The sequence below is a fragment of the Campylobacter estrildidarum genome (genome assembly GCF_005406205.1).
GTDB lineage: Bacteria > Campylobacterota > Campylobacteria > Campylobacterales > Campylobacteraceae > Campylobacter_D > Campylobacter_D estrildidarum.
In genome coordinates, this window is sequence record NZ_NXLZ01000004.1 from 56767 (window position 1) to 114437 (window position 57671).

Annotated in this window: 57 protein-coding genes and 4 pseudogenes (1 of these 61 running past the window's edge); 28 read left to right on the forward strand and 33 right to left on the reverse strand. The window is 28.3% G+C overall.

Annotated features, from left to right (window positions below):
* The first annotated feature begins 99 nt into the window (after positions 1-99).
* Positions 100-1188 (forward strand): flagellar biosynthesis protein FlhB, encoded by a 1089-nt coding sequence (gene flhB, locus CQA69_RS03270; protein WP_137620401.1) that lies wholly within the window; start codon positions 100-102, stop codon positions 1186-1188.
* Between the two features lie 17 nt (positions 1189-1205).
* Here flhB and motB read toward each other — a convergent pair whose 3' ends face one another.
* The 4 genes from motB to CQA69_RS03290 all read right to left on the reverse strand — a co-directional run bounded on the left by motB (position 1206) and on the right by CQA69_RS03290 (position 5881).
* Entirely contained in the window at positions 1206-1937 is a 732-nt protein-coding gene (gene motB, locus CQA69_RS03275; RefSeq protein WP_137620402.1) for a flagellar motor protein MotB, read from the reverse strand.
* Positions 1938-1939: 2 nt separating this feature from the next.
* The gene (gene motA, locus CQA69_RS03280; protein ID WP_137620403.1) at positions 1940-2716 is read right to left on the reverse strand and encodes a flagellar motor stator protein MotA; all 777 of its coding nucleotides are present in this window, start codon (positions 2714-2716) and stop codon (positions 1940-1942) included.
* A 13-nt stretch (positions 2717-2729) separates the two neighbouring features.
* The gene (gene polA / locus CQA69_RS03285; protein ID WP_137620404.1) at positions 2730-5369 is read right to left on the reverse strand and encodes a DNA polymerase I; all 2640 of its coding nucleotides are present in this window, start codon (positions 5367-5369) and stop codon (positions 2730-2732) included.
* A gap of 68 nt (positions 5370-5437) precedes the next feature.
* Complete coding sequence (locus CQA69_RS03290; RefSeq protein WP_137620405.1) at positions 5438-5881, reverse strand: YqaA family protein; 444 nt, start codon at positions 5879-5881, stop codon at positions 5438-5440.
* Positions 5882-6039: 158 nt separating this feature from the next.
* On the opposite strand from CQA69_RS03290, the gene CQA69_RS08920 reads away from it, so the two are divergent.
* Together CQA69_RS08920 and CQA69_RS03295 are read left to right on the forward strand one after the other, a co-directional pair.
* A complete protein-coding gene (locus CQA69_RS08920; protein ID WP_171000304.1) occupies positions 6040-6207 on the forward strand; it encodes a hypothetical protein in 168 nt (55 codons plus the stop codon).
* A gap of 12 nt (positions 6208-6219) precedes the next feature.
* Positions 6220-7815 carry a disulfide bond formation protein B gene (locus CQA69_RS03295; protein ID WP_137620406.1) on the forward strand — a complete coding sequence of 532 codons (1596 nt, stop codon included), beginning with the start codon at positions 6220-6222 and terminating at the stop codon, positions 7813-7815.
* 148 nt (positions 7816-7963) lie between these two features.
* Here CQA69_RS03295 and CQA69_RS09300 read toward each other — a convergent pair.
* From CQA69_RS09300 to CQA69_RS03310, 3 genes and pseudogenes are all read right to left on the reverse strand, one after another.
* Positions 7964-8506, reverse strand: a pseudogene (locus tag CQA69_RS09300) (hypothetical protein).
* Between the two features lies 1 nt (position 8507).
* Positions 8508-11330, reverse strand: a complete 2823-nt coding sequence (gene uvrA, locus CQA69_RS03305; protein ID WP_137620407.1) for an excinuclease ABC subunit UvrA — start codon at positions 11328-11330, stop codon at positions 8508-8510.
* A gap of 55 nt (positions 11331-11385) precedes the next feature.
* Complete coding sequence (locus CQA69_RS03310; protein ID WP_137620408.1) at positions 11386-12171, reverse strand: sulfite exporter TauE/SafE family protein; 786 nt, start codon at positions 12169-12171, stop codon at positions 11386-11388.
* Between the two features lie 443 nt (positions 12172-12614).
* On the opposite strand from CQA69_RS03310, the gene CQA69_RS03315 reads away from it, so the two are divergent.
* The 4 genes and pseudogenes from CQA69_RS03315 to CQA69_RS09375 form a co-directional block, all read left to right on the forward strand.
* Complete coding sequence (locus CQA69_RS03315; RefSeq protein ID WP_137620409.1) at positions 12615-13040, forward strand: hypothetical protein; 426 nt, start codon at positions 12615-12617, stop codon at positions 13038-13040.
* Positions 13041-13349 (forward strand): flagellar motor switch protein FliN, encoded by a 309-nt coding sequence (gene fliN, locus CQA69_RS03320; RefSeq protein WP_137620410.1) that lies wholly within the window; start codon positions 13041-13043, stop codon positions 13347-13349.
* Positions 13349-13718: pseudogene (locus tag CQA69_RS09370) on the forward strand (hypothetical protein); the annotation flags it as partial. The gene fliN and the pseudogene CQA69_RS09370, both read left to right, overlap by 1 nt.
* Positions 13719-13798: 80 nt before the next feature.
* A pseudogene (locus CQA69_RS09375) lies at positions 13799-14158 on the forward strand (hypothetical protein); the annotation flags it as partial.
* Positions 14159-14162: 4 nt separating this feature from the next.
* On the opposite strand, the gene CQA69_RS03330 reads toward CQA69_RS09375, so the two are convergent.
* From CQA69_RS03330 to plsY, 5 genes are all read right to left on the reverse strand, one after another.
* Positions 14163-15629, reverse strand: coding sequence for a Ppx/GppA phosphatase family protein (locus CQA69_RS03330; protein ID WP_137620412.1), 1467 nt, complete (start codon positions 15627-15629; stop codon positions 14163-14165).
* The gene (locus tag CQA69_RS03335; protein ID WP_137620413.1) at positions 15629-15877 is read right to left on the reverse strand and encodes a YfhL family 4Fe-4S dicluster ferredoxin; all 249 of its coding nucleotides are present in this window, start codon (positions 15875-15877) and stop codon (positions 15629-15631) included. The genes CQA69_RS03330 and CQA69_RS03335 overlap by 1 nt, the downstream gene beginning before the upstream one ends.
* A gap of 123 nt (positions 15878-16000) precedes the next feature.
* Positions 16001-16672: a homeostatic response regulator transcription factor HsrA gene (gene hsrA / locus CQA69_RS03340; protein ID WP_137620414.1), complete on the reverse strand. Its 672-nt coding sequence runs from the start codon at positions 16670-16672 to the stop codon at positions 16001-16003.
* A gap of 77 nt (positions 16673-16749) precedes the next feature.
* Positions 16750-17067 (reverse strand): dihydroneopterin aldolase, encoded by a 318-nt coding sequence (locus CQA69_RS03345; protein ID WP_137620415.1) that lies wholly within the window; start codon positions 17065-17067, stop codon positions 16750-16752.
* Positions 17052-17663, reverse strand: coding sequence for a glycerol-3-phosphate 1-O-acyltransferase PlsY (gene plsY / locus CQA69_RS03350; RefSeq protein WP_137620416.1), 612 nt, complete (start codon positions 17661-17663; stop codon positions 17052-17054). Before plsY ends, CQA69_RS03345 begins: the two co-directional genes overlap by 16 nt.
* A 216-nt stretch (positions 17664-17879) precedes the next feature.
* Between plsY and glmM the strand changes: the two genes are divergently transcribed.
* From glmM to hemJ, 3 genes are read left to right on the forward strand one after another with little or no spacing between them, the layout of a single operon-like run.
* Positions 17880-19217: a phosphoglucosamine mutase gene (gene glmM / locus CQA69_RS03355; RefSeq protein ID WP_137620417.1), complete on the forward strand. Its 1338-nt coding sequence runs from the start codon at positions 17880-17882 to the stop codon at positions 19215-19217.
* Positions 19210-19674 carry a signal peptidase II gene (lspA, locus tag CQA69_RS03360; RefSeq protein WP_137620418.1) on the forward strand — a complete coding sequence of 155 codons (465 nt, stop codon included), beginning with the start codon at positions 19210-19212 and terminating at the stop codon, positions 19672-19674. The genes glmM and lspA overlap by 8 nt, the downstream gene beginning before the upstream one ends.
* Entirely contained in the window at positions 19667-20119 is a 453-nt protein-coding gene (gene hemJ / locus CQA69_RS03365; protein ID WP_137620419.1) for a protoporphyrinogen oxidase HemJ, read from the forward strand. The genes lspA and hemJ overlap by 8 nt, the downstream gene beginning before the upstream one ends.
* Here the strand turns inward: hemJ and CQA69_RS03370 are convergent.
* A complete protein-coding gene (locus CQA69_RS03370) occupies positions 20116-21456 on the reverse strand; it encodes a coproporphyrinogen III oxidase family protein (protein WP_137620420.1) in 1341 nt (446 codons plus the stop codon). The two genes, hemJ and CQA69_RS03370, sit on opposite strands and share 4 nt — an antisense overlap.
* A gap of 103 nt (positions 21457-21559) precedes the next feature.
* Between CQA69_RS03370 and cmeU the strand changes: the two genes are divergently transcribed.
* Positions 21560-21811: a CmeU family protein gene (gene cmeU / locus CQA69_RS03375; protein WP_137620421.1), complete on the forward strand. Its 252-nt coding sequence runs from the start codon at positions 21560-21562 to the stop codon at positions 21809-21811.
* 24 nt (positions 21812-21835) lie between these two features.
* Here the strand turns inward: cmeU and CQA69_RS03380 are convergent, their stop codons facing one another.
* The 5 genes from CQA69_RS03380 to ccoG all read right to left on the reverse strand — a co-directional run bounded on the left by CQA69_RS03380 (position 21836) and on the right by ccoG (position 29664).
* Positions 21836-23314, reverse strand: a complete 1479-nt coding sequence (locus tag CQA69_RS03380; protein ID WP_137620422.1) for an efflux transporter outer membrane subunit — start codon at positions 23312-23314, stop codon at positions 21836-21838.
* Positions 23307-26426, reverse strand: a complete 3120-nt coding sequence (locus CQA69_RS03385) for an efflux RND transporter permease subunit (RefSeq protein WP_137620423.1) — start codon at positions 26424-26426, stop codon at positions 23307-23309. The genes CQA69_RS03380 and CQA69_RS03385 overlap by 8 nt, the downstream gene beginning before the upstream one ends.
* A complete protein-coding gene (locus tag CQA69_RS03390; RefSeq protein WP_137620424.1) occupies positions 26426-27532 on the reverse strand; it encodes an efflux RND transporter periplasmic adaptor subunit in 1107 nt (368 codons plus the stop codon). Before CQA69_RS03390 ends, CQA69_RS03385 begins: the two co-directional genes overlap by 1 nt.
* Positions 27533-27676: 144 nt before the next feature.
* Positions 27677-28294, reverse strand: a complete 618-nt coding sequence (locus CQA69_RS03395; RefSeq protein ID WP_137620425.1) for a TetR/AcrR family transcriptional regulator — start codon at positions 28292-28294, stop codon at positions 27677-27679.
* Entirely contained in the window at positions 28291-29664 is a 1374-nt protein-coding gene (ccoG, locus tag CQA69_RS03400; RefSeq protein WP_137620426.1) for a cytochrome c oxidase accessory protein CcoG, read from the reverse strand. The genes CQA69_RS03395 and ccoG overlap by 4 nt, the downstream gene beginning before the upstream one ends.
* A 189-nt stretch (positions 29665-29853) precedes the next feature.
* Between ccoG and rpsU the strand changes: the two genes are divergently transcribed.
* The 8 genes from rpsU to CQA69_RS03440 all read left to right on the forward strand — a co-directional run bounded on the left by rpsU (position 29854) and on the right by CQA69_RS03440 (position 36465).
* Positions 29854-30066, forward strand: coding sequence for a 30S ribosomal protein S21 (gene rpsU, locus CQA69_RS03405; RefSeq protein ID WP_002780697.1), 213 nt, complete (start codon positions 29854-29856; stop codon positions 30064-30066).
* Between the two features lie 171 nt (positions 30067-30237).
* On the forward strand, positions 30238-30834 hold the full coding sequence (locus CQA69_RS03410) for a UPF0323 family lipoprotein (protein ID WP_137620427.1): 597 nt from the start codon (positions 30238-30240) through the stop codon (positions 30832-30834).
* 11 nt (positions 30835-30845) lie between these two features.
* Positions 30846-32015 (forward strand): glutathionylspermidine synthase family protein, encoded by a 1170-nt coding sequence (locus CQA69_RS03415; RefSeq protein WP_137620428.1) that lies wholly within the window; start codon positions 30846-30848, stop codon positions 32013-32015.
* Positions 32016-32018: 3 nt separating this feature from the next.
* Entirely contained in the window at positions 32019-32957 is a 939-nt protein-coding gene (locus CQA69_RS03420) for a D-2-hydroxyacid dehydrogenase (RefSeq protein ID WP_137620429.1), read from the forward strand.
* Positions 32947-33438 (forward strand): YajQ family cyclic di-GMP-binding protein, encoded by a 492-nt coding sequence (locus tag CQA69_RS03425; RefSeq protein WP_137620430.1) that lies wholly within the window; start codon positions 32947-32949, stop codon positions 33436-33438. Before CQA69_RS03420 ends, CQA69_RS03425 begins: the two co-directional genes overlap by 11 nt.
* Positions 33439-33450: 12 nt before the next feature.
* Positions 33451-33927: a hypothetical protein gene (locus CQA69_RS03430; RefSeq protein WP_137620431.1), complete on the forward strand. Its 477-nt coding sequence runs from the start codon at positions 33451-33453 to the stop codon at positions 33925-33927.
* 4 nt (positions 33928-33931) lie between these two features.
* Positions 33932-34753, forward strand: coding sequence for a hypothetical protein (locus CQA69_RS03435; protein WP_137620432.1), 822 nt, complete (start codon positions 33932-33934; stop codon positions 34751-34753).
* Positions 34753-36465, forward strand: coding sequence for an ATP-binding protein (locus tag CQA69_RS03440; RefSeq protein WP_137620433.1), 1713 nt, complete (start codon positions 34753-34755; stop codon positions 36463-36465). Before CQA69_RS03435 ends, CQA69_RS03440 begins: the two co-directional genes overlap by 1 nt.
* On the opposite strand, the gene CQA69_RS03445 is transcribed toward CQA69_RS03440, so the two are convergent.
* The 8 genes and pseudogenes from CQA69_RS03445 to CQA69_RS03480 form a co-directional block, all read right to left on the reverse strand.
* On the reverse strand, positions 36425-36982 hold the full coding sequence (locus CQA69_RS03445) for a ferric reductase-like transmembrane domain-containing protein (RefSeq protein WP_137620434.1): 558 nt from the start codon (positions 36980-36982) through the stop codon (positions 36425-36427). The genes CQA69_RS03440 and CQA69_RS03445 overlap by 41 nt on opposite strands.
* Positions 36982-37875, reverse strand: coding sequence for a protein-methionine-sulfoxide reductase catalytic subunit MsrP (msrP, locus tag CQA69_RS03450; protein ID WP_137620435.1), 894 nt, complete (start codon positions 37873-37875; stop codon positions 36982-36984). Before msrP ends, CQA69_RS03445 begins: the two co-directional genes overlap by 1 nt.
* Before the next feature lie 62 nt (positions 37876-37937).
* A complete protein-coding gene (locus tag CQA69_RS03455; RefSeq protein WP_137620436.1) occupies positions 37938-38714 on the reverse strand; it encodes a hypothetical protein in 777 nt (258 codons plus the stop codon).
* Positions 38711-39554, reverse strand: a pseudogene (pyrF, locus tag CQA69_RS03460) (orotidine-5'-phosphate decarboxylase). Before pyrF ends, CQA69_RS03455 begins: the two are co-directional and overlap by 4 nt.
* Complete coding sequence (gene nusB / locus CQA69_RS03465) at positions 39551-39949, reverse strand: transcription antitermination factor NusB (protein WP_137620438.1); 399 nt, start codon at positions 39947-39949, stop codon at positions 39551-39553. The pseudogene pyrF and the gene nusB overlap by 4 nt, the downstream one beginning before the upstream one ends.
* Complete coding sequence (gene ribH, locus CQA69_RS03470; protein ID WP_137620439.1) at positions 39949-40413, reverse strand: 6,7-dimethyl-8-ribityllumazine synthase; 465 nt, start codon at positions 40411-40413, stop codon at positions 39949-39951. The genes nusB and ribH overlap by 1 nt, the downstream gene beginning before the upstream one ends.
* The gene (gene kdsA / locus CQA69_RS03475; RefSeq protein WP_137620440.1) at positions 40410-41228 is read right to left on the reverse strand and encodes a 3-deoxy-8-phosphooctulonate synthase; all 819 of its coding nucleotides are present in this window, start codon (positions 41226-41228) and stop codon (positions 40410-40412) included. Before kdsA ends, ribH begins: the two co-directional genes overlap by 4 nt.
* Positions 41225-42154: a DMT family transporter gene (locus CQA69_RS03480; RefSeq protein WP_137620441.1), complete on the reverse strand. Its 930-nt coding sequence runs from the start codon at positions 42152-42154 to the stop codon at positions 41225-41227. Before CQA69_RS03480 ends, kdsA begins: the two co-directional genes overlap by 4 nt.
* A gap of 92 nt (positions 42155-42246) precedes the next feature.
* Between CQA69_RS03480 and der the strand changes: the two genes are divergently transcribed.
* From der to pflB, 5 genes are read left to right on the forward strand one after another with little or no spacing between them, the layout of a single operon-like run.
* A complete protein-coding gene (gene der, locus CQA69_RS03485; protein WP_137620442.1) occupies positions 42247-43635 on the forward strand; it encodes a ribosome biogenesis GTPase Der in 1389 nt (462 codons plus the stop codon).
* Positions 43622-44116: a shikimate kinase gene (locus CQA69_RS03490; RefSeq protein WP_246023110.1), complete on the forward strand. Its 495-nt coding sequence runs from the start codon at positions 43622-43624 to the stop codon at positions 44114-44116. The genes der and CQA69_RS03490 overlap by 14 nt, the downstream gene beginning before the upstream one ends.
* Positions 44113-45072: a tryptophan--tRNA ligase gene (gene trpS / locus CQA69_RS03495; protein WP_137620444.1), complete on the forward strand. Its 960-nt coding sequence runs from the start codon at positions 44113-44115 to the stop codon at positions 45070-45072. Before CQA69_RS03490 ends, trpS begins: the two co-directional genes overlap by 4 nt.
* Before the next feature lie 9 nt (positions 45073-45081).
* Positions 45082-46317: a serine--tRNA ligase gene (gene serS / locus CQA69_RS03500; RefSeq protein WP_137620445.1), complete on the forward strand. Its 1236-nt coding sequence runs from the start codon at positions 45082-45084 to the stop codon at positions 46315-46317.
* A 9-nt stretch (positions 46318-46326) separates the two neighbouring features.
* Entirely contained in the window at positions 46327-48801 is a 2475-nt protein-coding gene (pflB, locus tag CQA69_RS03505; protein WP_137620446.1) for a motility protein PflB, read from the forward strand.
* 36 nt (positions 48802-48837) lie between these two features.
* Here pflB and CQA69_RS03510 read toward each other — a convergent pair whose 3' ends face one another.
* From CQA69_RS03510 to CQA69_RS03540, 7 genes are all read right to left on the reverse strand, one after another.
* On the reverse strand, positions 48838-49476 hold the full coding sequence (locus CQA69_RS03510; protein WP_137620447.1) for a hypothetical protein: 639 nt from the start codon (positions 49474-49476) through the stop codon (positions 48838-48840).
* A gap of 92 nt (positions 49477-49568) precedes the next feature.
* Positions 49569-51011 (reverse strand): pyruvate kinase, encoded by a 1443-nt coding sequence (gene pyk, locus CQA69_RS03515; protein ID WP_137620448.1) that lies wholly within the window; start codon positions 51009-51011, stop codon positions 49569-49571.
* Between the two features lie 34 nt (positions 51012-51045).
* On the reverse strand, positions 51046-52392 hold the full coding sequence (locus tag CQA69_RS03520) for an FAD-dependent oxidoreductase (RefSeq protein ID WP_137620449.1): 1347 nt from the start codon (positions 52390-52392) through the stop codon (positions 51046-51048).
* A 112-nt stretch (positions 52393-52504) separates the two neighbouring features.
* Complete coding sequence (locus tag CQA69_RS03525; protein WP_137620450.1) at positions 52505-53134, reverse strand: type III pantothenate kinase; 630 nt, start codon at positions 53132-53134, stop codon at positions 52505-52507.
* Positions 53121-53408, reverse strand: coding sequence for a tram-like protein (locus CQA69_RS03530; protein ID WP_137620451.1), 288 nt, complete (start codon positions 53406-53408; stop codon positions 53121-53123). The genes CQA69_RS03525 and CQA69_RS03530 overlap by 14 nt, the downstream gene beginning before the upstream one ends.
* On the reverse strand, positions 53405-54403 hold the full coding sequence (locus CQA69_RS03535; RefSeq protein ID WP_137620452.1) for a hypothetical protein: 999 nt from the start codon (positions 54401-54403) through the stop codon (positions 53405-53407). The genes CQA69_RS03530 and CQA69_RS03535 overlap by 4 nt, the downstream gene beginning before the upstream one ends.
* Positions 54400-54978, reverse strand: coding sequence for a hypothetical protein (locus CQA69_RS03540; RefSeq protein ID WP_137620453.1), 579 nt, complete (start codon positions 54976-54978; stop codon positions 54400-54402). The genes CQA69_RS03535 and CQA69_RS03540 overlap by 4 nt, the downstream gene beginning before the upstream one ends.
* Positions 54979-55131: 153 nt before the next feature.
* On the opposite strand from CQA69_RS03540, the gene gatC reads away from it, so the two are divergent.
* The 4 genes from gatC to lysS form a co-directional block, all read left to right on the forward strand.
* A complete protein-coding gene (gene gatC / locus CQA69_RS03545) occupies positions 55132-55419 on the forward strand; it encodes an Asp-tRNA(Asn)/Glu-tRNA(Gln) amidotransferase subunit GatC (protein WP_137620454.1) in 288 nt (95 codons plus the stop codon).
* A 74-nt stretch (positions 55420-55493) separates the two neighbouring features.
* A complete protein-coding gene (locus CQA69_RS03550) occupies positions 55494-56054 on the forward strand; it encodes a CvpA family protein (RefSeq protein ID WP_137620455.1) in 561 nt (186 codons plus the stop codon).
* A gap of 3 nt (positions 56055-56057) precedes the next feature.
* Positions 56058-56528 carry a Fur family transcriptional regulator gene (locus CQA69_RS03555; protein WP_137620456.1) on the forward strand — a complete coding sequence of 157 codons (471 nt, stop codon included), beginning with the start codon at positions 56058-56060 and terminating at the stop codon, positions 56526-56528.
* Positions 56529-57671, forward strand: the 5' portion of a protein-coding gene (gene lysS, locus CQA69_RS03560) for a lysine--tRNA ligase (protein ID WP_137620457.1). The gene runs 366 nt beyond the window's last position; 1143 of the gene's 1509 nt are visible here — the first part of the coding sequence; the start codon lies at positions 56529-56531; the stop codon falls past the right edge of the window.

Genomic DNA, 57671 nt, shown 5'->3' on the forward strand with positions numbered 1-57671 from the left:
AGAGATGTTTTTTTCTTATAAAATTTCTTTAAAATTAAACTTGAATTTCGCATTTTTTCATTATATAATTCCTAATAATTTTTTAATTTAGGATCTGTAATGCCGGGTGAAGATCAAGAAAAAACTGAAGAGCCTACGTCCAAAAAAATAGAGGACGCTAGAAAAGAAGGAAATGTTCCCAAATCCCAAGATGCTGCAGCCATTACAAGCTTAATAATTGGTGTTTCTATAACACTATTTATGATGAGTTTTATTGGTGAAAGAATTACAAATTTATATAGATATTATCAAAGTTTTGTAGGCTTAGAATTAGATTTACGTATAGTTCAGGCTATTATGATTAAAAGTATTTTTGAAGTTTTAATCATACTTGCACCCATAGTTTTGAGTATCATGATAGCTGGTGTTTTAGGCAATATTATGCAATTTGGCTTTATTTTTACTACAAAACCTATTATGCCAAATTTAGGGAAAATTAATCCTTTGAAAGGTCTTAAAAACCTAATTTCTTTAAAAAAACTTATAGACACTGCTAAAATCGTTTTAAAAGTAGGCATAGTTTTTAGTATAGCTTTTGTCGTTCTTCTAAAATTTATGAAAGAATTACCACTTGTTGAGCGTTATAATATTGTATTACAACTTACTTGGCTTAGAGATAAGGCTATTATTTTAGCTGCAATTGTTATTATTGCTTTTTTAATTATTGCTGTTTTAGATGTTTTTTTAGTGCGTTTTCAATACTTTAAAGGTTTACGTATGAGTAAGCAAGAAATCAAAGATGAGTACAAGCAGATGGAAGGAGATCCTCAAGTTAAAGGTAGAATTCGTCGCTTACAAATGGAAGCAGCTCGTCGTCGCATGGTTCAAGATGTCGCAGGAGCTGATGTAGTTATTACAAATCCTACTCATTATGCTGTTGCAATTCGCTATGATACCACTAAAGAGCAAGCTCCTCGTGTTGTTGCTAAAGGAGTTGATTTTCTTGCTTTAAGAATTAAGCAAGTAGCTTATGATAATAATGTTGTAGTCTATGAAAACCCACCTTTAGCAAGAGAACTTTACAAAGTTTGTGATGTAAACGATCTAATTCCTAGAGAAATGTTTAAAGCAGTAGCTGAAGTATTAGGCTTTGTTTATAATACTAATAATAAAGGACGTTTAGCCGGGCAAGTAAAGAATAATCACTAAAAAAGCAAATAAAAGATCTATTTGCTTTTTTCAATGAGATTGAGTACAGATTGCTTTGCAGCACTATCTTTGATATCTACTTTAAAATAAATTTGGGCTCTATTATTTTCTAAAGCTTGTGCGTTTCCATCAATAGGATTATTAAGCCCATAGCTTTTTAAATTTATATTCTTAGTATTCACTCCACCTTCTATAAGATATTTTAAAACGCTTTGGGCTCGAGCATAACCTAGATCATAGCTTCTCAATGCAGAATCACTATTATCTGTGTATCCTCTAATTTCAATTTCTACTTGAGGGGGTAAATATGAAATAAGCTGAGCAATGCGTTTTAGATAATCTTGCATATCAGCTGATTCTATTTCAGAGCTTCCTCTGCTAAATTCGACTTTTGAAGGCAGGTTAAGTATTTCTTGATTTTCAGATTGATCAAGAGCAGCTTGAAGTTTTTTGATAATTTCTTGCTGGCTCATAGACATTTGTTTAAGTTTATTTAATTCGTCATCTTTTTCTTCTTGCGAACCTTTAAATTTTTGAGTATCCTGAGTTTGTTGTTGCACAGTTTGAGTTGCAGTGTATTCAAAAATTTTTACAAATTCAGTTTTTAAAGCTTCTACTTTAGCAGGATTAGTTTTTGAGATTGCCCAAAGTGCTATAAAAAGTGCTAAAAGTAAAGATAAAAAGTCTGCATAAGGAACCGCCCATTTTTCACCAGCTGGACATTCTGGACATTTTACTTTTTTAGCCATTTTTAACCTTTATCAAATTGTGAAATTCTAGGATCATCGTGACTTAAGAAGTTAAAAAGTTTAGCTTCCAAATCTCTAGGATTAGCTCCCTCTGCTATACCTTTAATCGCTTCTGTAATTACGATTTGTTCCTTGACTAAATCCATACCATTAGCTTTCATTTTTTTACCCCAAGGAGCATATAAAGCATAAGCCCCAAAGATCCCTGTAACTGTAGCTGTAAATGCACCTGAAATACCCGCTGCCATTGCCTGAGGATTGTCTAAAAGTTTAAGAGCTAGAATAAGACCAAAAACTGCACCTACTAGACCCATAGTTGGACAAGTTTCTCCAAATACTATCCAATATTCTGCACATTCTTTATAATGTTCTTCTAATTGTTCTGTTTGGATTTCCATACTTTCATGAATTTCTTCAAAACTTTTTCCATCAACAAGCATCATCATAGCATTTTTTAAAAATTCATTTTCTATTTCATTGGTTTTTGATTCCAATGCTAAAAGACCATCTCTACGAGCTATAACTGCAAATTCAACCAACTCCGCGATTCTTGCCGGTAAATCAACTCCAGAACCTTTAAAAACGATTTTTAATTCTTTGTAAGCTGCTTTTACAATTTTTTTATGAGTTGCAGTCATTGCACAACAAGCTGCTGTTGGCATAACGATAAGAAAAGAGGTAAGATGGATAACATGTAGAGGATTTCCTCCCTCTAATATATCTCCTACAGAAATACTAGTAACTGCAAGCACCATTCCTAGTATAGTTGAAAGATCCATTTAGTTCTCCTTTTTATTTTAAATCGCCCCATTTTTTAGCGATATTTGAACTTGTTTGTAATTTTACTTTTAATTTTACTATATTTTCCATAATATCACTAACTTTTTTAACAAAATTTTCACATAAATTATCTTTGACTTCAAAAATTAATTCATCGTGAATTTGTAAAATTAATTTTTTATCTCCATCTAAATCTTTGGCAATTTCTACCATTGCTAGCTTTATGATATCTGCCGCAGATCCTTGGAGAATTGAATTTATGCTTTCTCTTTCATACATAGCTAATTGCATAGGTTTTGCATTTTCAAAATCAAAATAACGCTTGCGTCCTATTAAAGTTTCAATAAAGCCATTTTGTTTTGCTTTTTTTTTGACTTTTTCAAAATAATTTTTAATGCTTGTAAAATTTTCAAAATATTTTTCTATATAAGATTTTGCAAGATTGGTTTCAATTTTTAAATTTTTGCTTAAAGTTTTATAGCCCATTCCATAAATTAGACCAAAATTAATGCTTTTTGCTATACTTCTTGTTTGATAGTTGTTTTCTCCAAAAATCATTAAAGCCGTTTTGGCATGAATATCTTCATTATTTTCAAAAGCATTGAGTAATTTTTCATCTTCGCTAAAATGCGCGAGCATTCTAAGTTCAATTTGAGAATAATCAAGACTAATGAAACTAAAACCATCTTGTGAAATAAAACATGATTTATAATCTTTGGCATATTGTCCATGAGCAGGGATATTTTGCAAATTTGGATCTTTTGAAGAAAGACGCCCTGTAGCGGTTCCAGTTTGTAAAAAACTTGAATAAATACGCGAATTTTGATCTTTTAAAGCTAATTTTATCAAAGGTTCACAATAAGTAGAATAAAGTTTTGCAAGTTCTCTATAATCTAGAATTTTAGCTACAACTGGATGTTGATCAATGATTTCATTTAAAACTTTTTCATCTGTAGAATAACCCGTTTTAGTCTTTTTGCCGCTAGGAAGTTTTAATTTTTCAAAGAGTATATCACCTACTTGTTTTGGCGAGTTAAGATTAAATTTATCTTGGCATAGTGTATAAATTTCTTCACTTAAGTTTTTGATTTCACTTTCAAATTTTTTCATTAAACTTTCAAGTGCCTGCGTATCAAGTTTAATTCCATTTTCTTCCATCATCATAATGATTTTTATGAAATTAAATTCATAATTTTTAGCAATTTCTAATAAGTTAGGATCAAGATTTTTTAAAAAATAAAGATAAAATTTTAAGGTAATATAAGCATCTTCAGCTGCATACTCGCAAGCTTTTTCAAGTTCTACATTTGCAAAATTTTCGCCTTTTTTTACAATATTTTCAAAATGCAAGGTTTCATAATCAAAAAGTCTAAGGGCTAAATCATCCATATTAACTTTTAAAGATGGATTAAAAAGCCAAGCCAAAATCATAGTATCTGCGTAATTTTTTGGAGGATTTAAAGCAAAATTGTTTTTAATAATTTGAAAATCGTATTTCAGGTTGTGCCCAATTACAAAATGATTAAAGATTAATTCTATTGCTTTTTTAGCACTTGAGAGCGAAATTTGTTCTTTTACTCCTAAATAGTTATGTGTTAAAGGCACATAAAAAGCTTCATTTTCGCTAATGCAAAAGCTAAATCCTACAATCTTAGCTTCTTTAGTATCAAGTCCTGTAGTTTCTGTATCAAAGGCAATAATGCTTTCTCGATCGAGTGAATTTAAAATTTCAAAAAGTTTATTTTCATCTAAAATTAAATTGGCTTTAAAATCTAATTTTTTATCGTTATTTTCAGAATTGTTATGTAATTTTTTCAGCAAGGAATTAAGCTCATAATGTTTTAGAATTTCAAGCACATTTAAAAGAGGCTCGCCTTCGGGAAATATAGCTTTTTCAAGTAAATTTTCAAATTTTAAATCTTCATATAAAGAAGTGAGTTTTTTACTCAAAAAAGCATTCTCTTTTCCTTCTAAAAGCAAAGAACGAGTTCTTTCATTGCGGATCAATGTTAGATTTTCATATATGTTTTCAATATTTTCAAATTCATCAAGTAGTTTTTTAGCTCCTTTAGCTCCTATACCTTTGACTCCTGGAATATTATCTGAAGTATCGCCACAAAGCGCTAAAAAATCTCTAATTTGACAAGGTTTGACGCCATATTTTTCCAAACAAGCTTCTTCATTGTATTCATTTTTTGAAATAGGACTATAAATGCTTGTTTTTCCATTTTTTATAAGCTGATAAAGATCCTTATCTTGAGTGATGATACGGATAAAAACATCTTCATCTTTAAAAGTTTTCACTACAGAAGCGATGATATCATCAGCTTCATATCCTTCCCAAGAAATATTCATAAACCCCATTTTTTCTATCATGTCAATACAGATTGGAATTTGTTCTAATAATTCAGGAGGTGGAGGAGTTCTATTTTGTTTATAATTTGGATCGATATCACTTCTAAAAGTTTTTCCTTTAGAATCTAGCGCAAAGATAATATAATCGCTTTGATATTCATTTTTTAAGCTATAAATGAAATTAGCAAAGCCGCTAATCATTCCACTAGCTTGTCCTTGGGAATTTTTAAAACCTTTTAAAGCATAAAAAAGTCTAAAAAAAAAGCCAAAAGTATCTATAATGGTTAAAGTTTTCAAGATTTTTCTCTTTGTTTGAAATTTAAATTTTCGTATTATGTCAATTTTTATATTAAAAACTTATGATTTTAAAAATAACTTGATAGAAAAATTATAAAAATATAACGGCTTAATTTTCCAAGTAAAATAAAAAAGACGCTTTTAAAAAAAGGATATTTGGCAAAACCTAGTCCAAGTGCAAAAATATCACCGACCAAAGGTAAAAAAGTAAAAAAAGCAAAAAAGGCACCAAATTTAAAAAAATTTGTATCCCATTTTTCAAGTTTTTTTAAAGATTTTTTAAAATATTTTTCTAAAATTTTTTTCTTACCCAAAAAGGCTAAGCTATAGGTGCTTAAACTTCCTAAAGTATTACCTAAAGTAGCTATTATCAGCACAAGTGTTGGGTTGAAATTGAGTTTTGTAAAACCCAAGACAAAAGCTTCGCTTGCTAAAGGCAAAAGAGTGCTTGAAAGAAAACACACTATAAAAAGTCCTAGATAACTTACATTGCTATATAAAAAATCAAACATATATCGATTAAATCCTTATAATTTAAGCTGATATTATAATAAAAATTATTTAAACCTATTAATTTTTATAAAAATTAGTTTTATATTAAAAAATTATAATTTTTATTTAATTTTTATTTTTATATAATTCATTTTATAGTTTTTAAAAGGAGTTAATTATGGAATTTACCATACTTATTTTATTAGCAATTTCTATATTATTAATACTAATTAAACCTGAAAAGGAGAAATTAGTTTTTAGTATTTTTCTTATAGGTGCTTGTTTAAATTATTTTATGTACCTAATAGCTAGTTTCGATTCTATTATTCCAAGCGGTAATTGGTAAGGAGCGGGCCAAATGAATACTTATTTAAATAAAAACGATCAGTATTTTTATTTGTTTATGACAACTGCAGTATTGCTTATACTTGCTATCCCTGTTGGATTTGCTAATATATATTTAGGATATTTTCACAACGAATCTCCTTGTACTCTTTGTTGGTTTGAACGTATAGGAATGGTAATTATAGGTGTTTTAGGAATGTTCATTTTACGCTACGGTCCACAAATAAAATATATAGTTTGTGTTTTTTTGTTTGCATCTTATGGAATTTATATGGGAATTCGTCATACTTCTAGTTGGTGGCAAAGAGATGTAGGTATAGGACTTGGAGATAAACTTGTAGGAGCTCACACTTACACTTGGGCTGTTGTTGTTTATTGGTGTGTTGTAGTTGTTATGGGATTATCCCTTCTTTTTATACGTAAAAAAAGCTCGATGATGCAAGATTTAGCAAATGAAAAAATAGAACCAAAGCCTTTAAGCTTTTATTCAAAGGTTGTATTTACAATTTCTTTTATAGTAGTTTGTTCTAATGCTTTTCAGGCTTTAATTATTAATGGAATTCCTCCATTTACTGGAAAATCAAATCCTGATCGTTTGACTTTTGATATGTCGATTATGACAAAAACTTGGACAACTGAAGTTTGGAGTAGATTGGCTAAATTTAATCTTTTAGGTAAAAATGTTCCAGAAAGTGTATTTATCAAAGATTTAAATGAACCAAAAAATTTAATTTTTGAAAGAGATAGTTCTAAAGGCGCCTTTGAAATCAATAAGAGCATTATATCTCTTAATCATAATTATGAAATTACCATCCCAGAATTAAGTCAATTTCAATCAATTAATGCTATAGCTTATAATAAAAATAGTGATGAGTTTGCTTTAATAACTAATGAAATGGCTGTAGCTTATACTAAAGATTTTAACAAATCAAGTAGTTTTGTTTTATTTGATAAAACCAATGGCAATGATATGAAGTATATAGTTGGTGCTACTTTTGTCGGTGATAAATTGATTATAGGAGCTTTTAATAAAACTTTTAGTGGAACTCAAAAAGTTTCTAAAGAAGTGAAAATTGATCCTATGCTCGAATGGCAAGCGTTTAAGCAAACTAGTGGATCTATTATGCCGGCATTTTTTTCACATAAAGAAGGATGGTATGAACCTTCAAGAAAATATATTTTAACCATAAGAGCTAAGCAAAATTACGTCCATTCTTACACTAATGATGGTGATTTTTTATATCTTATTACAGTTCCAAATCAGTTTAGTCCTAAACTTATATTATCTTATGCAAGCACAAAAGATTATCTTTTGAGTGGAGAGTCTGTCTTGGGTGTGGATAAAAATTTAAAGCTTAAAAAAGATAGGAACATTAATGATTATTATATTGTTGCAACGGATGTAGTTGGAGATAAAATGCTAGCTTTAAGTTTGCGTTATAGCACCATGCTTGTGATTGATTATAAGAATGCTAAAATTATAGATGCATATACAATAAATGGACTTGAAAATCCAAAATCTATGGCTGTAAAAAATGATATCATTTATATTTTAGATCGCACAAATGATCATAAAGATATTATTAAAACTTACAAAAATCCTTTGTAAATTTTAATCCTACCATTAAATTTTAATGGTAGGGTAATTATAATTTGAGTCAAAACGAAGAAGATAAAGTAGATTTTTAACATTTTAAAATCATTTTTTAAATTTCAAACCTTTAAATTTGTCATTTTTTCTTTAAGCAATAAATTGATTATAGTTTCTTTAAAATTTTATACCTTTCAAAGGCATAAGCAAAACTAAGAAAATGTAAAGCAAGAAAAAGAAATAAAAAGCTTGGTTGAACAAAAAATATAGAAAATAGAAATGATAAAACTATACACAAAAACGCAAAGAAAAAGGATATTTTTACTTCTTTAAAAGCGAAGCAAGGGAGAGTGAAAATAGAAAATAAAAGATAAAAAATAAAGTCAAAATTGTCAAAAATAAAAATTTATTTTCTAGAAGAAAAAAGATGTGATCAAGCTTATAACAGTGAATAAAAAATAAATTAATTTTATTAGAGGAAAATAAAAAATGTATTTTATCATCATAAAAATAAAGGCAAAAGCTATATAAAAGCAAGAAAAAAGCCATATAAACGTACTACTGATATAAAGAAATTCGCTAGAAACTTCGGTTAAACTTTGCACTCCTTCATAAAAAAACACATAAATAAAATTAAATAAAGCACAAAAAATGTATAACAACTTAGTTTTTTAATCTTAAAAAATGCTATTTTTTGCACTTGTGTCATTTTAAGCTTTTACATTTTTAAGTTCTAAGTCTAGATAATATCCAGTATAAGATCCCGTTTTTTTATGATCTTTAGCTACTTTTTCTACACTTCCTGTGCTAATTATTTTTCCACCCTTTATTCCACCTTCTGGACCCATATCGATAATATAATCAGCATTTTTAATAACGTCTAAATTATGTTCTATTACAAAAACGGAATTTTTAAGATCAACTAAATGCTGTAAAACAGAAATGAGTTTATTAACATCTTCAAAATGAAGTCCAGTTGTAGGTTCATCAAGGATATAAAGTGTTTTTCCAGTATCGCTTCTGCTTAATTCTTTGGCAAGTTTGATTCTTTGGGCTTCCCCGCCACTTAAAGTTGTAGCGTTTTGTCCTAAAGTAAGATAATCAAGTCCTACTTTAACTAAAGTTTCTAATTTTTGACGAATTTTTGGCACTGAAGCAAAAAATTCATTTGCCTCTAAAACACTCATATTTAATACTTCGCTTATATTTTTACCCTTATATTTAATTTCTAAAGTAGCATCGTTATAACGCTTGCCATGGCAAGTATCGCAAACTACCATTACATCGGGTAAAAAATGCATTTCTATTTTGATTTCTCCATCGCCACTGCATTTTTCGCAACGCCCTCCTTTGACATTAAAAGAAAAACGCCCTGCTTTATAGCCACGCATTTTTGCTTCTTTGGTAGCAGCGAAAAGATTTCTTATTTCATCCATAGCTCCTGTATAAGTAGCGGGATTGGAACGCGGTGTTCTTCCTATAGGACTTTGATCAAGATAAATCACTTTGTCTAATTTATCAAGCCCTTCTATTTCTACCCCACCAAGTTTTTTAACCTTTTTAGCGCGGTTTAATTCTTCTTGGGCAAAAGGCAAAAGGGTTTGAAGTATAAGAGAGCTTTTTCCTGATCCTGAAACGCCGGTAATGGCAACTAAATTTTGCAAAGGAAATTTAACGCTTAAATTTTTAATATTGTTAATATTAACATTTTTAAGTTCTAGCCACTCTTTTTGTTTTCTATTATGAAGTTGTGAAATTTGTTTTTTTCCATTCATATAAAGTGCGGTTTCACTTTTGCTTTTTAAAAGTTCTTTATAAGTTCCAGCGAAAACAACTTCTCCGCCAAATTTTCCTGCTTTTGGGCCAATATCTACTATAAAATCCGCTTCTTCAATAGTCATTTTATCGTGTTCTACAACGATTAAAGTATTGCCTTTTTGTTGCAAATTTCTTAAAGTTTTGATAAGTTTTGCTGTATCTCTTTCATGAAGTCCAATGCTTGGTTCATCTAAGACATACATAACCCCACTTAAGCCACTACCTATTTGAGAAGCAATGCGAATTCTTTGAGCTTCCCCTCCGCTGATAGTTCTTGCATCACGTCCCAAAGAGAGATAACCAAGACCCACATCATATAAAAAGAAAAGTCTTTCGTTGATTTCTTTTAATATAGGTTTTGCAATAAGTTTTTGTTGTTTGCTTAGATAAGAAAAATTTTTTTCATTTGAAAAAAAGGTTGTAGTATCTTCTATACTCATATCTAAAATTTCACCTAAATCTTTTTTGGCTACACGCACAGCCAAACTTTCAGGTTTTAAACGGTGTCCTTGGCAATCTTTACAGATTTTTTCACTCATATATTCACCCAAGTCTTTTTCGTCTTTTAGCATTTCATAAGCTATTTTGACTACACCCTCAAAAGTGCGTTTTAAGCGATTTCTTTTCCAAAAAAATTCTATAGTTTTTGCGTTACCATACAATATAAGACGTTTTTCTTCTTCACTAAGTTCTACAAAAGGTTTTTTAATAGAAATTTCATTTTGTTCGCAAAAGGCAATTAAAAATTTGTAATAATAACTTTTGTTAAAGCCATACATAATTTTTATAGCACCATTTTCTATGCTTAAATTTTCATCAATAATTTTCTTCATATCTAAAGTATAGCGAATTCCTAATCCATCGCAAGCTTCGCAAGCGCCTTTTGGAGAATTAAATGAAAAACTTAAAGGCTCTAATGGAACGAAAGAAATTTTACAATTAAAACAGGCTGAATGTTCGCTATAGTGATAATGCTTATTAAGTCCTACTTCTTCGTGGTTTAAAACTTCAATTTCTATTTCACCAAAACTTTCTTCTAGGCCTTTTTCGATGTCGCTTGCAAGACGTGAGAGTAAATCTTCTCTAATTTCAAGACGATCAATAACTAGTTTTATAGTATGTTTTTTTGTTTTTGCAAGTTCTATGTCTTCATCAAGTCTAACTAAAACTCCGTCAATTTGTGCTCTTACATAACCTTTATTGCGTAAATTTTCAAGTAAATCTATATAAGTTCCTTTCTTTTCTCTCACCAAAGGTGCGTAAATAATGATTTTTGCCCCTTGTGGAAATTTTAAAATTTCATTGACTATATCATTAGCACTCATAGATGAAATTTTTTGACCACATTGGTGACAATGTTGCACACCCACTCTTGCATATAAAAGCCTTAAATAATCATAAATTTCAGTAATAGTTCCAACGGTTGAACGTGGGTTTTTAGAAGTAGTTTTTTGATCGATTGCAATGGCTGGGGTTAAGCCCTCTATTTTATCTACATCCGGTTTACCTACTTTGTCTAAAAATTGCCTTGCGTAAGCACTTAAACTTTCTATATAACGACGTTGTCCTTCTGCATAAAGTGTTCCAAAGGCAAGAGTGGATTTTCCACTACCACTAAGTCCTGTAAAAACAATAAGTTTATTTTTAGGAATTTCAAGATCAATATTTTTTAAATTATTTTCTTTAGCACCTATAATTTTGATTTTATCATTCATAGCTTTTCCTAGAAAATTTATACTAAATAAATTAAAATTTTAACATAATTTTTAATTAAAAGCTTATAATCCCAAGTTTTTTTAGTAAAGAATGTGTTGTTCCAAATATTGATAGAGCATAAATACAAAGTAAAATTTTTCTATGGGAAGAAATTTGCATTTTTTCAATAATTTTTATACCTATAAAAACTCCAATCATAGAGGCAATACCTACAATAATACCTTTATGAATTACTACATGATCGATAACTCCTGAATTTGATAGAGATAAAACCCCAGAAATGGAAGCAAAAATAACAAAAAATAAAGATAAAGAAACTACTTTTTTACTATCATACCCTAAAAAATAAGCTAAAATTGGAGCAATTAAAAGTCCTCCACCTATACCTAAAGAGATCGCAAAAATTCCAGTAAAAGCTCCAGCTATAAATAAAATAATATTTTTTTGCAAAACACTTCTTTCACTTTTAACAGTGTTTTCTTTAACACCAAAGGCGTATTTAATAAAAAAAATACAACTTACACATAAAAAGATTGCAGTTAGACTAATGTCATTTAAAAATTTTAAAAGTATCCCGCTAAAACTTGCCCCTAAAAGCCCACCAAGTCCTATAAAAATACCATCTTTAATATTTAAATTTTTCTTTTTATAGTTAATATAAGATCCAAAAATTGCTGCAAAAATCATTTGCAAGATTGAAATTCCAATCGCATGATGAGAACTCTCGTTTAAAACAAGCATTGCAGGAACAATAACCATACCCCCACCTATACCAAAAAGACCCGAAGTTATACCTGAAAATATGCCTATTAATAAATACGGTAGATCTGTAAGATTCATATTTTTTCCTAACAAAATATTTAATTGATTTTTAGTTGAAAATATTTTATCTCATTAATCTTAAGTATTGTCTTAGGTTTAAAAAAGAATCACAATGAAATTTCTTTTATAGAATGAACTAAAGGGGTTTTAAATTAATTAAAATTTTATTAAATTCATTGGTTTTAATATTTTGTAAAGAACATGAAAGTTTTTAAAATCAATACTTTTGTTGCAAAATTTATATTAATTTAAAAAATTATTTTTATAAATATAATTGAAATAATTAAGAGATTTTAGTTTTTGCTTTTATAGATTAAGTACTCCATAAGGAGAATTTAGATAAATTGAGTTGTATAGAATTTTTAGATTAAAATGATTTGATAATTTAATTATTGAAATTTTTTAAGTAGTTTTGATTTAAAGATAAATATAAGTTTTGTTGCAATTTTTTAGGGGGGGGTATGTTAAAAACTCTCGAATATTCTATTACGCATTTTTGTGAGCATATTTTACAAATTCATATTAATGCAGTTGAAGATATAAAAGGTGAGCTTTACGGATCAAGTATTTCTGTAATGAGAAAAAATGGTGGAGAATATAATTTTTATTTATTTTTTCCAGAAGAATTTTTAAAGTTAATTTCTAGAACTTTCATTGGAGATGAAGATTTTCAAGAAGATGATAGATGCGATCTTGCCAAAGAGTGTGCTAATCAAATCATAGGATATACAAAAAAATTACTCAACGATGCTAAAGGAAGTGATGATGAGTATAAGATTGGTATTCCAGAGTATCTAGGTAAGATCGATTTTTCGACTATTGTTTTAGATGAGTCTTTAACGTATAGTTTTGATGATCATTGTTTTAGAATAGGATATTGTAAATAAATGAGTAATGATATTGAATTTCAAGAATACCACGGACTTTTACAGTCTTATGAAGACATTTTGGATATTACTGTAGATTTTGTGAGCGAGCTTGGTACTACAAATATGAGCGTTGCTGAACTTCTAAGGTTAGAAGTTGGTTCTGTAATTGATCTTGAAAAGCCTGCTGGAGAGAGTGTTGAACTTTATCTTAATAAACGTATTTTTGGCAAAGGTGAAGTTATGGTTTATGAAAAAAATTTAGCGATAAGAATTAATGAAATTTTAGATTCTAAAACCGTGCTTCAATATTTTAAAAAAGAAATTTAATGAAATTTTTTTTGCTATCTATGATTGTAGTTTTGCCGTTATTTGCAGTTAAATTAGTAGATTATAATATTTACGATAGAAACGATAGAGTCGATATAATGCTTTCTTTTGATAATGTCTATAGTGGTAAAATTTCTCAAACAAAAAATAAAAATCTTACACTTTTAACCTTTAGCGATTTAGATTTTAATAAAGATGAACTAAAAAAAATAAATTCAAAGCTTGTTAGCAAAATTAGCATTAGTTCTAAAAATAATAATACTTATATAATGTTGCAAAATAATCAAGATGTTTCACTTAATATTAGCTCTATTAATGATAAATTTGGAATTAGAATTAGGGCTGTAGAGTTTGGCAAAGAAAATTTAAAATCAAATATTTCTGAATTAGCAAAGAAAGATGAAAAAAATCCCTCAGATTCTTTATTTGATCTAAAAAATACAAATCAAACTAAATACGACTATACAAATTATATTTTAGTGATGCTTATTTTAATTGCTTTGCTTATAGTGCTTTGGTGGTTGAAACGTTCTATATTTTTTCAAAAAAATGGAATTTCTAGAGATTTTCGTATAATATTTCAGAGATTTCTGGATAAAAATAATCAATTAATGGTTTTTGAATATGCAAACAAGCGGTATACTATGATAATAGGCAATTCAAATATTGTTTTAGAAAACACAGAAATATCCGAACAAGATTATAAAGTAAGTGATACAATAGTTAAGAAAGAGAAAAATTTCGATTCTTTTTTTGAAGAAAATAAAAAACGCATTCAAAATCTTATAGAGCAGCGTCAAAAAAATTAATAAATTAAGGTTTTTGATTAAGATTTAAAATTATTGATGCAGGTTTTGCGATTTTTTTTAAATCTTCTTTGGGTAAATTTATATTTTTAAATTCGTTAAAAATATAGAGTGCATTATTTGAGAAAATAAAATCAATTTTGCTTTCATTTGCATTATTCAAAGTTTTTGCTAAATTGAGTATAAAATTAAGCCAAGAAAGAATATGAAAATTGGGCAAAAGTTGCTTGTAAGATTCTAAATTATAGGGATTGATTTTTTTTCCATTGAGTTTAATAATATTTGCAATTAAAATTTTTTCTTTATGCGAAAATCCATAATTTAATCCGCCTAAAATAAAATGCGAAGAATGTTCATTCGAGAAATAAAAATTCAAATACTCTCCTATATGGCATAATTTAGCCGCAGCTAATAAACTTTGTTTGTAGCTTTCAGGAATTTTATGAATATTTTTTAGTATATTGAATAATTGCATTGCAAATTTTGCAGTATGATTGCTTTTATTTTCTTGTTGTAAAAACCTATCTTGTAAAGATTTCAAGCTAGGATTGAAATTGATAGGAAATTTACTATGTGGTCGCAGTAAATCTTTTAGATATATACCTTCTCTAATACCCACTCCACTTGTAATAATATGTTTAGCTTTGAGTTTTTCGGCAATTTTTAAAAATATAAAAATCCCTTTTTTTATAGTGTCAAAACGATCTTTTTTGATGCCAAAATTTGCTAAAGAGTCTGCTTTTACTTGAAGAATTTTTTCAATATGTGTTTTTTCTTCTTCTAAATCATAATGAAAATCATGCAAATTTTTTAAAGGATAGGAATTTTTTTGCATAATAGAATTTGAAATAGCTCTTAGGCTTCCTCCTATGGCAATAAGATTATGATTACAAAATTCTTTTGGAATTTGTTCTAAAATAGGATTGATAAATTGTTCCAAAGAATCTATTTTTCCTTTATCATAAAACAATTCTTTTAATCTTACCGTCCCTAGATCTAAAGAAATACAAGAAATGATTTTATTGTTTTTAATCAAACAAAGCTCACTTGATCCTCCACCTATATCAAGAGTGGTAGCATCTCTAAATGGACTTAGAAGATTTAAGGCAGCTAAGCCGCCCAAATAACTTTCTTCTTTTCCATCAATACAGCGAATATTTAAATTTAATTTTTTTTGAATTCTTTTTATAAAATCTTTAGAATTAGGAGCATCTCTTAAGGCTGAAGTCCCTATGATAAACATTTTTTTACATTTATGCTTCAAAGCACATTGTTTGAAGAAATTTAAAGCATCTTCTGCTTTTTGCATGGCTTCTTCTTGAAGGATTTTGCCATTATTGTAAGAATTTTCACCTAATCTTACTTTACGTTTATATTCACAGGTTGTATAAAAACCGTACCTAGAAGTTTTTTCAAAAATCACCATTCTAATAGAATTTGAACCCAAATCGACAACAGCGGTTTTTTTAGCCATTATAATTCTTTATTGCGACGATTTTTTAATTTTAGTTCTTCTATACTTTCAATATTATCAGGATCTGGAATAATGCACTCATAAGGACAAGCTACTATACAAGCAGGCTCTGAAAAATCATTAACGCATTCAGAGCAAAGATCTGCATCAATAACATAAATAGGACTATGCTCATAAATAGCTTCATCTGGACATTCTTCTCTACAAGCATCACAACACACACAATCTTTTGTAATTAAAAGAGCCATTATAACCTTTCTATAAATTATAAAATAATTTTAGTTTATACAATAATCAAACTTAAATACAATATAAAAAATTAAATATAGAAAGATAAAAATAATTTTTGCACCAAAAAAGGTGCAAAAAAATTAAGATTTTTTAGGAAAGCAAAAGCGATATCCTCTACGACGTACCGTTTCTATTGTAGAGATATTTAAAGGTTTGTCCATTTTTTGACGTATTTGATTAATTGCTACTTCAATAACATTTGGAGTTACAAGTTCAGGTTCTTCCCAAATAGCATCTAAAAGTTGTTCTTTTGAGACAATTTGATCAGAATGTCTTGCTAAATGAGTTAAAACCTCAAAAGGTTTCCCTTTTAACTCTATATCTTGATCTTTATAGGTAATTTTTTCTTCATCAGGATCAATGATTAAATCTTCAATTTTAATAACATTTGTTCCACCAAGCCTTAATCTTGTTTCAATTCTCGCCAATAAAATATCAAAATCTAAAGGTTTTTTGATAAAATCATCTGCACCTGCTTTTAATGCTTTGATTTCTGTATCTTTATCTGCTTTTGAAGATATAATTACTATTGAAGTTCTAGGAGATTTTTGTTTGACAATATTGATAAGTTCTACGCCATCACCATCTGATAAATTCCAGCTTGCTAATACTAAATCATAGTGTCTTATACCAATAAAATATTCTCCATCTTTAAAATTTTCTGATGAATCTGTTTGGTAACCAAATTCATTAAGATTATCTATAATGGATTTATTAAGACTAATTTCATCCTCTATGACTAAAATTCTCATTGTTTTATCCTTCTTAATAAGAAAATTTTAAAAATTATAACATAGTTTAAGTAAATGTTTAGATATCTTTAAAAAAATTAATATCTTTTTTTTAATTTTACCCCAACCCTACCGTTTTTTATTATTTTTGGCTTAAAAGTTGCAATTTTTAAGTAATTGATTTGAGGGAATTTAGAATGAAGTTTTTCGCATACAAAATCTAAAGATTCTTCCAAGGTAAAAAATTTTTCTTTTTTGTATATTTTTTTAATTTTCCTTGAAACTTTTGCATAGTCTAAAAAATCATTCGCTTTAGCCTTAAGTTTAACACAAATTTTTTGTTTTTTCTTGCGCTCAAAATTTAAAATTCCAATAATACATTTAAAATGCATTTTTACATTTATATGACTTTGCATTCTTCTTTAAAAATTAACCGTTTGATATTTGGGATATGCTTATAAAAAATAATAAAAGCTATAATGAATACAGGCGCATGTGTGTTTATAATTTCCATATTGTAATTAAAAATAAAAGAACTTATAATAAAAGTTAATAAGGCTAATAGTGATGCTAAAGAAGAAATTTTAAAAACTTTACCTACAACAAACCAGATAATAAAAGCTGTAATCACTTCCAAAGGTAAAAGTACTATCATAGCTCCTGCACCTGTTGCTATGCCTTTTCCTCCTTCAAAAAATAAATAAATAGAATAACAATGTCCTAATACAGCCAATACAGCAACACTCCAAAGTAAATTAAGATCATAATTTAAAAATTTTAATACAAGTAAAGGTAGTGCAGCTTTTGCAAAATCTAAAATTACTGTTACAATGGCAAGTTTTTTGGCCAATATAGGGTTGTATTGCTTTACAACCCTTAAAACATTGGTTGCACCTATATTTTTAGATCCTTGATTTTGAATATTAACGTTTGCAAATATTTTTGCTAAAATTAAACCAAAAGGAACCGATCCTAAACAATAAGCTATGGCATAAATAATTAAATTTTCCATAATTTTTTATAAACCTTACTTTAATAAATACTTTTAAATTGATATTATTATAGAAAAAAAATCCAAATATAAAATTAAAATATATTTTTTTGTTTAGATTAATAGCAGAATAAAAAATAGAAGTCAACTTATTTTTTAAGACTTTGTTTAAATTTCTTTATCTTAGCTTTGTTATAATTTCTTAGAGACATTTCTTTAAATGAAAGGCTTTTAGTGATGAAACTTTTTGGAACCGATGGCGTAAGAGGAAAAGCTGGAGAATTTTTAGATAGCTTTTTGGCAATGCGTTTAGCTATGGCTGCGGGAATTTATTTTAAGGATAAAAGTATTACAAATAATATTTTAGTAGGTAAGGATACTAGACGAAGTGGCTATATGATAGAAAATGCTATTGTTTCGGGTTTAACTTCTATAGGTTATAATGTAATCCAAATTGGACCTATGCCAACTCCCGCAATTGCTTTTTTAACAGAAGATATGCGTTGTGATGCTGGTATAATGATTTCGGCATCTCATAATCCTTATTATGATAATGGTATTAAATTTTTTGATGCACATGGAAATAAGCTTAATGAGGATATAGAAAAAAAAATTGAAGAAATTTATTTTGATGATAAGCTTATACAAGATTCTAAAATAAATATGGACAAAATAGGGCAAGCTAAAAGAATTGATGATGTTATAGGGCGTTATATTGTTTCAATCAAAAATTCCTTTCCAAAAGATTTGACTTTAAAATCATTACGTGTTGTTTTAGATGTGGCGCATGGGGCAGCTTATAAAGTAGCACCAACTGTTTTTAGAGAGCTTGGAGCAGAAGTGATAGTTATTAATGATAAGCCAAATGGACTTAATATTAATGAAAATTGTGGAGCTTTACATCCTTCAAATTTGGCAACTGAAGTAGTGAAATTCCGTGCAGATGTCGGTTTTGCTTTCGATGGAGATGCTGATCGCTTAGTTGTTGTTGATGAAAAAGGCGAAGTGGCACATGGTGATAGTTTATTAGGTGTGTTGGCACTTTATTTGAAAGAGCAGGGTAAATTAAATTCAAGTGTTGTAGCGACAATCATGAGTAATGGAGCTTTAAGAGAATTTTTAAATAAACACAAAATTTCACTTGAAACTTGCAGTGTTGGAGATAAATATGTTCTTGAGAAATTAAGATCAATTGGTGGTAATTTCGGTGGAGAACAAAGCGGACATATTATTTTTAGTGATTATGCTAAAACTGGAGATGGACTTATAGCTGCTTTACAATTTAGTGCTTTGATGCTTTCAAAGAAGAAAACTGCAAGTATGATTTTAGGTCAAATCAAACCTTATCCTCAACTTCTAACAAATTTAAAAATTTCAGAAAAAAAAGATTTAGAAGAAATTAAAGGCTTAAAGGAATTAAAAAAAGATTTAGAAAGTAAAAATATCAATTATTTGTTTCGTTATTCTGGAACTGAAAATTTGATTAGACTTTTACTTGAATCTAAAGACAGCAAATTTTTAGAAAAAGAAATGAAAAATGTTGCAAATTTTTTCAAGAAAGCTTTAAATGGTTAAAAGAATAAAAGTTATATCAGTTTTTATTTTTTGCTTTATTTCTGTATTGATTTTAGATCAATGGGTTAAAATTTTAACTTTAAAAGGTTTTAGATGGCAAAGTGAATATATTGATTTTACTTTTGCTTTAAATACAGGTGTTGCTTTTTCAATGTTTAGTTTTTTAGATGAATATTTAAAATACTTTCATCTAACATTTATATTAATACTTTCAATTTATCTTTTATGGCAAAAAAAATTTTTAAAAGATCATATTATAGCTTTTGGTATGATGTTAGGAGCAGGGTGTTCTAATTTGCTAGATCGCTTTATGCACGGAGGAGTTGTAGATATGTTTTTTTGGCATAAATGGTTTAATTTTGCTATTTTTAATGTGGCTGATGTTATGATAAATATTAGTGTCGCATTGATTTTAGTCCAAGAGATTTTTATAAAAAAAGGAGTAAAAAATGACTGAATGGATTAATGAGTATTATTTTTGGATCAAATGGATCCATTATTTAGCTTTTGTTTCTTGGATGGCTGGGCTTTTTTATTTACCAAGACTTTTTGTATATCATACTGAACATAAAGAAAATAAAGGTTTTGTTGAAGTTGTAAAAATTCAGGAAAGAAAACTTTATTTTGCCATACAAAATCCTGCAATGATTGCAACTTTAATCACAGGTAGTTTAATGTTACACGCCCATAAAGAGATTTTAATGACTGGGACAGCTTATATGCATATAAAACTTACCTGTGTAACACTTTTAATTCTTTTTCATATACATAATTATTTTTGCTTAAGATCTTTATCTAAGGATATTTACACAAAAAATGGAACATATTTTAGAATTTATAACGAATTTCCGACAATTATGTTTATTATAATTGCTTTAATGATGGTTGTTCGACCATTTTAATTTACTTTGAACTCCATACTAGCGGGATCAAGCGGATTGACATCTTCTTTCATAATATCAATAAAATCTTTATTTTTTATACGTTTATTATCTCTAAATACTGCACGTACAAGATCCATTCCTGTATAAAAATCTTTCATTAAAACAACAAAAAGATATTGTCCAAATTCGCTCGTAAATAAAAATTTTCCCTCTTTTTTAATAGCTCCACTTGCTTTAAGACCTAAAAGTTCGATAAAAAGATCTTTTTCAAGGTCGCATTTTATTGTTTTATTAAACCGATCGATATCAATTTTTCCTGCAAAAATTTCAGTTAAAAAGACATATTTTATAATTTCTTTTTTATCAAAACTTGCTTTAGCAATGTTAGCGTTTTGTTTTTCTTTTATAAGTCTTGCATAGTCATTTAAGTCAAAGGCATTGATTAAAAGTTCTCCATCTAAAAAACTAAAAGCACCACTTCCAACGCCTAAATATTCGTGATGAGAACTAACATATTCATCATTAAATGTATTTTTTTCTAAGGAAAAGCTCCAACCATTATTTTGTTGATAATCTTTAAAAAAACCACGTATGATTTGATAGAATTCAAATTCATTATCTTTTATACTTACTCCCAAACTTTTAGCTATGTTGTCTTTGGTAAGTCCAGATTTCATTAAAGGATAGGTTGTAATTTGCTGAGGAGCTAAATTTTTTGCTATTGTTAAATCATTTAAAAGCTGCTCTATAGTTTGTCCTGGAAGATTAAATATCAAATCTATACTAAAAATAGGCAAAATATTTACAGCTTTAGAAATTTTTTCTTGAAGTATTTGAGAAGATCCAAATTTATTATACCTTGCTACTTTTTTTAAAATATCATCATTAAAACTTTGAACTCCGCAACTTAATCGATCTATTACACCTTTAAACATTGAAAGTTTTTCGGGATTTATGTGATTTGGATCTGTTTCGCAAGAAATTTCTTTTATGTCAAAAAGTTTTTTACAAAGTTCTAAAGTTTTTAAAAGCTCTTCTTCATGAATAAGAGTTGTCCCACCACCTACATACATAGAAGTAAAATTAAAACCCTGTTCTTTTATTAAAAGAATCTCTTTTCTTAAATTTTCAAAATATGCTTTAGCTAAATTTTCATCATAATAATACTTATGAAAACTACAATAAGGACAAAATGTATGGCAAAAAGGTATATGAGCGTAAAGCATATAGCTTTTGTCATTTTTTGGAGTTTTTTCTCTCGGTTTTTTTAAGAGTTCAACATTGAAACCTTTTTGCAAAGATTTTTCCATCATTGTATGAGAGTATTTTAAAGCCAAATTTTGAAATAAATTCATCTAATAACCTAGTATATAAATTAAATAAAGAACTTTATCAAATTTTTACTAAATTAATGGTAAATTTTTTTATTTATATAAAAATAAATCTTAGGGGAATAAGATGGAAAAATCAGAAATAGTTGGAAATTTGAATGCTTTATTTCAAAAAAGATCAGAATTTTATTCTTTTTTTGACAAAAATATTAAAAAAATACATAATACTGAAGTATTTGATTTTAAAAATGCAAAAGATTTAAATGCTGAGGAAGTTTATAAACTATTTTATCATTATGATTATGCTATAAGAAAGATATTACCAGCCGTTTATAAGGCTTATGAAATTACAAATTCAGATTTAGAAAAGGATTTCTAGTTTAAATTTTTTATTTAAACTAGATTATTCCTTGAAGGATTTATCTAAGTTTTTGGAATCTTCTTCTATTTGCTCATCTGAGATCATATTTTGATCAAAACCTCCGCCAAAGGCTTTTATAACATTGACTATAGAATTCGCATAAGCGTATTTTGTATTATTAAAACTTACTTGAGCATTGAGCCAATTTTTACGTGCTTCTAAATAATCTTGCAAGGACATTTCGCCTATATTATAGCGTTCTTGTGCAATTTCATAAATTTTTTTATAAGCCTGTTCGCTTGATTGCGCATTATCATATTGCAAACGTGTAGTTTTTCTAGCAATTAAAGCATAACGAATTTCTCCAAATGCTGTTTTTAAAGTATTTTCATAGTTTATAAACGCTTCATCTTTGCTTAGCTTGGCTAAATTTACACTATCGTTTATTTCTCCCCAATGAAAAATTGGCATTAAAAAATTACCACCTATATTCCAAGTTTTAGAACCATTTTTAACTAAAGTATCCAAATCAGCACTTTCAAAACCTAAAAGTCCAGTTAAAGAAAGACTAGGTAAAAAAGCTGAACGCGCAACCCCAATAAGATAATTTTGCTGAGTAAGTTTTTCTAAAGAAGAGCTGATGTCTGGACGTTGTAATAAAATTGCACTTGATATCCCTGTTGGAATTTCAAATTCTTTAAATTTGAAAGCTTGATATTCTTGTTCTTTGTAAAGTATATCATTTAAATCATTTGAGGTTAAAATTTTTAAAGCTTTTAAATAATTTTCTTTATCGAGTTGCGCTTGGTTGTATTGTAAAGCAATACTTTCTAAATTCGCTTTAGCTTGCGCTAACTCATATTCTCCAGTTGCCCCTACTTGAAATTTTTCATTATTGATATCATAAATTTCTTTTGCCGCTTCATAGGCTTGTTTGAATGCGTTTTCGTTTTCATAGGCATTAACAAGATTAAAATAAGTTTGAATGGTATTAGATATCACAGAAAGTCTCGCAGCCTCATAATCATATTTACTAGCTTTAAATGATGAGCTTGAAGCAAAATAAGCATCACGATATTTTCCCCAAAGATCTATTTCATAACTTAAATTTAAACCAGCTTTAAAATCATTTCCATACGCAAATTGATTGCTTTTATTGGATGGAGAATTAATAGGAGTTTTAGCTCTTGAAGCGCTTGCACTAGCATCTAATTTTGGAAGCAAATTACTAAAATCAATACCAAGCTGAGCCGCAGCTTCTTCCATATGCACATAAGCAATCTTTAAATCATCATTGTTTTTTAAAGCAAGATTGATGATTTTGTTTAAATTTTCATCATCAAAATTTTTCCACCATTCTTTAGAAAGCGTAGAATTATTTTCTTTTTCCCAAGATAAAGCACCAAATTTGTTATCTAGAGTATAGCTTGCTTCTGGAATATCTAAATTTGGACTTAAAGAGCAAGATGAAATCAATAATCCAAGATTTATGATAACACTCGTTGAAATAATTTTATTCATGTCTTTTACCTCTTTTTTTATCAATCCAAATACTTAAATTTTCTAAAAGGTAGAAAAATAATGGAACAAAAAAGATTGCTAAAGTTGAAGCAGCAATCATTCCTCCTATAAGGCCTGTTCCTAGTGCATGACGCGAAGCACTTCCGGCCCCATGAGCAAAAATCATTGGCAAAACACCAAAGGTAAATGCCAAGGAGGTCATAATAATAGGCCTAAATCTTAATTTCGCAGCACTTATAGCTGCATCAAAAACATTTTTTCCTTTTTTTAGATGCTCTTCCATAGCAAATTCAATCATTAAAATTGCATTTTTTGCGGATAGACCAATGAGCAATAAGAGTCCAGTTTGGAAATATATATCATTGTCAAATCCTCTAATAGCAACCAAAAGAAAGGAGCCAAATATTGCGAAAGGAACTGCTGTCACAACAGCAAGTGGAATAAGCCATCTTTCATATTGCGCCGCTAGAATTAAAAATACAAAAATCATTCCTAAAGTAAAGGCATACCCTGCCGTTCCTTTTGAAGTAACCTCTTGATAAGATGAACCCGACCAAGCAATAGAATACTCATCTCCTAAAGTTTCTTTAGCCACTTCAGAGATTGTATCAATAGCTTGTCCTGAAGTATAACCTGGCGCAGGATCTCCTTGTATAAGAGCAGATGGAAAAAGATTAAATCTTTTAACATCATCAGGACCAGCACTTCTAACTAAAGTTAAAAAAGAATTAAGAGGTATCATTTTTCCATCACTTGATCTTACAAAGATATTTCTTAATGCATCTTGAGTGTTTCTAAAGTCTCCTAAAGCACGAATATTTACTTGGAAATTTTTTCCTAACATAGGAAAATCATTAACATAATAAGTCCCTATTGTTGCACTAATGGTATTAAAAACATCTTGCATATTGAGATTAAAATATTTCATTTTGTCTCGATCAATAATAAGTTTATATTGTGGAAAACTTGTATCAAGAGTAGTTCTTACATTAGAAAGTTCTTTTCTTGTTCTTGCTACTTCTAATAATTTATTAACATCTTGTTGGATTTCATCATAACTTTTACCACTCTTATTTTGAGCATACATTTCAAAACCACCAGTTAAACTAAGTCCAGGAATCGGAGGAGGATTTAAAAAATAAATTTGTGCATCTCTATCCATAGCATATTGTTTAAATAAACCACCGATAATTTGATTTGAGCTTAAATCTCTTTCATTCCAATCTTTAAGCTTTAAAAACATTGCCGCTGCGTTTTCTTTTAAAGAGCTTGTAAAAAGATCATATCCTACAAGCGAAATACCTGATTCAATTTCTTTAATTTGAGCTATATTTTTATTTATACTATCAATCTTTTCAATCGTTTTGTGTATAGAATCTCCGGAAGGCAAATTAATAACACTCATAATAATACCTTGATCTTCCGATGGAACAAGAGAACTAGGAACGATTCTATAAAGATAAAAAATCGAACCTAACATAATGCAAAAAATCAATACAAATCGTATAGTTCTTTTTAATATATAAGCTACACCTGTGGTAAATATCGAAGTACTCCAGTCAAAAAAGTCATTAAATTTTTGAACAAAATAAAAAGGTTTGGATTCATTTCTTGTTAAAAAAAGTGCAGACAAAGAAGGAGTCAAGGTGAGTGCGACAAATCCTGAAATAGCTACAGAAATAGCCAAAGTTAAGGCAAATTGTTTTTGAATTTCTCCTACAAATCCCGAAATAAAAGAAACGGGTATAAATACGGCACAAAGAACAAGAACAATAGAAACAACCGGAGAGCTTACTTCATTCATAGCTTGAATTGCTGCATCTTTAACTGAAATATCAGGATTTGTGTGCATAATCCTATCAATATTTTCAACGACTATAATTGCATCATCAACAACTATACCAATAGCTAACACAAGTGCAAAAAGCGTTAAAAGGTTGATACTAAAACCAAGCAAATAAAGTATCGCAAAAGTTCCTAATAAAGAAACAGGAACTGCAATCATTGGTATAATAGTTGATTTGAAATTTTTTAAGAAAAGATACATAACAATAAGAACTAAAATTAATGCTTCAAAAAAAGTTTTAACGACTTCTTTAATAGAAGCTTTTACAAAGATTGTTGTATCAAAAGGAACATCATATTTTAATCCTTCAGGAAATTTCTTTGAAAGTTCTTCTAGTCTTTGACTTATAAGTTTTGCTGTATTAACTGCATTAGCACCTGATTGTAAGTTGACAATAATAGGAACAGCTGTTTTTGTACCTAAACGCCCAGTTGAACGATACTCTTGAGATCCTATTTCTACATTAGCTACATCTTTAATTCTTAAAAAGGATCCATCTTTATTGACTCTTAAAATGATATTTTCAAATTCCTTAGGACTTTGCAATCTTCCTTGCATTGTTATGGAAAGAACTTGTGGAGATTTATTGGTTAATGGTTCTTCACCGATTTTTCCTGTTGCATATTGTGTATTTTGCTCATTAACTGCACTAATAACATCACTTGCAGTGACATTAAATTTATTAAGTAAATCAGGCTTGAGCCAAATTCTCATAGAATAGTTTTTGCCACCTATTGCTGAAGCATCTCCAACACCTGGAATTCTTTTTAATTCATCTAAAATATTTAAAGTGGTATAGTTAAATATATCTATATCACTCATTGAATTATTTTCAGAATAAATCGAAATGACTTCAAGTATAGAAGAAGAAGATTTTCTTACAGTGACTCCAAGTTTTTTTACAGCTTCTGGAAGTTTTGCAGTAGCAGCTGAAATTCTATTATTTACATTTACTGTTGCTTGATCAGGATCGGTTCCTATATCAAAATAAACTGTAAGTTTCATTTGACCTGAAGAACTAGTAGAATCCATATAGATCATATTATCAACGCCATTAATCGCATCTTCGATCGGAGTAGCAACAGTTGATGCAATAGTTTGTGCGTCTGCTCCTGTATATGTAGCACTTACTTGAACAGTGGGAGGGGTTAAAGAAGGATATTGTTCTATAGGCAAATTAACTAAACCAATAATCCCAGAAATTGAAATAATAATTGCAACAACGGAAGCAAATATTGGTCTTTCTATAAAAAACTTAGAAAACATTATTTACTCCCAATTTCTTGAACACTAGATCCAGCGTGAATCTTTTTAAAATTGTCTAAAATAATTTTATCGTTTTCTTTAATTCCAGAGTCGACTATAGCATATTCATTGGTTTGATAGTTAATATGTATTGAGGTTTGTGTAGCTTTACCACCAACTACTGTATAAACATAAGCTCCACTTTGATCTTGTTTTATAGCACTTTGTGGAATTTTAAAACCATTCTTTTGGATAAAACCTTCAGAAGTGATTGTAGCAAAGGTTCCTGGTAAAAGTAGGGAATTGTTATTATCAAAAATTGCTTTTGCTTTAACTGTACCACTATCTGAATCGACTACAGAATCTATAAAATAGAGTTTTCCTTTAAATTTTTGCCCATTAAGATTTAAAGTCGCATGAATGTTATCTAAATCCCATTTGCCATCTTGAGTATTACGAATGATATCAAGTTTATCAGTATCTGAAATGTAGAATTCTGCATAAATTTGATTTAAATTTGTAACTCTTACAAGATCAGTTGAAGAAGCACTTACATAATCGCCTATGTTGATTAAAGCATCACCTACAACTCCATCAAAAGGAGCTTTAATTTCTGTGTGCTCTAGATCAATTTTCATATTTTCAAAATCGGCTCTAGCACTTGTTAGATTAGCCTTTGCATTGTTGAAATTTGCCAAAGCATTATCATATTCTTTTTTTGAAATTGCACCTTTTTTAAAAAGAATTTTTGATCGATCATAATCTTTGCTAATATTTTCAAAATTTGCTTTAGCCATTAAGGTTTTTCCATAGGCAGAATCCATATTAGCTTTAAATTTATCTTGCTCTATAATAAAAAGCGTTTGCCCTTCTTTAACCAAATCTCCAGCTTGAAAAAGTTTATCTTTTATAACTCCACTAACTTGCGGTTTAATGATAACATCATAATCACTCACAAGTTTTGCTGGATAAGTAAAAGCAAGAGGTAAATTTTCAGCTTTAGCATTCATAACACTAACAGGTTGAGGTGGCATTTGCATTATTTTTGGAGTTTCTTTTTTATCACAAGCAGAAAATAAAAACATCACACTTATAATCAAAAAAATATTTTTTTTATATACATTCATAACTTTAACCTTAAAAATTATTTTATTGTATAGTTTGTTTTGTAAATTAATTCTTGTAATCGAAGTTACAAAAATTTAAACAATAATAAATATATGTTATTATATCATAAATCTTAGTTAACCAAATTTTTTAGTTTTTAAATTTTATTTTTGTAAGCCATTTAAGAAAATATCTACAATAAATTCTACATGCTCTTTTTGTTCTTTTTCATCCATCAAAGGAAAATTAGCTAAAACATTCAAACTATAATAAGGTTCTTTTAGCATAGTACAGAAAATAATTGCAAGTTTTGACGCATTTTGTTCTAAAAAATTATTTTTTTGTTTTTTAAAAAGATCAATTAAGATATTATAGGCAAAATACTGCTGATTATTTGATAACCATTTTTTAAGAAAATTCTTTTTTTCATAAACTAGCGAAAATACCATTTTGCCTATATCGACCATTTTATTTTTATTATAAATACTTACAAAAGCAAGCCCAAAAGAAATTAATTTTTCCCTTAAGCTTTTATTTTCTAAAATTTGAAATTGTGAAGTGATTAGTTTAGAATGTTCTTTGCAAATGTCATCTAAAATTTCAAAAAACAAACCTTCTTTGCCATGGAAATTTTCATAAATATTAGTATAAGAACCACCTGAAATTTTTATTATATCACTTAAATTGGTTTCTTGAAACCCATTACTTAAAAAGAGCTCGCAAGCAACTTTTTTTATCTTATTTTTTCGAGTCAGTGACTTTTTTGAAATCGTTTTACTCATTTTTGATTGTATTCCTTTAAAACTGTGCTTTTAGGATAAACAAAGATTGTTTTTCTAAAAATTGTAATTTTGTTATCATCCTTAGTATAAGCTTTAATATGAAGTGGAAAAATAATATCTTTTTGATCGTCATTCACGAGTTTTTTAATGGCTCGAATCACAACGATTTTTTTAGCTTGCTCTCCAGCTTTTAAAACAAAAGGTTTGCTAGGACGAACAATTTCTACACTATTATCCATACCTTCTATTTTTGCTTCAAAATAATATTCGTGTGTCTTAGAGTCTGTGTTTTGAAATAAAAAAGTATAAGCATTTGAAATTTCTACTTTATCATTTATATGTGAAATTTGATAGAGTTCGCTACTACGATTAATGTTTAAAAGCATATATTCTTTTTTGCTGCCCATAATAATCAAGGCTGTAAATACGATCAAGAGTACTATAAAATACGCAATAGTTCTAAAACGAAAATATTTGATTTTGTCACGTGTTTCTATAGCTTTTACGCTTGTCCAATTGATTAAACTTGGACGATTGAATTTATTTTGGATCTTAGAGCAAGCATCTGCACATTCTAAACAGTTAATACATTCAAGTTGCATTCCCGCTCTTATGTCGATATGTGTTGGACATACACTGACACAAGCTTCACAGCCTATACATTCGCCTTGAGGCGGTTTTTTATGAAGTTTAAATTTTCCATCAAAAATAACCCCACCACGTTTTTCATCATAAATTACTTGCATAGTGTCGCGATCAAACATAACTGATTGTACTCTAGCATAAGGACAAATATAAACGCAGAATTTTTCTGCTAAATAAGTCACATCTAAGGTAAAAAGCAAACTTGCGAAAAATAAGATCCCTATTAAAAGAAAATGTTCATTAGGATTTTTTATATATTCAAAATAATCTTCTGGAGGAACAAAATACCAAAGTAAATTACTTATAGTGATGATAGAAATAAAATAAAATAAAATAATAGCAATTGTTTTTTTAAAGTATTGCCCTGAGTATTCTTTTTGTTTATTGTTAATATTTTTACGAATCTTTAAGATTTTAGTTTGTATTAAATCCCTATAAATAACCCTAAAAATAGTTTGTGGACAGGTCCAAGCACACCAAATTCTACCGCCTAAAGTAGTGATAAAAAATATAGATAAAAAAAGGAGCATAAGTATGAAAGGCATAAGATAAAATTCTTGTGTAGAAAAAGAAATAAAAAATAAATTCAATTTAGAGTGATCAAAACTCAAAAGAAAAAAATGATTCCCATTGATTTTTATGAACGGTAAAATAAATGCAATAATACTAACGATAGAATAAACGAGATAGCGCTTTTTTGTATAATTGGTGATAAAATTTTGCATTTAATCCCCCTCCCCCGTTTTTTATAATTTAATGCAATTATAATCCATAAAAACTAAGAATAATCTTTAAATGTTTTCTAAGTTATTTTTTAATAAGAAATTTTTAATAATAAATATTTTATAATCTAAAGTTTAAACAGTATTTAGGCTGTTAAGACAATTTTTAATTTTTGAAAGGTGGTGAGGATAGTGCCAGGGATTAAGGTGCATCCTAATGAGTCTTTTGATGAGGCATATCGCAAATTTAAAAAACAAGTCGATAGAAATCTTGTTGTTACTGAAGTTAGAGCAAGAAGATTTTTTGAGCCTATGACTGAAATTCGTAAAAAGCAAAAAATTTCAGCACGAAAAAAAATGCTTAAAAGACTTTATATGCTTAGACGATATGAATCAAGACTTTAAAATCAAAAGCCTTTTAAGGCTTTTGATTAATATTTCTAAATTATATACGCCTTACGCTTCAAATAAAAATCAAAATATTTAATCTTTTAACCAAATTTAATGTAAAGAATGGATTTATTATTTTTTGTTAGAATTAATATTTATTGATTATTTATTAGGAGTGCTGTATTTATGAAGAGAGTTAAAAAGATTGTTCAAATTGGTATGCTTAGTGGTTTAGCAGCTGTAGCTGGTGGGGCTTTGGTTGCTTGTAGCGACAATAATTCAGATACTTTAAATCAGGCCGCAAATGCTAAAGGTGCTTTTGTTATTATAGAAGAGGTTGCTCCTGGGCAATACAAAATAAAAGATCAATATCCAAGTGATGAAACTAGGGTGGTATTAAAAGACTTAAATGGCACAGAAAGGATTTTAAGTAAAGAAGAAATGGACGCACTTATAAAAGAAGAAGCGGCTAAAATCGATAATGGAACTTCTAACTTAACTCAAAATAACGGGCAAATTAGTAGTGGTGGTTTAAGCTTAGGTGAAACTTTGCTCGCAAGTGCTGCTGGTGCTATTTTAGGGAGTTGGATAGGATCTAAGCTTTTTGGAAATCAAAATTTTGCCAATCAACAACGAAGCGCTTTTACAAATCAAAGTGCATATCAAAGAAGTGTTAATAGTTTTAATAAAGCAAGTACAAGTAAAACTTCAAGTTCTTCTAGATCAGGTTTTTTTAAAAGTGGATCGTCTAAAACAAGTTCTGGATTTAGTTTTGGATCTTAAAGGAATAAAGTATGAGATTATTAAAAGTTAATAGGCTTCAAAAAGACTATTTGGAAAAAATAGGCTTTTCTTGGCACACCGATGAAGATGGAAGCGATTATATTAGTGATACATTGGTTTGTGTTAAAGAAAGCGAAGCAAATGCTTATTATGAAGCAGCTAACGAACTCTATGATATGTTTGTAGCAGCTGCACAAAATGTAATTGATAATAATCGTTTTGATGAACTAGGTATTCCTTTTAATCTTATAGACGCTATTAAAATGAGCTGGGAAAATGATGTTCATTGGCATTTGTATGGGAGATTTGATTTTTCTGGGGGGCTTGATGGAAAACCAATAAAGCTTTTAGAATTTAACGCTGATACTCCGACATCGCTTTTTGAAAGCGCAATTTTACAATGGGCAATTTTAAAGCAAAATAATATGGATGAGAGTCATCAATTTAATAATATCTATGAAGCTTTGATGGAAAATTTTAAAAGATTGGTCACTCTCAATGATGATATTAGCTTATTTGAAAATTATTATCAGGGATGGAAAATTCTATTTTCAAGTATAGCAGGAAGTAAAGAAGAAGAAATCACGACAAAATTGTTAGCTCATATTGCTAATGAAGCTGGGTTTGAAACTAATTTTTCTTATGTAGATGAGGTAGAATTTAGCGAAGAGGGTATTTTTAAAGACGGAAACAATTATGAGTATTGGTTTAAATTGATTCCTTGGGAAGATATAGCTGTAGAAGAAGGAGATCTTGCTATGCTTTTAACGCAAATTATGCGTAATCAAAAAGCGATTATTTTAAATCCTGCTTATACTTTATTATTTCAATCAAAAGGTATTATGAAAATTTTATGGGAGCTTTATCCAAATCACCCTTTGCTTTTAGAAACAAAAGATCAGCCTTTGACCGGGAAAAATTTTGTTAAAAAGCCAGTTTTTGGTAGAGAAGGTGCAAATATAAGTGTCATTAAAAACGAAGAAATTTTAAAAGAAAATGAAGGGCCTTATGAGAATAATAAATTCATTTATCAAGAATATACAGAATTGAATTCGTATGAAAATGAATATTATCAAGCTGGAGTGTTTTTTGCTTATGAAGGATGTGGTTTAGGGTTTAGAAAAGGTGGGTTAATACTCGATAATTCTTCAAAATTTGTTGGACACGTTATCAAGGAGTGAAAAATGAAATTAGTATGTTTAGACGCAGCAACTTTAGGAAAATATGATTTTAGTGTTTTTGAAAAATTCGGCGAAATAAAACTTTATGATACAACACAAAATAAAGATCAAATTATTGATCGTTTAAAAGATGCTGATGTTGCAATGACTAATAAGGTGATTATTGATAAAGAGGTTATTAAGGCATGTTCTAAACTTAAACTCATACTAGAAACAGCGACAGGATTAAATAATATCGATGTTGATTATGCTAAAGAAAAAAATATCATAGTGAAAAACGTTGCAGGATACTCAACGATGAGTGTGGTACAGCATACTTTTGCTTTGATTTTTGCTTTTTTAAATCATATTCCTTATTATGATCAATGGGTTAAAGATGGAAAATGGTGTAAAAGTCCTATTTTTACAGATTTTAGTCGAATTTTAACCAGTATCGAAGGTAAAAAACACGGTATTATAGGACTTGGATCTATAGGAAAAGAAGTAGCTAAAATTTCTAAGGCTTTTGGAGCTAAAATTTATTATCACTCTACAAGTGGGGCAAATAAAAATTCTGAATTTGATCATTTGGAATTAGATGAACTTTTAAAAACTTGCGATATTGTAAGTATTCATGCACCATTAAATGATAAAACTATGAATTTATTACACTTAGAAAAATTAGAATTATTGAAAAATGATGCAGTTTTAATCAATGTTGGCAGGGGTGGTATTATCAATGAATTAGATTTAGCCAAGATTATGGATGAAAAAAATATCAAAGTCGGACTTGATGTGTTAGAAAAAGAGCCTATGTTAGAAAATCATCCGCTTTTAAAAATTAAAAATAAAGATAATCTCATTATTACTCCTCACGTTGCTTGGGCTTCTCAACAAGCTATCGATACTTTAATGAGCAGGGTTTATGAAAATCTTGAAGAATGGATAAAAAATGGCAAGTGAACATAGTTTTGATATTTCTGCAGCAATTGATAAACAAGAACTTAAAAATGCTTTTGAGCAAGCGAAAAAAGAATTAGACTCAAGGTATGATTTAAAGGGCATTAAAACTGAAATTCAATTTAATGAAAAAGATAATATCTTCAAGCTCAGCTCTTCTAGTGAATCAAAGCTTGATGTTTTAAAAGATATCGTCATTTCTAAACTCATTAAAAGAGGTATTAATTCTAGTGCTATTAAAGAACTTTCTCGTGAAAACGGAGCTATGTTTCACTTAAATTTAAAAGCGAACGATAGTATAGATAGTGAAAATGCTAAAAAAATTAATAAAGCTATAAAAGAGAGTAAGTTAAAGGTCAATTCTTCAATTAGAGGAGATGAAATTCGTGTCGTAGCTAAACAAATTGATGATTTACAAGCTGTGATGAAAATTGTTCGTGAACTTGATTTGGAATTAAATATTAGCTTTAAAAATCTAAAATAAGGATTGTAAAATTTGAAAAAAATATTTGTTTTCTTTTTGGTATTATTTTTTTTCAACGCTTGTACTGTAAAAAATCAGAATTATCATAGTCAAAGTGTTTCTATAATCATCAATTCTCCTTTTCTTAAAATGAGAGATTTTGGTTTTTTGAAAAGGCAAAATCAAATTTTGATTTTAGAAGTCTATAGAATGGGTCAAGCTTTTTTTAATTTAAAAATTAAAGACAAAATTTGCTTAAATATTGCGTGTTATGATAAACAGATTTTCAATAAAAAATTTTTTAAAAATGAATATTATGATGATATTTTAAGTGATATTTTAAATGCAAAACCTTTATGGCAAGGTAAAAATTTACAAAAAACAACTTGTGGATTTAAACAGAATTTAAAAACGGAAAATTTTGAAATTTTTTATGAAGTTTGTCAAAATAAAGTAAGTTTTTTAGATAAGATTTCACATATAAAAATTGTTTTAGCTTATCAAGGATAAAATTTTGAAATTTTTTTTATTTTTATTTTTTACGATCAGTTTGCTTTTCTCCAAAAACTATAAAGGAGAAGTTTATTTTTATGATTTGCAAGATAAGCAAATTTTTGCTGTCATTTATAAAGACCCTCCTTTTATATCTGTATTTGATAAAGATATTAATCAAACAAGTCCAAGTTTTATAGTTTTAAGTGATCATAACAAAATTAAAGAAATTTCTATTTTTAAAAATTCAAAAATTTGGAAAGATCATAATGATATTTACACAATAAACAACTCAAAAGAATTGATGTTGGGTAAAAAGAAATTTAAAGCTCAGGTTTTAGGTTCTGCAACTTTATGTTTGATTGAGAATCAAAATAATATTAAAATTAAAAGTAGCTTAGATTTTTTAAATAATAACCAATTTAAAAGTTTTCATAACCTTAGTCAACATTATTTTGATTTTGAGCAAATTTTTCAAAAACCTGTATTTTATAAAGATGGAAAGCTAAGCATTCAAGAACAATATTATTTTTATGAAGATGAAATGGAACGTCCGATTTTAGAACTTAATAATTTTGTTTATGATACAAAAAGGGATATTTTTGTAAATTTAGATGATTTATACGATGTAAAAAATAGAAAATTTTTGGATCTTTTGCATCAAAAACTTAAAAATTTTTGTAATGAATGTTTTGAAGATGTTGAACAAATTGGTTTTAACAATAATTTTTTATTGACTCCTTATGGATTTAAAATTTGCTATTTGCCTTTCGAGAATCATTTTTTAGATGAAAATATTTGTATAGATTTTTTTAAAAATGAAATAGGGGAATTTAAAAAGTAATGTTTAAATTAAAAGAATTTTTAAATTTAGAAATTATAGAAAAAACTCAAATTTACAAAGAGCTTAAGTGCTCTAAAAATGAAGCTTTAATTTTAAGAGAGCTTTGTAAAAATTATGTTATTTCTGTTAATTCGGTTAATACTTTTACTTTATTATCTAATATTTTCGGTGTAAAGAAGTATGCATATTTAGATGTTTTAAATGATTTAAAGAAATTGATAGAGAGGGGTTTTGTAAATCAAAATTCTAGTTTTTTTAAGAGCATAGAAGGTAATAAAAATCAAGGCTTAACATTAAATTTATTACAATGTGATTTGAGTTTAAGTGAATATTTTTTAGAATTTTTAGAATCTAAACCTAATTTAGATTTTAGCAAAAAAGAAGCTTATAATGATTATTTAGAGTATCTTAAAGATGAATTTACACGTATTGAGCTTTATGAGAGACTAAGTTTTATTAGAAAAAGTGCTTATAATAGCGAACTAAAAGAGCAGATTAAACTTTGCGAAAATTATATTAAGGAACGTTTGAGAAAAAGTAAATTTTACAATGTTCTATCAGATATTTTTAAAGAATTTGATCTTGACCATAAAGAGCAAATTATTTTTTTAACTCTTTTAAGAGAGGAGTATCTTTTAAGTAATGAAAATTCTACTTTTAGAGAAATGAATTTTTTATTATCTCTTATCAGTGAAGATGAGCTTGATAAACATAAGAATAAAAGATTATTACAAGAAAATTCTCCGCTCTTAAATTTAATAGAGTATGATGAATATTTAAATTCTTTTGGAGATATTTCGAAAAGTTTTTTTATTACAGATGAAATTTTACAAAGAGTGATTAATTTTGAACCAAAACAAGGCAAAAAGGTAAAAATAGAAAATGTATTAAAAGAACAAGATATTTTTGAGCTTATAGAACCAAGAGTTAATATTAACGATATTATTATGCCACAAAATACAAAAGAGCTTTTGGAAAGTATTTTAAAGCAACAGGATAAAAAAGTGCTTGAAAGACTAAATTTGTGGGGTATAAAGAGTAGTAAAAATATAGAAGCAAAAATTATTTTTTATGGGCCTGCTGGTACAGGAAAAACTATGTCAGCCTTAGCTATGGCAAAGTCAATGAAAAAATCGGTTCTTAGCTTTGATTGCTCTAAAATCCTTAGCAAATGGGTGGGAGAGAGTGAGCAAAATGTTAGAAAAATTTTTGATACTTATAAAAATATAGTACAAACTTGTAAACAAAGTCCTATTTTATTGCTCAATGAAGCAGATCAATTTTTAAGTACAAGAGTTGAAGGTAGCGCAGGAAGTGATAAGATGCACAATCAAATGCAGAATATCTTTTTAGAGCAGATTGAGCGTTTTAGTGGAGTAATTATTGCAACTACAAATTTTTTAGAAAGCTTAGATACAGCATTTTCAAGAAGATTTGATTATAAAATTGAATTTAAAAAGCCAGATTTTAAGGACAGGTTAAAAATGTGGGAAAAATTTTTACCTAAAAAAGCCGAATTTGATAAAAAATTTGATATTAATGTTTTAGCTAATTATGAATTAAGCGGAGCTCAAATTTTGATGGTTATAAAGAATACAGCATTAAAGGTTGCAATTTCTAAAGAAGGAATTTTTCATATGCAAGATTTTCTAGAAAGCATACAAAAAGAACTTAATTCCAGTTTTGATAAAAGTAAAATCGTAGGTTTTTAATATAGCGTAAAATAAAATAAATGATTGCAATTATTAAAGCAGTCCATTCCCAAAACATAGGAATTTTAGGACTTAAAAAATAATGATAACTTGCAATGATTAAGCATAAGTATCCTAATTTTCTTATCTTGCATAATTTTTTAAAGAATTTAAAAGAGCTTAAAAACATCAAACAAAGAACAACGAAAGCTATAAATCCAGTTGTTTCCAAAATATGATATAAAATATCATTTAAAAGTCTTGGAATTTGAGCATTTCTGTCAAAAATAAAATAGTTTAAAAAATGAATAATACTCCAAAAAATTGCGAAAAATCCTAAAATTTTAGGATAATCTTTTGTTTGTTTGAATTTAAACAAGGAAAAAAACAAGCTTAAATTAAGAAATATTAAAGCAAAAATTCCTGTATAAAAATAAATTTCTTTTACAAAATCAAAGGCTTTTATAATCCTATGAAAAGAATAAATCAAACTTGCTAGGAAAAATATGAAAGCAAGGAGATTGAAATATTTACGCATTAAAAATTAATCCTTAAGTCCATACCTTCATAGAGTTTAGCAACTTCTTTTTCATAGCCATTGAACATTAAAGTAGGCTTTGTGAAAAAATCTCCCAAAGCTCTTTCGTTGGCTTGAGACCATCTTGGGTGAGATACATTTGGATTGACATTAGCATAAAAACCATATTCGCTTGGAGCATAATTTTGCCAAGTTGTACGAGGTTGATCTTTTACAAATTCAATTTTTACAATTGATTTGATACTTTTAAAGCCATATTTCCAAGGAACAACTAAACGTATAGGAGCTCCATTTTGCGGCTTTAAAGGTTTTTTATACATTCCTACAGCAAGTAAGGTTAGTGGATGCATCGCTTCATCTATTCTAAGTCCTTCAACATAAGGATAATCTATAGTTGGAAAGAGTGCAGCTTGATCAGGAAATTGATTTTTGTCTAAAAGTGTGGTAAATTTAACAAATTTTGCTTTATTTGTAGGTTTTACCATTTCTATTAGATGACGTAGTTCAAAACCTACCCAAGGAACAACCATAGACCAAGTTTCAACACAACGAAATCGATAGATTCTTTCTTCTAAAGGAAATTTTAATATATCTTCCATATTTAGAGTTATGGGCTTTTCAATTTCTCCACTTATCTCAACTTTCCAATTTTGAGTATTAAAATTTTGAGCCAAAGATACAGCTTTTCGTTTATCGGTGGAAAATTCATAAAAATTGACATAATTTGTTGCTAGTTCTTCGTCACTTATTTTTAAATTGTCAAGATTTTTATCTTTGATAAAATTTAAAGCAGAAAGTTTAGAACCAATTAAAGTTGAACTGACGAATGCTCCAATGCCTAATTTTAAAAATTTTCTTCTTTTTTGATATAAATATTCAGGTGTAATATTCATAATTTTTCCTTATTAAAAATTTTTACTATTAAAGCATGATAAGACTAATATAGGATTAACTTTTAAATTATTTTTTCAAGTTCTAAATTATAAAGTATTTCTCTACAAAGCTCCTTATAATTATTGATTAATTTTATTTTAGAGATTTCTTGTATCAGAGTTTTAAATTCTAATTCTTTAAGTTGTAAAAGATCTTGTTTTAAGTTTTTATCTTTTGGGTATAATACAGAATATTCTTTTAAAATAATTTCATAAATATTAAAAGTTCCATCGATTAAGTAGTTAATAGCTTTATCAAGATGCCGATTATAATCTTTTAAATTAAGAGGATTAAGTATTATAATACATAAATGAACCATAGCCAAGTGGAAATGGTTAAGACATCTTTCAGGAAGTGTTAAAATATCACTTTCTTGAAAATGTTTTAAATTTTGAAAATTTTCAATTAAAAAATGATATCCAAAACTTTCATCAATACTTGAAATGAGAATTTGAATTTTTTGTTTCCCGTTTAGTTTTTGTCTAAAAGCAACAAAATAAACTAATGCTTTGTAAAGCATTTCAAAAAACTCAATGTGTTTGTTTTCTCTTAAACAAGAAACATGCAGATTTTTAGGCATTATGGAATATTTTTGCATATAGTTTTGAACCTTTAAGGCAATTTTGTTTCTTACTCCAAATAGATAATTTAAGTCTTTTTGTTTTAAAATTTGATGATAAAAAAATACAAAATCTTTTACAAGTATTCTATTGTTTTTTTCAAGTGAAATTGTAAAATCAACGCTTATAAATTGATTATAAAGATTAAAATAATCACATTCTAATTGCTGATAACTCAATATTTAATCCCACACTTTATATAAAATTCTTTTAAAGCCTTTTCTTTATCGGGTTGCGTTTTAATCCATTCTTCAAAATTTTTACAAATATCCCATTCTTCTTTTTGATTATCTTCATAAGTTTGTTCCAAGTCTTTTTCGTCAATTTTGTTTTTATCCATTGATATTCTCCAAAATTTTTTCACAAATCATTCTAGGATTTTTATCTTTGTAAATAGGACGCCCTACAACTATAAAATCACTTTTATTTTTTTTAGCCATTATTAAATCAGCAACACGTTTTTGATCATCATTGCATTCTCCGAAAGGACGAATTCCTGGTGTTAGAGTTAAAAAATCTTGACGAGTATTTTCTTTGATATTTTTACTTTCAAAAACAGAACAAACCATACCATCAAGTCCGCTATGATTAGACATTTTAGCAAAATTAATCACAGCTTCGTTGATTTTTTGCTTATAAATATTAAAAAAATTTTCTTCATCAAAACTAGTAAGCGCAGAAACTGCTAATACCAAAGGACGCTTAGAGAATTTATTTAGCCTATTCATTACTTCTTGCATAGCTATATTTCCAGCACTTGCGTGGATATTTATCATATCAACCCCAAGTTTAGCAATTTCTTCACAAGCATCTGCCATTGTATTTGGAATATCGTGAATTTTTAGATCTAAAAAAATCTTAAATTCGCTTATTGTTTTAAGATCTTCTATAAATCTAAAACCATCTCTTAAGTATGCTCTTAAACCTACTTTTAGCCAGAGATCTAAATTTTTTAAATCTTTGGCTATATTAAGACATTCTTCTTTTGTAGCTAAATCCAATGCAACGCAAAGTTTCATTTTTTGACCTTAATTAGAGTATCTAAAACTCCATTGATAAATTTAGGGGAGTTGTCATTTGCTAATTCTTTTGCCAATTCTATAGCTTCATTAATCACTATAGCACTAGGTGTATCGGTAAAAAGCAACTCATAAGCTCCAAGTCTTAATATAGCTCTTTCTATACAACCCAATTTAGTAATTTCATTTTCTTTTAAACAGGAGTTTAAATATTCATCTATATTTGAGATATTTTGAAAAATTCCTTCATATAAATTCAATGTAAATTTTTTTTGTTCATTGCGAATTTTTTTTTCATTTAGATAATCATCAATAAAATTATCATTTTTTTCATTCATCTCTAAAGCATAGAGTAAAGAAATAACACTTTGCCTTACTTGATGACGTGTCGCCATTAAATTTCCCTGCTTAAATTAAGCATTTCAATCACGGTTGTCATAGCTTCAAAACCTTTATTTCCAGCTTTGCTTCCTGCTCTTTCTATGGCTTGTTCTATTGTATCAGTGGTGAGTACGCCAAAACTTACAGGAATATTATGGTTTAAACTTACATTAGCAATACCTTTTGTAGTTTCTGCAGCAACATAATCAAAATGTGGAGTTGATCCCCTAATCACAGCACCTATACAACAAATGGCGTCGAATTTTTGACTTTCTAAAGCTTTTTTTAAGATAAAAGGGAGCTCAAAAGCACCAGGAACAAGGATAAGACTTAAATTTTCTTCTTTTCCACCATGTCTTAAGAAGGCATCTTTTGCTCCTTCTACAAGACGATCGGTAATTATATGATTAAATCTTGCATTAATGATCGCGATTTTTTCATTAGAATTTAGACTAAGTTTTCCTTCAATAATCTTCATTTAACATCCTTTTTTATAGTATTTTGTATCTGTAAAAGTGTTTCAACGCAATTTTTAAGACGTGAAATTTCGAGCATATTAGGTCCATCACACAAAGCTTCGCAAGGATTTATGTGCGTTTCAAAGAAGAATCCATCTACGCCAACGGCTGCCGCTGCTCTAGCTAAAGGTTCTACAAATTCACTTTTTCCACCGCTTTTTCCACCACTAGCTCCTGGCATTTGCACACTATGGGTTGCGTCAAACACCACTGGAGCAAATTCACGCATAATCACTAAGGATCTCATATCAACAACTAAATTTCCATAACCAAAACTAGAGCCTCTTTCGGCAATAAATACACCATTTTGTTTGGCTACTTCATAGCCTTCTTCATTTATACCTCTAGTTTGAAGAATTTTTTTCACGCTATATTTCATATCACTTGGATTTAAAAATTGCCCTTTTTTTATGTTGACTTTCGCCTTAGTTTTAGCGGCTGCAACAAGTAAGTCAGTTTGGCGACATAAAAATGCTGGAATTTGAAGTACATCGACCACTTCACCTACAATAGGTGCTTGATAACTCTCGTGAATATCGGTTAATATTTTCATATTAAATTCATTTTTTATATCTTGTAAAATTTTAAGTCCTTCTTCGATTCCAGGGCCACGAAAAGAATCAATACTCGTTCGATTAGCTTTGTCAAAGCTTGATTTGAAATAAAATTCTATATTTTCATTTTCGTTAAAATTTTTAAGTTGTTCAGCAACTTTAAATACTAAATCTTTACTTTCTATAACACAAGGACCAGCGATTAATACCATCTTTTTCATTTTTTTCCTTTTACTACTAAAATTAATCCTCCGCAAATTATCCCTATTATACCTAAAAAAACCATAGTGCTTGGTAAATTATCGCCCAAAATTAATCCAACAATTAAACTAAAAATCACATCAAAATAACTCACACCCGCGACAATACCAGCTTGTTTGGCTATACCATAGGCTTTTGTAATATGAATTTGATAAATAGTGCCTAAAATTCCCATAATAAGAATGATTATCCAAGCTTTAAAGCTAGGCATTATAAAAGGAGCCAAAATAAAATCTAAATGTAAAGAATGTAATTTTTCAGGTTCTAAAAATTCAGCACCAATCATTGAAATTAAAGGCATAAGAGTTCCAAGAAAAATAAAAGAAAATGCAATTTGTTCTGTAGTATAAAATTGCCTTAATTTTCTAACGCTAGTGAGTGCCAATGCTGCTAAAAATCCACTTGTAATACCTATAATAGAATTTTTAAGATCAAAACCAGAGTGGTAAGCTTGATCAGCCCAAGGTTGAGTGATTAAAAGCATCCCTAAAAAAGCAATAAATATTCCAAGCCAACCTTTTTTTCCTATATTTTCTTTAAAAAAAACAAAAGCAATTAAAGTGATAAAAATTGGAGATGTTTTTTGAAAGGCAAAAGCACCTCCTAAGGTTATATTGGAAACATTATAAAAAAACATATAAAGAGATAGTGTTCCTACGATTCCGCGAAACGCTAAGAGCCAAAAATGCCCACCATCTTTATGAACTTTTGAGTGTTTTAATAACCAGAGTATAAACACAACTCCTATGATATTTCTAAAAAACATAATTTCAATTGAGCTTATTTCTTGACTTAGAATTTTAGCACAAGCCCCCATAAGAGTAAAATCTAGACAAGCTAAAAGCATAAAATAAATTCCTAAGTTATGCTTGATAATTTTTAGCATTTTTATTCCTTGATTAATTCTAGTCTTTTTTGCTTAATATTAAGGCAAATTTTATATAATTTTTCTTAAAAATAAAATTTTTTAGGAAAGAAATGCAAAGTATTATACTTGTAGGTAAACCTAATGTTGGCAAATCAAGTCTTTTTAATAGAATGGCAAAAAAAAGAATAGCAATTACAAGTGAAATTTCAGGTACAACTAGAGATACAAATAAAACAGAGGTTGATATCGGTTCTAAAAAAGCTTTTATTATTGATAGTGGTGGTCTTGATGAGAGTGATGAGCTTTTTAAAAATGTTAAAAAAAATACTTTAAAAGTTGCTAAAGAAAGTGATATTATTCTTTACTTAGTTGATGGAAAATTAACTCTTGATGAAGAAGATAGAAGTTTTTTTTATTCTCTAAAAAAATTAAATAAACCTATAGCTTTGGTTATTAATAAAGTGGATAATAAAAAAGATGAGGAAAGAGCTTGGGAATTTATAAATTTTGGAGTAAAAGAAATTTTTAATATTTCTGTAACACACAATATTGGACTTGATGAGCTTTATGACTGGTTGGAGCAATTTTTAAATGAAACTAGCTTGGTTCCTGATGAAGAGCAAGATTTAGAAGATTTTTTAGAGCATTATGATGAAAACAAACAAGAATTGCAATTTAAAGAGATAGATCAAAATCATATTAGAGTAGGGATTGTAGGTCGTGTTAATGTTGGAAAATCAAGCCTTTTAAATGCTTTAGTCAAACAAGAACGTAGCGTCGTTAGTAGTATAGCTGGAACTACAATCGATCCTGTAAATGAAGCTATAACTCATCAAGATAAAACAATAGAATTTGTAGATACTGCAGGTATTAGAAAACGTGGAAAAATTCAAGGGTTAGAAAGATTTGCTTTAAATCGTACTGAAAAAATTTTGCAAAATTCTCAAATCGCACTTTTGGTTTTAGATGCAGATGAAGGCTTTAATGAACTTGATGAAAGAATAGCAGGGCTTATTGCAAAATATTATTTAGGTGTTATTATAGTTTTAAATAAATGGGATAAAAGTGAGCTTGATTTTGATAAAACGGTTAAGGAATTAAAACTTGATCGTTTTAAATTTTTAGCCCATGCGCCTATTGTTAGTGTTTCAGCTTTAAGTGGTAAGAGAGTGCATGTAATACTTGATAAAATTTTACAAGTTTTTGAAAATTTCATACAAAAAATCCCAACTTCAAAACTTAATAATTTGATCGAAAGCGCAACCAAAGCACACCCATTGCCACATGATTATGGAAAATTGGTTAAAATTTATTATGCTGTGCAATATGATGTTGCCCCTCCAAAAATCGCTTTAATTATGAATCGCCCAAAAGCTTTGCATTTTAGTTATAAGCGTTATTTACAAAATAAAATAAGAAAAGAATTTGATTTTGAGGGAGTGCCTTTAATTATTGCTTCGCGCAAAAAGGGAAGCAAGGAAAATGATGAGAATGGATAATATTATTTTTATCGGTTTTATGGGATGCGGAAAGAGCACTATAGCTAGAGCATTGTCTGTAGAGTTAGACCGAATTTTTTTAGACAGCGATTTATTGATTGAGACGAAATTTAAGCAAAGTGTTAATGAAATTTTTAAAAATAAAGGCGAGTGTTTTTTTAGAGAACAAGAACAAAAATTAGCTGATTTTTTTATTTTTTGTCAAAATACTTGTATTGCAAGTGGTGGCGGTTTTATTAACGTAAAAAATTTGGAAAAAATTGGATCGAGTGTTTATTTAAGGGCTGATTTTGAGTATTTGAAAAAGCGTTTAAATAAAGATGAAATTACTAAAAGACCTTTATTTTTTGATGAAATTAAAGCAAAAAAGTTATATAATGAAAGAATAAAAATTTATGAAGATAAAGCTGATGTGATATTGGATATTGAAAATAAAAGTATTGATGAGCTTATAAGTGAATTAAAAAAGGTATTTAAATGAGAGTATTAACCGGAATTCAACCTAGTGGAGATTTGCATATAGGAAATTATTTTGGTGCGATCAAACAAATGATAGATGCGCAAAATACAAGTGAAATGTTTATATTTATTGCCAATTATCATGCTATGACTTCTTTACAAAATGGGGAAAAATTGAAAGAAAATTCGCTTAAAGCCGCGGCTGCTTTTTTAAGCCTTGGTATTGATCCTGAAAAAAGTGTATTTTGGTTACAAAGCGATGTGAAAGAAGTGATGGAGCTTTATTGGATTTTATCACAATTTACCCCTATGGGTTTATTAGAGCGTGCGCATAGCTATAAAGATAAAATTGCGAAAGGACTAAGTGCTTCTCATGGACTTTTTTCTTATCCTGTTTTAATGGCAGCAGATATTTTACTTTTTGATACTCAACTTGTTCCTGTAGGCAAGGATCAAATTCAGCATGTAGAAATTGCACGTGATATTGCTTTAAAGATAAATAATGAGTGGGGAGAAATTTTTATTCTACCTGAAGCTAAAATCAACAAAGATCTTGCCGTTATTGTAGGGACTGATGGAGCTAAAATGAGTAAATCTTATAAAAACACTATAGATATTTTTAGCAATGAAAAAACTTTAAAAAAACAAATTTCATCTATAATAACCGATAGTACGCCTTTAGAAGAACCTAAAAATTCCGAAGAATGTAATGTTTTTAAAATAGCAAAGTTATTTTTAGATAAAGAAAGAGAAAAAGATTTACAAGATCGTTACCTAAAAGGAGGTGAAGGCTACGGGCATTTTAAAGCATATTTAAATGAACTCATTAATGATTATTTTCAAGATGCAAGGCAAAAATATAATGAATTTTTAGAAAAACCTTCGTATTTGAAAGAAATTTTAAATTTTGGTGCTAATAAGGCCAAAAATATAGCCCGAGAAAAAATGCAAAAAATTTATGATAAAATAGGCTTATAAGGAGTAAGAATGCTAGATTTAAAAAATTTACAAAATAATTTTGATGAGGTGGCTAAAAAGCTAAAAAATAAAAAGGTAGATGAAAATTTACTCAAACAACTTGCTGAAATTTTTATTGAATTGAAAAAGGAAAAAACTGCTTTAGAAGAATTGCAAGCCTTTCAAAATAAATTCAGTAAAGAGCTTGTTAATGCTCAAGATAAAGAAGATTTAAAAGTAAAACTAAGCGAAAATAAAAATAAAATCAATGAGCAAAATCAAAAAGTTAATATTTTAGAGGATAAACTTGAAAATATTGCACATAGTATTCCAAATATTCCTGATAATATTGTCCCTATAGGTGAAGATGAAGATGAAAATGTTGAGATAAAAAAAGTTCTTACACCGCCTAATTTTGATTTTGAGCCAAAAGAACACCATGATTTAGGTGAAAATTTGGATTGGCTTGATTTTGTTAGAGGGGTTAAAATTTCTGAAAGCCGTTTTTGTGTGCTTAAGAACGAAGGAGCTTTATTAAGCCGAGCTTTGGTAAATTATATGATAGACTTTAATAGAAGCAGAGGATTTAACTTTGTAAATGTGCCTTATTTGGTTAATAGTGCTACTATGTTTGGAACAGGACAATTGCCAAAATTTAAAGACGATATGTATAAAGTGGAAGATGAAGATTTGTATCTTATTTCAACTTCTGAAATTCCAGTAACCAATCTTTATAGTGGAGAAATTTTAGCAAGTGAAAATTTACCGATTAAAATGACTTGTTATAGTGCTTGTTTTAGAAAAGAAGCAGGTAGTGCAGGGCGTGATACTAGAGGAATTATCCGTCAACATCAATTTGAAAAAGTAGAACTTGTTAGTATTACAAAACCTGAACAGAGTGATAGTGTGTTTAATGAAATGGTTGAATGTGCCAGCGATTTGTTAAGTTCTTTAGGATTGGCTCATAGACATTTAATGCTTTGTACCGGAGATTTGGGTTTTAGTGCTGCAAAAACAATTGATCTTGAAGTTTGGATTCCTTCTCAAAATAAATATCGTGAAATTAGCTCTGTTTCAAATTGTCGCGATTTTCAAGCAAGACGTGCTAAAATTCGCTATAAAAACGATCAGGGTAAAAACGAATTAGTCCATACTTTAAATGGCTCTTCATTGGCTGTAGGTAGAACTTTGGTTGCAATAATGGAAAATTATCAAGATAGAGATGGAAAAATCATCATTCCTGATGTTTTAAGAAAATATTTTTAGAGAAAATAAATGGCTGAAAAAGAAGATATTGTATTAGAAGAATCCGAAGATAATTTAAATAAGGAAAGACTTGATGAGAGTTTAGGTGATTTTAAGGGTCAAGAAGGACAAGCCCCTGAAGACGAAGAATTTTTATCATTATCAGAAGAATCTTCTAGCGAAAATAGTGATACCGGTTTTAACTTTACTCGAGAGAGTGCTCCTGAAGATACTCCGCCTCCTACCGATGAAGAGGTTAAAGATAAGGAACAATTTATCCCTTGGTATAAAGATAGAAAATTTATCTCGCTTGTAGGCGCATCTACTTTCTTAATTTGTATTTTGGTATTTACTCTTTTTTATTTAATTTTTAGTGAAGGAAATATAAAACCCGATATTATTGCTTCAAAACCTGTAGAGCAACCTGATATTGTTCCAGATGAATCCTATAAATATAATCATGATATGTCAAAAATTGATGAGATGATACAAAAGGCTAATGCACTTTATTTTAGAGGAGAAATTGATCAGGCTTTAAGAATTTATAAACAAGTTGCTATTTATAATGAGTCTTTATCAAATTACAATCTAGGTGTTTCTCAAATGAATGAGGGAAAGCTCAATGAAGCGTTTGAAAGTTTTAAAAAAGCCATAGCAAGTGGAGAAAATCAAAGTGTATCGGCTATAAATGCTGCAGTTTGTGCTTTAAAGCTTGGCGATAAAGAAAAATTTAAATATTACATAGATTTGGCAGAAGTTTATCTCTCAAAAGAAGGAAAATCTAAATTATACAATTATTATTTAGCTTTGATAGATTATTATAAAGGATATTATCCAGAAGCTTTACAAATGTTTCAACAAGTCAATATTGAACCTTACATAGATACAGCTAAGTACTTATCAGCTAAAATCTATGCAAAAATGGATTTTGATGCAAAGGCAGTGCAGCAATTAAATACACAAGGGAATTTTGAATCAAGTCTTTCTTTAGGTCTTTTATATGCTAGAATGGGAGAATATGATAAAGCTAAAACTTTTTTAAATACAGCTATGAAAATTGAAAGAGATTTTAATCAAAGCTTGGCTGCCTTAACTTTAGTGGATATAAAAACGGGCGATTATCAAAATATGCTTACGCGTTTGCAAAATATATATAAAAATAATGATGAAAATAAATATAAAGTTCTGGGTACATATAAGATTAAGACACGTTTAAATAAGAATTTATTTGATATTTCTATAGCACAGAATAATTTTTCTAAAGATATACTAAAAAAAACCAAAAATCAATTTGATTTGCTTTTTTATTATGCTCCTTATCAAGTATTTGATTCTAAACAGGCATCACTTTATATAGAAAAAGCTAATATTGTAGATTTTATTGATGATGGTGCAAATTCTAAAAATTATTTAACTATAAGCAAAACTTTATCTTCTACTAATATTAAAATCGCCAATGTTATTAATCATGCACTTAATCAGCAGTTAAGACTTGCAAATGAAGAATTTCAAAATTTATTAAATAGCTATCCAGAACATAGTATTTTGCAGTATAACTTAGCTTTAACTTATGCGCAAATGCAAAATTATGAGCTCGCTTATAAATATTTTTCTAGTTCTTATCATCTAAATCCTAAAAATTATTTAGCGGGTGTATTTGCAATGTTGTGTGGTAAATTAAGTGATTTGGATACAACTAAACTTTATAATGAGATTCTTGAAAATATGAGTGCTGATACTAATTCTAATACCATGCAAAAGAGTATGTTATTTTTAGCTAATAGTGATTATGTTTCTATGTTGCCTTATTTAGATGAAAGTAATAAAAAAGAAACGCCATTAAGTCTTATTTTTGAAGCTATTATTGCTAAAAACAATAATCTTAATAATCAAGTAGATGTAAAAATTGCTAAATTAAGATCAGAGTTGCCGCAAGATATTGTTGCAAATATTTTATATTTTAACTCTTTAAATTCAAATTTTAATATTAAAGAATATGCGCAAAATGCACAAATTCATTTTAAAAATTTAAAAATTGATTATCGGAATGTTTTTGGAGGACCTAATATTGCAAGGGAGCTGTACGTTAGTTTAATGCACATTTCAGGACTTTTAAATTTGGAAAGAAATAAATTTAAAGAATTGATGAATACTTCAAAATTTAAGAGTGAAGGCGTTATTCAAACTCTAGCGTATTTGGACATATTTGCACAACAATATCAAGAGTCTTATGCACTTTATAATGTATTAATTGATGATTTAAAAATTAAAGATAGTAGAACTTTATTTTTAGCTGCAGTAGCTGCTATAGGAGCAAATAATCCAAATTCAGCTATAGCACTTCTTCAACTTTCAAAATTTAGCGATAAAAATAATAAAGAAAGTAAAGCTGCATTAGGTTTGCTTTATCAAGAAGTACAAAATTATGAAGCTGCAATGTCACAGTACAAAACCTTACCTAATGATTTTAAGAGTGAATTTTTTACCTTTGATATTAAAGATTAAAATTAAAGATGTTTGGAAAAAACCAAACATCTTTAATTAGGCTTGAAGATCTAAAGTCTTCCCTCCAAGTTCATCGATACGATCGGTAACTTTTTTGATTGCCGCCTCCATAGTATCTTGGCTGATTTGAGGAAGCTTGTCACCCCACATTTTTTCTGCTTGCTCAAAACCTTTTTTTATACCCTCAAGTCCTTCTTTGAGTTTGTCAACATCATTTCCAGCACCATTGATTACAAAATCAGCAATACGATTTGCTGTATTTTCAATACCGAAAAATCCGTCTTCGCTTACAAGCTGCTTTAGCTCATCAGCGTTCATAGAAAGTGGATTTTTACCACTATAACCTAAAGATGCAAAATCAATATTTGAGAGAATGGACTCAGCAGTATTTAAATCACCTCCACCTAAAAGCGCATTAATTCCAGCTTGAGCACTGCTTGTTCCAAAAACTGTATTCATGGTCTGTTGCTGAAATTGCACTAGATAAAGTTGAGTAATACCTTTTCCTCCAAGTGCGTTTAATTTTTCAAGAGTATTTTTGTTTATATCTTTACTTGAATTCGCACTTTGGACATTTGTATCTTTCGTATTTTTTTTAGCATCTTCATCTGCCTTTTTATTGCTAACTTGTGTTTGCGTCATGCTAGCGATATTTGAATAAGCATTCACTTGCATCTTAGCTCCTTTATTGTGAGGTTACTTTTTATATCGGTTTTTTTAAATAAAATTTTATATTTTAATATATTTTTTAATTAATTCTTTTAAAATTATTTTAAATAATAAGATATTTGCTCTTTTTCTAGTATTCTTATAAGATTACTTGTTCCTTCAATTCCTGTTGGAAAACCTGCAGTGAGTAAATAGCATTTATCTTCTTTAATAAAACCTTTTTCTACAGCCGATTTTACTGCATCTTTTAATAATTCTGTTAAAGCGCTACTTTTATTGATCAAAATAGCAGGATTAACTCCCCAAACTATACTTAAAGAATTAAGAGTTTTTTCAGAATGACCAACAGCTATAATTTCCATATTGGGTCGATATCTTGAAATTTTTAGTGCGGATTTACCACTACTCGTAAGAGAAAAAATCGCACTGGTGTTTAAATTATTGGCAAGATTAGCTGAAGAACGCATAACTTTATCTGTATTGTCTAGATTTTCAAAATCGTTAAATTTATTGTAAGGATAATGTTTTTCAGTTTCTATAATAGTTTGACACATTATATCAACCGCATTAGCGGGATCTATACCTACAGCACTTTCTTCACTAAGCATAACTGCATCACTGCCATCTAATACTGCATTGGCAACGTCGGAAATCTCAGCCCTTGTTGCGGTTTTGCTTTTTGCAAGAGAAAAAAGCATTTGTGTAGCTGTAATAACAGGTTTGGAAGCATTATTAGCCTTATGAATAATTTCTTTTTGGATATTAGGAACTTTATAGTAAGGCACTTCTATGCCTAAATCTCCACGTGCAACCATAATACCATCACTTGAGGCTATAATTTCATCTATATTTTCAACCGCATCAAATTTTTCTATTTTAGCAAAAATAGCTATTTTTGCATTGTTTTTTATAAGAATTTCACGCACTTGATTGATATCATGAGCATTTTGTACAAAAGAAATGGCAAGAAAGTCGACTTCATTTTGTATCCCCCAAATTAAATCATCCCTATCTTTTTTAGTAATTACATCTATGTTAATCTTAGTGTTTGGAAAATTAATACCTTTATTTGAATTTAAAAAACCATCATTTTCGATAACGGTTTCAATTTTTTCAGAATCAATAGCAGTTACTTTAGCTCGAATAGATCCATCGTATAAATATATATATTCGTCAAGCTTAAGCATATTTAAGATTTCACTTTGATTGATGCTGATTTTATAGTGATTGTTTGTGATTTGCTCCCCTATAATTTTTTCACGATAAAAGTCAAGCTTATCATTCTTTTTAAGTTCAAAGGGAGTTTTTAGCTCTCCTGTGCGAATTTTAGGACCACTAATATCTTGCAAAATTCCTATGCGGACATTCAGTTCTTTTGCAACTTTTCGTATGGATTCAAGATTATTTTTATGGTATTCATGAGTTCCATGAGAAAAATTTAAACGAAAAACATTTACACCGTTAATAATCATTTGACGCAAAACATCTTCTTTTTCACTTGCTGGCCCAACTGTAGCTACGATTTTTGTTTTTTTTAGCATAAATAAAATCCTTTTTATTATTCTATTTTAAAAATTATAGTAACTCAGAAGTAAATTTATTTTCATCAAATTTAGCTCCTAAATATTCGCATATTAATTTTACATCTCGTTCAGCATTTCCTAAACAACTTGTTGCACCTGGACTTGGAGTCATATTAAAAATAATACCAGGAATTTCAGCAATACTTGCTTCTCCTAGCATTAATTCCCCCTTTGTTTTATCAATGACTTGAGGACGAACTCCTCCAAAACCTTTTGCATAATAAATATCACTAGCTTTTAAACTCGGAACTATTTTTTTAGCATCTTTAATAAATAATTTTTTATTAATAAAAGGTAGTTCAAAGAGGTAATTATAGAGTATATAGTTTCTAATTGTTGAGTCTTTAAACATATTTAATGTCACCTTTAATACTGTACTATCAAATCTTAAAGCTTCGAAAAATTCAGGAACAGATTTTAATCCATGATAACGTTCTAATTTCGGAATAACTAACGCTGTAGGTCCAAAACGCGTATTCATATTTGCAAGTAAATCAGGATCTCCGTGTAATGCAGCAAATGGCAATTTTGGGTTTTGAACCATATAAACTTTACCATTAAGCAATTTTTGTTTTGTAAGATAAAAACTACCTGCAACAGGCCAACAAGATTTGTCTAAACCTAAATTCATTTTATGAGCTAAATACAAAGAATGCGCACCAGCATTTACGACTATAGCTTTTGCATAATATTCTTTATAATTATTTGTTCTTACAATAAAAATATCTCCTTTTTTTTCAATATAGGTAACCTCTTGATTAAAAGCTATAAAGGTATTTTTATTTTGTAATTGGGCTTGTTCAACTAGACTTATACTCATTTTTTCAAAGTCAACAGTAGTAAAAACTTCTCCAGATTCAACACCCATAGCACAAATATTTTCAAGTCTATCATTAATTCCATCTTCTCCAATGACTACTTTCGGTTCAATGTGCTTAATTTTTTCTTTATCAAAAAATTTTACATAAGGATAAAGATCTTTAAATTCTTCATAACGCTTTTTCATATAATCACATTCAATATCACCAACCGCTAAGGCTATTTTTTGATGAGAAAACATAAAACGATTTTGTGCATTTTGCAAAATTCCATATTTTATAATCATATCTGCAGTTCTTTTAACTTTTTTTGCTTTTTCTAAAGTATAGTTGGTTTCAATATCTCCACAGTGTATAGTTTGAGAATTGCTCGTTCCTCTAGAATTTAAAGTTGCAGGGGAATTGTATTTTTCTATCAAAGCAATATTCTTGATATCTGTATATCTTGCAAATTCATAAAATAAAGCAGATCCGGAAATCCCAGCCCCGATGATTAGAACATCGAATTGTTTTTGAGACATTATTTTTCCTTTTTTAAAAATAAAACTATTAATTAAAGTTTAGTCGAATTTATTTTATAAAAAGTTAAAATTTTCCAAATTTAATATATTGAGTGAGAATTTTTGTAACATTTTAGAGTAATAAATTAGGATTTTCCTGTATGATTTTTTTCATTCCTCTAAAAATAAGGAGTTTATCATAAATCGCATTTTCAAAATAATTGGCTAAAAATTGCCCATCCCCTCCTGTGAAATAAAGTTTTTTATTTTGTGCAGCATCTTTTATAAGCAAATAAATGCTTTTAAAAACACCATAGCTTAAAGCATCGCTTGTTTTTTGAGGAAAAGCATCAAAACTGATTTGAGTGTTGAATTCATATTTTAATCTAGGTGAAATGTGAGTATAAATTTTTTTAAAGTTAGCAATTCCAGGCAAAATAAAACCACCTAAATGTATAGAATTTGAAATTATATCTACAGTAATAGCACTACCAGCATCTACAATCACTCCATCTTCTATTGTATAGCAAGCAGCAATACGGTCTATGCCTAAACCTTGATAAATAGTATCAAACATAAAAAAAGGCTCAAGATTGATAAAATTTTTTTGCAATTTTAAATGATTTTTTAAACTCTCATTGACATTAATATAGAAAATTTTTTGTTCGCTTTTAAATTCTAGAAATTGTTGTATGTTTAATGTATAGTATTTATGATTATCTAAGAAATTAGCATTAGAATTTCCAATATCACAAAGCAGCATAAATATTAAATCCTTTTTCTTTTAGATATAATTTTGCTTTGGAGCAAAGTGCACTTTTGGTAAAAAAGAATTTATGTTTTAATTCAAAATTATTTGCCAAATTATCTAAATATAGAGCATCTTTTTTAACAAATCTAGCTTTTCCTATATAGACAAAGAGTAAATTATTGTTGTCTATAGCACAAAGATAAGATCTTTTATTTGTTAAAGGTTTTAAATCAAATGGTTTTAAATTTAAATTTAAAATATTTATTGCTTCATTTAAAATATTCATAGTAGATCTAAAATTTTATTCCCAAAATAAAATTTACCATTTCCCATAAAAGAAATTTCTTCGGTAGCGTCCGAAAGTTTAAATACTTTTATATTTTTTAAATTCAAGTCACATTTTATCAAATAACCTGTTTTTTCAAAAGCATAAAGATGATCATTGTATAATGTTACTTTTGTAAATATAGCAAAATCAAATTTTTTTTCTTCTAGTTTTCTTAAATTATAATCAGTTTTTATAATGTTCCCGTCTTTTTCAAAAATAAAAATAGCATTATCACTAAGAGCAATATCTTTAATATCTGCATCCAAATAAATAGTTCTTGCCGGGTTTATAACTGCTATTCTTTTGGCAGTTACAGCTACTATTTTGTCATTTTTTATGCTTAGATTAATCACATTATTAAAAAAATTTTCCGCAGAAACGACTATATCTTTTATGATTTGGAAAGTATTTTTAGATAAAACTACAATTTTACCATCTAACGTAGGATAAAGGATTATATTATCTAAAAAAATTGGATTTGCAACCCGGCTATCTTGCGCAGGTGCAGGAGTTAAAGTTTTGTTAAATTCTATACCTAAAGAACGATTTGCAAAAATAATGCTATTATCCGCTAATACAAGAGCTAAATCATCGCCATTTAAAGCTATTCCTATTACGGCAGCATCGAATTTATAAGAATATATTTCTTCATGAGCACTACTATAAATTTTTAAATTTCCATTATTATCAGCTTCAACAAATTCCCCATCTTGATAGGCTAAAAGAACATAATTTTCATCAAGTTTAAAATTATCGACAATAGTGTTATTTTTTAAAATAGTTTCACCATTGTTTAGTTTAGCAGAAAACAAATTCCAATCAATTATCTTTGCTTTTAAATTGGCATTATGAGTTAATTCTCTATCAATATGTGTGGGTTCAAAATATTGTCTTTTTGTTCCACAAGCATAGATAAACAATAAGCAAAATAAAATTATAAAAAAATGTTTCATTGTGAAATACCTTGATAATGTTTAAGATTTTTAGCAATTTGATTTAAGCTGGAATTTTCATTAATTTGTGAAAGAAGCACATTGGCTTGTTTTATTTTTTTTTCTTTTAAAAGTTGATAAGCCTGAAAAATTTTATCGTAATCTTTTAAAAAAACTGATTTTTCGCCCAAAGAAGCATAAATAATATTTTTTAAAACAGAATTAATATCAGAATTGAATTTAAGAATTTCAATTTTATCTTTTAATTTTGTATTATTTGAATCTTGTGCAAATTCTTGTATAAGAAAGATTGTGTAAAGATTTATATTTTTTTGCTGAAGTTTATTCAAAAGATTTTGATCGTTTGGATTATTTAATAAACTTGTATAAATTTCATTGCTTTTTTTATTGTTATATTCGTTTATTTTAGTATTTATAAAGCTAATTATAAACCAAAGTAATAAAATTGCAATTAATAGGAATATATAAATTTTATATTTTTGTATAAATCTTTCGCTTTTTATGAAATTCTCTATAAATTTTTCTTCAGTGTTAAAACTAGTTTTTATAGCTTTGAAATCATCCTTTAGTCCCAAATTTTATCCTTTGAATTTTTTTACTTTCGAATATGAGATGTATTGTAACATAAAATTATAAATTTTATTTAGAGATACTCTAAATAATTTAAAGTTTTTTATGATATACTTGTCTAAATAATAATCATTAATTTAGAGTTAAAGGCTGTATTAATGCAAATAGATGAAAAATTATTAAGTAAGCTTGAAAAATTAGGTACTTTAAAAATTGCAGAAGAAAAAAGGGATGAGATGATTAAGGAATTGAGCGAAATTGTAAATTTTGTTGATAAGCTTAATGAATTAGATTTAAATTCTTCTCAAATTACAGTAAATACTATTGAAGGCGGAACGCCTTTTAGGGAAGATAAAGTGAATATGAGTAATATAGCACATGAGATTTTAAATCATTCTCCAAAAAGTAGCGAGCAATTTTTTATAGTTCCTAAAATTATAGAATGATTAATTGAACATTTAATATTTATTTTTAAAATTAATAAAATGTTCTAAGTTTATGTTAAGAAAGTGATTAAAATATGAATTTTTATTGGTTTGATGCTTTTATTTTAGGTTTCACTCTACTCTTAGGGCTTAAGGGTATTATTAATGGATTGATTAAAGAAGTTTTTGGACTCTTGGGAATTATTGGAGGTGTTTTTTTAGCATCGAAATATGCATTGGAAGCTTCCCAATTTATACAAAATACTTTTTATCAAATAGAAAATAAAAGTTTGGCAAATTTTGCAGGATTTTTAACTATTTTAATTATTTTTTGGATTATTTGCTTGTTGTTTGGTAATTTTCTTTCTAAATTGTTAAAAATGAGCGGTTTAGGATTTTTAGATCGCATTGGAGGATTTATTTTCGGCGGTATGAAAGTATTTTTAATCTTTGCTATTTTGATTTTTTGTATAGCAAAAATTGATTTTTTAAATAATAAACTCAATACTTTTGCTAAAGACAGTTATACTTTAAAATTACTCGAAGATACTGGTTCGTTTATTATGAATCAGCCTGTAGCAGAAAATAGTCTTCAGGAGGCAGGTCAAAATTTAAAAAGTATAACAAATGATCTGAATCACACTCAAGGAGAATAATTAATGCTAATTGAAAATGTAGAGTATGATGTGTTATTAGAAAGATTTAAAAAAATTTTAAGACAAGGTGGTCTTAAATATACAAAACAAAGGGAAATATTATTAAAAACATTATATCATAGTGATACTCATCATACTCCTGAAAGTTTGTATATGGAAATAAAACAAGTTGAGCCAAATTCGAACGTAGGAATTGCTACTGTCTATAGAACTTTAAATTTATTAGAAGAAGCAGAAATGGTAACTTCCATATCTTTTGGTTTGGCGGGAAAAAAGTATGAATTAGCTAATAAACCACATCATGATCATATGATTTGCAAAAATTGTGGTAAAATTATAGAGTTCGAAAATTCTGTAATTGAGCGACAACAAGCATTAATTGCTAAAGAATATAATTTTAAATTAACTGGGCATTTAATGCAGCTTTATGGAATTTGTGGTGATTGTAACCAAAAAATTAAGGTAAAAATTTAAATGTTTGATAATATTTTAGAACAGCAAAGAATAGACAAATCTAATGAATTTAAAAAAGCCGGTATCAATCCTTATCCACATTTTCTAAAAAAAGAGATGTCTTTATCGGATTTTAAAACTAAATTTTCATATATATTTGAAAGTGAAGCAAAGCGAGATGAAAATAGTTTCGGTATAGTTGCTGGACGTTTAAAATTGCTAAGGATAGCCGGAAAATCAATTTTTGCAAATATAGAAGATGAGAGTGCTAATTTACAAATTTACTTCAGTAAAGATAGTATTGGCGAAGAACAGTTTAATTTACTTAAAAAAAATCTTGAAGTAGGAGATATTGTTTTAACAACAGGTTTTCCTTTTGTAACAAAAACGGGTGAATTTAGCCTTCATGCAAATGAAGTAAAGCTTGCTACTAAGTCTATCGTCCCATTACCTGAAAAATACCATGGATTAACAGATATAGAACAACGATATCGCAAACGTTATGTTGATTTGATTATGAATTCGGAAGTAAGAAAAGATTTTTTAATTCGTTCAAAGGTTGTAAGTTTGATCCGTCGTTTTTTCGAAGATAAAGGATTTTTGGAAGTTGAAACACCTATGATGCATCCAATTGCTGGAGGAGCAAATGCTAAACCTTTTATTACATTCCACAATTCTTTAGGAGTTGAAAGATTTTTAAGAATTGCACCAGAACTTTATTTAAAAAGACTTATAGTTGGAGGTTTTGAAGCAGTTTTTGAAATTAATCGCTGTTTTAGAAATGAGGGTATGGATTTAACGCATAATCCAGAATTTACAACTATTGAGTTTTATTGGGCTTATCATAATTATAAAGATTTAATGGATCTTACTGAAGAACTTTTTGCCTTGCTGTTGGACAAATTAAATCTAGAGAAAATTATAGAATTTGATGGAAATAAAATTGATTTTTCAAAACCTTTTGAAAGAATTTCTTACAAAGAAGCTCTAAAAAAATATGGCGAACTAAGCGATGAAATTATAGAAAATAAAGAAAAAATCTTAACTAAATTAAAATTAGATGGATTTGAGGCTAATGAAAAATTAGATTTGGGACATTTACAAGCAGAATTATTTGATAATTATGTAGAAAGTAAATTAATTAATCCTACTTTTATTACAGAT

Coding starts and splice junctions, on each gene's coding strand:
- flhB (WP_137620401.1), top strand. CDS start 100: ATGCCGGGTGAAGATCAAGAAAAAACTGAAGAGCCTACGTCCAAAAAA.
- motB (WP_137620402.1), bottom strand. CDS start 1,937: ATGGCTAAAAAAGTAAAATGTCCAGAATGTCCAGCTGGTGAAAAATGG.
- motA (WP_137620403.1), bottom strand. CDS start 2,716: ATGGATCTTTCAACTATACTAGGAATGGTGCTTGCAGTTACTAGTATT.
- CQA69_RS03290 (WP_137620405.1), bottom strand. CDS start 5,881: ATGTTTGATTTTTTATATAGCAATGTAAGTTATCTAGGACTTTTTATA.
- CQA69_RS08920 (WP_171000304.1), top strand. CDS start 6,040: ATGGAATTTACCATACTTATTTTATTAGCAATTTCTATATTATTAATA.
- CQA69_RS03295 (WP_137620406.1), top strand. CDS start 6,220: ATGAATACTTATTTAAATAAAAACGATCAGTATTTTTATTTGTTTATG.
- uvrA (WP_137620407.1), bottom strand. CDS start 11,330: ATGAATGATAAAATCAAAATTATAGGTGCTAAAGAAAATAATTTAAAA.
- CQA69_RS03310 (WP_137620408.1), bottom strand. CDS start 12,171: ATGAATCTTACAGATCTACCGTATTTATTAATAGGCATATTTTCAGGT.
- CQA69_RS03315 (WP_137620409.1), top strand. CDS start 12,615: ATGTTAAAAACTCTCGAATATTCTATTACGCATTTTTGTGAGCATATT.
- fliN (WP_137620410.1), top strand. CDS start 13,041: ATGAGTAATGATATTGAATTTCAAGAATACCACGGACTTTTACAGTCT.
- CQA69_RS03330 (WP_137620412.1), bottom strand. CDS start 15,629: ATGGCTAAAAAAACCGCTGTTGTCGATTTGGGTTCAAATTCTATTAGA.
- CQA69_RS03335 (WP_137620413.1), bottom strand. CDS start 15,877: ATGGCTCTTTTAATTACAAAAGATTGTGTGTGTTGTGATGCTTGTAGA.
- hsrA (WP_137620414.1), bottom strand. CDS start 16,672: ATGAGAATTTTAGTCATAGAGGATGAAATTAGTCTTAATAAATCCATT.
- CQA69_RS03345 (WP_137620415.1), bottom strand. CDS start 17,067: ATGCAAAGTCATATAAATGTAAAAATGCATTTTAAATGTATTATTGGA.
- plsY (WP_137620416.1), bottom strand. CDS start 17,663: ATGGAAAATTTAATTATTTATGCCATAGCTTATTGTTTAGGATCGGTT.
- glmM (WP_137620417.1), top strand. CDS start 17,880: ATGAAACTTTTTGGAACCGATGGCGTAAGAGGAAAAGCTGGAGAATTT.
- lspA (WP_137620418.1), top strand. CDS start 19,210: ATGGTTAAAAGAATAAAAGTTATATCAGTTTTTATTTTTTGCTTTATT.
- hemJ (WP_137620419.1), top strand. CDS start 19,667: ATGACTGAATGGATTAATGAGTATTATTTTTGGATCAAATGGATCCAT.
- CQA69_RS03370 (WP_137620420.1), bottom strand. CDS start 21,456: ATGAATTTATTTCAAAATTTGGCTTTAAAATACTCTCATACAATGATG.
- cmeU (WP_137620421.1), top strand. CDS start 21,560: ATGGAAAAATCAGAAATAGTTGGAAATTTGAATGCTTTATTTCAAAAA.
- CQA69_RS03380 (WP_137620422.1), bottom strand. CDS start 23,314: ATGAATAAAATTATTTCAACGAGTGTTATCATAAATCTTGGATTATTG.
- CQA69_RS03385 (WP_137620423.1), bottom strand. CDS start 26,426: ATGTTTTCTAAGTTTTTTATAGAAAGACCAATATTTGCTTCCGTTGTT.
- CQA69_RS03390 (WP_137620424.1), bottom strand. CDS start 27,532: ATGAATGTATATAAAAAAAATATTTTTTTGATTATAAGTGTGATGTTT.
- CQA69_RS03395 (WP_137620425.1), bottom strand. CDS start 28,294: ATGAGTAAAACGATTTCAAAAAAGTCACTGACTCGAAAAAATAAGATA.
- ccoG (WP_137620426.1), bottom strand. CDS start 29,664: ATGCAAAATTTTATCACCAATTATACAAAAAAGCGCTATCTCGTTTAT.
- CQA69_RS03410 (WP_137620427.1), top strand. CDS start 30,238: ATGAAGAGAGTTAAAAAGATTGTTCAAATTGGTATGCTTAGTGGTTTA.
- CQA69_RS03415 (WP_137620428.1), top strand. CDS start 30,846: ATGAGATTATTAAAAGTTAATAGGCTTCAAAAAGACTATTTGGAAAAA.
- CQA69_RS03420 (WP_137620429.1), top strand. CDS start 32,019: ATGAAATTAGTATGTTTAGACGCAGCAACTTTAGGAAAATATGATTTT.
- CQA69_RS03425 (WP_137620430.1), top strand. CDS start 32,947: ATGGCAAGTGAACATAGTTTTGATATTTCTGCAGCAATTGATAAACAA.
- CQA69_RS03440 (WP_137620433.1), top strand. CDS start 34,753: ATGTTTAAATTAAAAGAATTTTTAAATTTAGAAATTATAGAAAAAACT.
- CQA69_RS03445 (WP_137620434.1), bottom strand. CDS start 36,982: ATGCGTAAATATTTCAATCTCCTTGCTTTCATATTTTTCCTAGCAAGT.
- msrP (WP_137620435.1), bottom strand. CDS start 37,875: ATGAATATTACACCTGAATATTTATATCAAAAAAGAAGAAAATTTTTA.
- nusB (WP_137620438.1), bottom strand. CDS start 39,949: ATGGCGACACGTCATCAAGTAAGGCAAAGTGTTATTTCTTTACTCTAT.
- ribH (WP_137620439.1), bottom strand. CDS start 40,413: ATGAAGATTATTGAAGGAAAACTTAGTCTAAATTCTAATGAAAAAATC.
- kdsA (WP_137620440.1), bottom strand. CDS start 41,228: ATGAAAAAGATGGTATTAATCGCTGGTCCTTGTGTTATAGAAAGTAAA.
- CQA69_RS03480 (WP_137620441.1), bottom strand. CDS start 42,154: ATGCTAAAAATTATCAAGCATAACTTAGGAATTTATTTTATGCTTTTA.
- der (WP_137620442.1), top strand. CDS start 42,247: ATGCAAAGTATTATACTTGTAGGTAAACCTAATGTTGGCAAATCAAGT.
- CQA69_RS03490 (WP_246023110.1), top strand. CDS start 43,622: ATGAGAATGGATAATATTATTTTTATCGGTTTTATGGGATGCGGAAAG.
- trpS (WP_137620444.1), top strand. CDS start 44,113: ATGAGAGTATTAACCGGAATTCAACCTAGTGGAGATTTGCATATAGGA.
- serS (WP_137620445.1), top strand. CDS start 45,082: ATGCTAGATTTAAAAAATTTACAAAATAATTTTGATGAGGTGGCTAAA.
- pflB (WP_137620446.1), top strand. CDS start 46,327: ATGGCTGAAAAAGAAGATATTGTATTAGAAGAATCCGAAGATAATTTA.
- CQA69_RS03510 (WP_137620447.1), bottom strand. CDS start 49,476: ATGCAAGTGAATGCTTATTCAAATATCGCTAGCATGACGCAAACACAA.
- pyk (WP_137620448.1), bottom strand. CDS start 51,011: ATGCTAAAAAAAACAAAAATCGTAGCTACAGTTGGGCCAGCAAGTGAA.
- CQA69_RS03520 (WP_137620449.1), bottom strand. CDS start 52,392: ATGTCTCAAAAACAATTCGATGTTCTAATCATCGGGGCTGGGATTTCC.
- CQA69_RS03525 (WP_137620450.1), bottom strand. CDS start 53,134: ATGCTGCTTTGTGATATTGGAAATTCTAATGCTAATTTCTTAGATAAT.
- CQA69_RS03530 (WP_137620451.1), bottom strand. CDS start 53,408: ATGAATATTTTAAATGAAGCAATAAATATTTTAAATTTAAATTTAAAA.
- CQA69_RS03535 (WP_137620452.1), bottom strand. CDS start 54,403: ATGAAACATTTTTTTATAATTTTATTTTGCTTATTGTTTATCTATGCT.
- gatC (WP_137620454.1), top strand. CDS start 55,132: ATGCAAATAGATGAAAAATTATTAAGTAAGCTTGAAAAATTAGGTACT.
- CQA69_RS03550 (WP_137620455.1), top strand. CDS start 55,494: ATGAATTTTTATTGGTTTGATGCTTTTATTTTAGGTTTCACTCTACTC.
- CQA69_RS03555 (WP_137620456.1), top strand. CDS start 56,058: ATGCTAATTGAAAATGTAGAGTATGATGTGTTATTAGAAAGATTTAAA.